Origin of the sequence: Alteromonas lipotrueiana, from assembly GCF_019249245.1 — a bacterium.
Taxonomy (GTDB): domain Bacteria; phylum Pseudomonadota; class Gammaproteobacteria; order Enterobacterales; family Alteromonadaceae; genus Alteromonas; species Alteromonas lipotrueiana.
The window spans coordinates 1-57671 of sequence record NZ_JAESDK010000024.1 but is presented as its reverse complement, the minus strand read 5'-3'; the positions used below and the strand labels follow the sequence as shown (position 1 = coordinate 57671).

The window sequence follows — 57671 nt, the reverse complement described above, 5'->3', positions numbered from 1 at the left end:
AGCTCTATGCGCATAAACGAATGTCCCGCGGCTTCAGACTGAAACATCGACTTGTCGTTAAGCGGTGCCTGAGACTGCTCAGCGCGCGCGTGATTATCTTTAAATGGAACGCCTATTGTAAAACTGATCGCCGAAGCCCGGTCTAATAAAGCCTGATTAGCATCTAGCTTAATTACAGAGTGATTGTTTTGTGGCTCGCAGGCATGATGAAACTGCATAAGCGCCAGATTTTCAGTCTGGTTGGGGCCTGGGATAAACGATAAAGCCTGCCAGCGCCCTTCTATACGTACCTGCGGTTCAGATAAGTAAAAAGCCAGATACTCTACTCCCCATCGCCGATTGTTTACATCTAATTCATACTGACAATTATTGTTTTTCTGAAGATCAACAAACTGCACGGGTATATAGCCCGGCGGCTGCGATGCTTCAAAAAAACCGCATCCGGTCAGCAATACCGACAATACTGCGGCCCATCCTGCTTTAACTACCATTGCGCTCTCCTGCGTATATCTTATGGGTATAACCTGCTACCTCAAGATGCGCAAGTTTATCGCTTTTACCCCACAGTGCCTATGCTATTTTAGACAACCGCAACCCGCTAACTATCCAAGAATTGTTATACAGTAGATGCGCTCATATGGATAAAGTGATTATTTAATCACCATTTGAGTTTACTAAGCACAAAAAGACGCGCTGGCGGGGGTGACAAGGCTTTTAAAACTGCTTATACTTCGCGGCTCTTGCAATATAACTTGATGTATTGCAAAGCATCTAAAGGCCCCTTAGCTCAGTTGGTTAGAGCACACGACTCATAATCGTTAGGTCCAGTTCTTATGTGGTATACATAGAACTTGCGTACTTGAAGAGGCATAAAAACAAGGTGCAAGACCTTGACAGCATAGGGAGATAGAAAGTACCCTTGCGACTACGCACTTGCGTATATAAATGACAATTTGGCCCGTTAGCTCAGTTGGTTAGAGCACCCGACTCATAAAAAATTGTGACCTATATCAGTAATGATATATGGAAAAATCGGATGAATTGCTGGAAAGCTTCGTTTTAAAAGAAACATGCCAATCAGCAGCCAAGCCTAAGAAGCGTCTTAGGAAGGTTCAGAGACTAGGTGGAGCAGCACGAACTTGCTGTGTAATACACCATTAGCGTCCGACACCCCACCGTGAAAACGAGGGTGATGATATAGTCCAGTCCAATGCGAAAGCATTGGGGTAACCGAATCGGTAGGTCCCGTGTTCAAGTCACGGACGGGCCACCACTCCCTCCCTTAATATCAAATTAAATCTTGAAAAGTAAGTTTTTAAACCTTACTCGGCTGTAGTCTCATTTCTCCACAGATATGATAAATCGTATCTCATTGGATTACTTTGTAATACTTAAATACGCAATAGTACTTACATGAATTAAAAGCACTGGTATACTGGACTTTGTTCGGAGAAACCTAGATGCAAAAAAAAAATTTTATAATAGTCGGCGACATAACTGACGGCCTCATTCTTGATAAAGACGGGAACCCCTTCCAGCCTTTCAAAGTATTTGTAAACCACGCCATTGAGAAAGACTTAGCAACGAATACGGTAAAAATATACGCTGAGCATGTTCTGAGATTTCTAAATTACATCTATCGAGCGATGGAACTGGCAACGACTCCTCTCAGCCGATACGAGCTTAGACAACTGATCTATTCGTACACATCTTACTTAGTTCATGCAGGTGACTCTCCCAACGAGATCGCCCGAACCATTGCTCTTGAGAATAATCGCACTAAAAAACTCCAAATATCTTCTATAGCGCCTATCGACAATGCTATCACTTACTTCATTCAGCTTGGCGAGCTGATGCAAGATGAAGATGGAGCGGACCAAGTCATCCCCCTTTTGGACGCGATTCGATCTCGTCGAAGTGCAGCAGAACGGTCAAAAATTAAAAACAACAGTATGCTCGCGGGCGTTCTCAGAGGCGATCTTTCAAACAAAGAGCGTGTTCAATATGGATTTTCGGCACTTCAAACGGGTGGCAAGAAATCAAGAAAATCGAAGAAGTACATCACCCGTTCAATCGCTCTTGAGCAAATCGCCGTCGTTGTGGACGCCGCCCCAAACCTCAGAGATAAAACGTTTTATGCGTTGTTAGCCGCTTCGGGCTGTCGATCTCACGAAGCATTACAGGTAAGACTAGAAGATATAGATATCAGCACTAAAGAAGTTTTCCTAAGGCCACCGTCAACACCTGATAGAAACAATCTCGGTCTGACCATTAAAGAACAAGAACAACTGAGTTGGAAAGGTAGAGCAACAGAAACGACATTTCTAATAGAGCCATTCAAGTCGATGTTTTTTAATTGTCTCACCCGTTACATCAAGGAAGAGCGCGTATCGACATGCGGTCATACATTCCTGTTTCAGAACAAGAATACCCTTAGACCACATTTTTGTTCTGATAGGAGTAGTCGCATCAAGCAATTCAAAGCTGCATTAAAGCACGCGGGGATCATTGATACCCAATTTCTCAGTCCACACTCGCTCAGGCACTCTTATGGTTATTATACATTGAATTATATACCTGTAGGCGATGGTGTATTTGGTCTTCCCTTAGCATATGTTCAAGAGTTGATGGGGCATTCATCAATAGAATCCACAAAAATATATTCAAAACGCGACGAAGACATCACCAAGGAGATGGTGGACTATGCGAATAGTCTAATGTTCGGCGTCAACACTCTCAGTTCTGAACAAATCCGCATCAAATTCTATGAAAGTAAGCTCAGGTTGTACCAAGGGGAGTTAGAGAAACTTTATCTAGCTGAGGGGATGACTGCGAATGTTTAATAACACTACAGAACTGATGTTCCTTAAAAAGGGAGACGATCTTAAGGCTTTGATTCACCAATCCCTTGAAGAATGCTTCCAAGTGATTTTTAAGCATCATGGGCAAAGTAACCTACTAACACCTGCCGAGATCACAAGTAAAAAAAACTATGTTTTTTCACTATACAAATTTTTTCATAATCACAAGCAAAGTGATTTTCTGTTTGATGAAGAATGGTGCAATTTCGTCTTTAAACTAAGTAGAGAATCCTCAGACCAATATAAATTACTTAAGCAAGCTAAGAACTACATTTGTGCAAGCATGCTTAAAAAACCTATATCAAAAACTCAGTACAAAACTATAAAGTCATCATTACGACTTTTTTTCTACATCATGTGGCGGAACAAAGGTTTGTTGCTGCCTTTCGATTATAAGCCACCGAAATCACGTTCACCTTCTAACAAGGAATGGGTAGATTTAGGTTTAGAAATGATGCCTGAAACATTGCAATTGATTCTAAATACATTCGTAAAGAAATCACACATTGGCAACCTTGAGGCACACTATAAAGCGAGTTTGAATACATTAAAATCATATGGTTACAAGTGCATAATCACAAGTACGTGGTACACAATAGAAGATATCGATATTGACGAGGTTATCGAATTCAAAGAGTTCTATGCATCACTAAGAGTACATAATCTCCATTATGCAACGATAAGCGCTACTCTGCCGTTCAATGATCTACTTAAATCATTTTATTCATATGCCCCAGAGCGTTGCGATTACCAACTGACTGATCTTGAGCGTCTTGCTTTAAATCTGGACGAACCCAAAACGACTTCACTTTTGAATAAAAAAGAATTCTCCTTTAAGGCAAACCTTACTGACGCTCCGCTGTTGCTAATGCGAGGCGATGCACTGCGCCTTGCTATTTCAAACGCATATAGCAATACAAAAATCACACTACTCAATCGTATCCATCAAGGTGATGGCTCTTTTGAGCCGGAGAAGCTCAAGGATTACGCCTCTCCTAACACTACGTTCATCAGAGTATTCAGACACGGAATTCCAGCAAACTTGGAAACAATCTTTCATCTTTATGAGCTGCTATCCTATGATTATGTGAGCAAGTTCGATCTGAAAGATTTTTTAGGTGATGAAGAGCAACTATCTGATTGGGACGAACTGCGTTCCGACAATTTCAAATCTGGTATACGAATTTTCTTTGTTGAGTTGTATAACGTTGAGGCCGTCCTACTACCCCTAACTTTTGATATTGCTACACGGAAAGCTTTAGCGACTACTTCTGTACGATTTCCTGAAGTACTGCGCCTCATTTGGGATTTTGATGCGTTACCTCCAGAAATAGTAAACCGTGTTAGGTCGCCTAAATTCCTTCACAAAGCTGTTCTGTCTTGTAATTGGCGGCGCGTCCAAGACATCACTTGTGAAGATGCATTAGAGTATCAAATTCTTTATCAGGCGCGTTCAATCAGCTCACGCTCTAACGTCAGCCTTCCCTTGTTTGAGCTTCTAGAAGCATTTCTAACAGTTGCTCCTGAGCGTTGCCAATACTCACTCGAAGATTTGAGCGAGATAATTTCAGATACCAATGTGGCTACACTTATCAAGAAGACATCTGTTCAAAAAGCCGATAAAGATCTCGGTTTCAGATGGAAATACCTGATTAATCAATATTTAGAAGAAAGACGAAACAAAGGTTATTCGTCAGAGAATCGGTACATTACAGCACTCGGAAAACTTTTACAGTATGTCTCTGTTGATCTACCGCGAGAATTTGGTAAATCCAGCGACCTTATTCCGAAAACACCCAACGAGTTCAAGAGATTTCACTTTATTGGGAATAACTTAATCACCCATTCTCTTAAACATAAACTCAAGATGACGTTGAGCAATAATGGCTTTAATATTAACTTGCGAGCAATCTCAACATTCTTTGATTGGTTAATAGACACTCATCATGAAGTCGCAGATATATCCGGTTTCAGAAATCCTATTGTTGAGCTTGATTATGTTAATGCGCCTCGAAGAGACAAAACTGATAAACAAGCCTTTCTAGGCTCTCAGTTTTCTTATATTCATTCATTCTTTTCATCAGTCTGTGAGTTTTACTGGTATCTGGTCACCAACAATCACTTCGTTGAGGGTGCCTCCAACCGTCGGCTTGTATACGACACACAGGAAGTTGGTTATGTGCCACTCGTTTCGATTGACGGCACTTTTTATCCTCTATATTTGGTCCCGGCCAGCCTTACTACCGAAACTCTGATGGGAAAAGAAAGCAATATTAAAAGTTACCCTCAGTTTCAGACACTCTTTGAAAATCTCGTGGCACTAGAGACGGGGCTGCGACATATTCACATTCGTTGGCTTGACCGTGACAACTTCGACGTTAACGGCCACCATTCCCAAAGAAACTACATTGGGGAATTACTCGTTAATTATGCATTAACAAACGAATCGGACTCGATTGAAGTCGGCAGCGACAAAGTAAAAACGATCCCGTGGCAGCCATACGTCAGTAGTCGCGTTCTCAATCTCCTTAGACGTTTAAAAGCCTTTCAGGACAGAATCGAGGTCGAAGTTCCTTCCCTGTGGTACAACGACCACGAAGGGTCCCCGCACGGTAAAATCCGTTCACTTTTTAATACTCTAGATGCTACAAAATTTGAACCAAACGTCATTTCTGACAGCAGTGTCGCTAAACAGTATCGACGAATGCTATTTTTCTTCGATCTGTTCATTCAACTCTCTGAGATCCCTGACGTAGATTTGTTGGGCGAAACGCCGCAACAGTCACTCGACGTCATTGAATCGGCACGAGAACAGGTCAATCAACGTGTTTTTGATGCAGTAGCCTCAGCAAATCCTGAAGGCAAACCAACAGATATGTTACTTGCAGAATTTGACGCCTATAAAGATGAAAATAAACATCAAAACTATTCGGACATCTGGCAAGCAGCGCTCAAAGGTGCGTTTTACTTTAATGGGAAATATGAGACACCCTTCACCCCACACGGTACGCGCAGCTCTGTTGCCAGCGACAGGATAAAAGTTCTCCCACCAGAAGCAATTAAGGAGTTTATTACAGGACATGAAAGCACCGCAGTACTCTCCTACTATATCCAGATAGATCCTGAATACTTACAAGAAATTGGCGATTTCAATCAATTGTTAATGTTGAGTGGTGCTTACTCTAAAAATGTCGGTTCAAAGAGCCTGAGCGAGAGCAATAGAGCAGCGTTACAAGCTAAGCTGAAAGAGATAATTGAGCGCGACCCATCGTTGCTGGTGCGAGATTATGGTGCGATGAGTTTTACAACGGAAAGCAAAGGTGAAACCATCAAGGGTGGTATACCTCTATTGAATATCACACCTGTTTCCAATCTAGCTATCATGCCAACACACATATGTCCTTTTGGGGGTAAATGCCCAGATGATATCAAGCAAGATGTTGGTGAAATGCAATGCGGACAGTGTTACTACTCAATCAAGACAGTAGATAACATTCCGCGAATACTGGCTCATATTCGTAAGCTGTTCGATGAAATGGTTGAGAAACGCGATAGCATTAGAGAAGCAAAAGAAGAAGGAGCGGATAAGGCAGCTTTGCAGGTAATGGAAGCCGAAGTGGTGATGATTTCACGGGAGCTTGCAGCATGGATCTACACCTATCAAATCCTTGAAGACAATTTACAGGCATTGAGAGCCAGAGAAGCGAACTCGCCGAATGAATTCTTTGTGGCTAAGCCCGATATGCTCATGCAGCACTATGCTGAGGGAAAAATCGAAAACAATGAAGTGACTCAATTATTGGTTCGCATACAGGATGCTCAGTCATTCAAAGAGTACTTCACACCACAATTAAAAGGAAAGATATCGAAGATCAGAAAGAAAATCCTGATCAATGAAAAACATTTCGAAAAACTGCTCGATGAACCGACGGGCTACGATTTACTGGATGAATTTCGTGGGATATTGAGGGCATTTACGGAGACCAGAGGTATTACCTTAGAGGAGGCTACAAGGCAGTTATCGCAACCTCTTCATGTTCGTCCACGTGCCAACCTGTTGGAGGCCGTCAATGCCTAGAGGAGCCAAGAAGGGAGAGAATCGCTTTGGTGATCACCAGACCGAGAAAGTTGACCTTAGATTGGAACTCATCAAGCGGGTACTAGAAAATGTTAAGGCGTGGAAAATGTCTTTTCCCAATCTCTGGCAGCTTTCTCAATATGTTTCTAATGAAGTGAATCTAATATTAAAGGAAGAATACCCAGAGATTTTTGCCAAGCCAAAAGGCAAGATCACTGCACCGACAATATCCACGAAGAATGAAACCTACAAGCGCGAACTTGAAAAACACCTTCAAAGTCAGAACTTGGAGAACCAATACAGCGAGCACGTAGCGAGAATATTTGAACTTGAGTTGAAAATAGATGAACTCAACGATGAGAATCAGCGGCTAAATAAATTTATCAAATCATCCAATATTGCTGGCAGTGTTAAATCTCTCCCCAACAAACCGTTGACGGAAACAGACGACGTTGCCCAGTCGCTTGCACTAGACGCTTGTCATAAAATTATTCTGGCTTTGATTGAAGCCTCCGATGGTGTGTTTGTTTTCAATGACAATCAAATTGAAGACCCTTCGCAAACCGCAGATAGCATTGTGGTGGGTAAGGAACAATTGGAGAAGTCAGGCTTGTTAAGCAGCTATCTCTATAAGGGATCAGGTGATGAATAAGCTATCGCCAAATGCTAAGCATGAGCTTATCGTTCAGAACTTTCATGTGTACTGCCAGCAACTACTGGACAGTGGACGTCGTTTCCCCACAAACCAGTTGGGTGCTGTCAATGTATCCAATGTCGCTGAAATGTGTGGTTGTAAGCGAGGGGCCTTTGAAAAGCGAGGTTCTTATCTGAATACGCTGTTGCATCAAAAAGTAGCTGACATAGGCTTAGAAGTGCCGACTAATTCTGTTTCACTAGAGCGGACTCCAAACCATGCTTCGGGCATCAAAGGTAGTCCAGACTTATCGAGAGCATTAGCGAGAGCGACGGCTGAAATAGAGAAGCAAAGAGAAATAATAGAGAAACTAGAACAAGAAGTCAGCCGCTATGAGTTGGCGCGTCAAGAAGCACAGCTTTCAATGGAATCGATGCTTGATGACGGGAGAAGGCGCTTTACTTGGGAATGATATTTCGAACGACGGCCCAGATTGACTATGTCAGCTTGGGAAGCATTGGTGGTGCCATTTTTACTGGTACTGAATTGCGTAGTGAGCGGAAATTTCGCTTTGTAGCAGACTATAAGGTTTTAACGAGAGAGCCAGTTAAAGGCGAGTTTTACTATATTGAAGGGATGCAAACTCACCATCGTGATCATGGTGAGCAGATAAGGGTCTCTAAATGCCAATTTAGTGGCCTACCCTCTCCTACCTATCTCAATAGATTCCTTTCAAAGCACCCTGCCTTCAGGGGCTTTGGGCTTGGTAAACAAAAAATAAGTAAGCTGATATCTCATGTAGGCGATGAAAAGATATTGTTAGATTTGATCGACAGAAGGGACATTAAATCACTTACTGCATGCATTGCTGAACCAATAGCAATTGAGCTTTGTAATCGATGGGCACCAATATCAGAAGAAACCAAATTACTGCGTTTTTTTATAGAGTACGACATTCCTGTCTCACTATTTGGTTATGTAGACCGAGTTTTCAAATACGATGCTGTTGATAGGATCCAAGCAAATCCTTACTCCCTGCTAGCATTCTTTCCGTCGAGTCCGAGTATATGGCGCAATGTGGATAAGACTGGGAAAGCACTGAAGTTTTCTAAAGATGCTGAGCAACGACTTATCGGTGCAACGGAGTTTATATTTTATCTGGCGTTAGAAACTGGTGACACAGCAATCCCAAAGTCTGAGCTTTTATCACGACTCAGCAAGTTACTGAAGAGTGACGTTTTAGCGAATAAGGCGATGCAAGCGACCTGTCAGAAAAAAGCGATCTGCTCATTTATCTCTTCTGCTGGCAATTTGATGTTTCAGTCATTAGGCGCAGCGGTAATTGAGAGCAGCCTAGAGAAACATGTTGCTGGGTTATGGGATAAGTCAAATGAGAATATTGAAAACGACAAGATAGACCGACTATTGAAGAAAATGGAGAGTGTCGGCTCCGTGAGTTTGACTTCAGAGCAAGTATCTGCGGTAAGGCTGGCAGTGAGTTCGAGTATTTCAGTCATAACCGGGTTTGGCGGAACGGGAAAAACGACTGTCATTAAAACAATTGCTGAGATTTTTCAGCGATTGGGAAGCATAACGGTGCTCACTGCTCTGGCAGGAAAGGCAAAGCAGCGTTTAGAGCACGTTACTGGCATGAAGGGACACTGTTTTACGATTCATGGTGCTATTGACGCAATCAAATCGCAACGGCTTATTGGTACAAGTGACCGGGGAGTTGACAGGACGCTTGTAGTTATCATTGATGAAGCAAGTATGGTGGATATAGCTCTGGCAAACCGACTTTTGAATGCTTTGTCTGGGTGGGATTACCGACTTGTGCTCGTTGGCGATAACGCGCAGTTAAGCCCTGTAGGGTTTGGTCTTTTCTTTCATGTGCTTATTGGAAAAGTTCCTACCTCTTACTTGACTCAGGTTCACCGTCAGACTCAGGACAGCCCAATCCACCAAATGGCTATGCAAGTAAGAGCGGGTTCTAGAGTTGATATTCCGACATGGAAAGGACAGCGAGAAGGCGTGTATTTTTTGGATTGCGAAGGTGATCAAAAGTCAATAATCAGGGCTGTTGGTCAAGTGATGTCGAAGGTTTCATGTCAGATTATTAGTCCCCATGCGGCGGAGCGCATGCAGGACAATGTCCATAGTTTGAATGGGGCGATGCAGTTTCTGATGAATCTTGGGAAAAAGGATGAAGAGCTTGATGTCTGGGAGATAGAAAAAAGCAGACCAATATTCAGAGTTGGGAATATTGCTTTTCTGGAAAACGATCCAGTGATCGTGACTAGAAATCAATATGAGTTATCGCTCTTTAATGGGTCTTCAGGCGTGATCAAGCGCATTGTTTTGAGTGAAGATGGACAACCGCGTATTGAGGTGGCGTTTGAAAACGGAAGTTATTTTTTGACTAAAGAGCAATGTTTGGTGCTGGGCTTGCAACTGGCATACGCCATTTCCGTGCATAAGAGTCAAGGCAGTGAATACGAGTCGGTGATCGTAAGTTGTGCTGTGAGAAGCAAGTTGTTAGATCGTTCGCTTATTTATACTGCTTTGACAAGGAGTAAGAAGTTGGCGGTATTTGTGGGTTCTAGGGATGTTTTATCGTCTGCAATAAAAGGAAAACCTCGACATTTAGAAATTGCGCATGGTTTTAGCGTCTCTAAATTGGAAAGCAGATCAAATTAAAATATTCTGGTAAGAATCAATTTCTAATGACGATTATATAACCCTTCAAGCTGAGGAAGAGAGAGGAAGTACGACGGTTGCGCATTGCTAATTTTCCCTGCGCTATTTTGCCGCAACGCAGTCTGTATCAAGATGCATAGTCTCTCAGCTCTTGTAATTCCAACATAGTGTAGGTTGGTTTCCTGTCCAAGGTCAGGATATATAGGATTGTTGTAATCCCTTGAAAATTCGCGATATGGAAACACCCATTCCTCTAGCCCGAAATGGATAACTACATCAAACTCTAGCCCCTTAGACTTGTGTAATGTCATTACCTGAACTTCGCCTTCGTTCTCTGGGCGAAACATCTTCAGGATGGATTCTGATGTTTGAATTGTCTTCGTCGCTTCAATAGTTTCTACTTTAACTGGCAAACCAATCTCGCCAGCTAACAACAGAGCTGCTTCTAAAAACTCTTCATCACTTTTTTGTCGAATAGACTTTATGAATTGGAGTACAACACTTTGCTCTTTGCCACTCAGAAAATACCTGACTGAAATCGAGTCTAAAACAGTTTGGGCAGATTGTATTGCACCATGTTTATAACTTAATAACTCTGAAAATAAATCGGAGCAATCAGCGCCGATGTCGTCTAGAGGGGTGTCTGACACTAGCCTGTAGTCACATGTAAGACCTTCGCAAACGCTATTCAAAACCCTCGCAGTTCTGGCCAAAATTGCAACTTTAGAAGGCCCTGCAATTTTCTCTTCTCGAACCCACCTCATAATCCATTCTGAAACCTTGTTTGCAGCGTCAAAAGGCAATCCGTCCAATACATAACGTGCCACCCTAATATTGTCTGTATCCAATAGATCGCAATCAGGATCTAATAGGCGATTTGCATAGTTTGTAATAGATGGATGACAACGATGATTCTTGCCTAGATGAATGTGCTTGAAATCCGGCGACTTAATAAGCCGGTCTAAAAGTTCTGGACGGCTACCTCGAAAGCGAAAAATTGATTGATCAGTATCACCCACTGCTGTGGCTACTAAACCAAGATCCTTCAGTGTCAAAAACAGCTCATGTTGTGCTAACGAGCTATCTTGATACTCATCCATAAAAACATGAGTATATTTGGCAGAAATATAATTCTGCGCAGCAACTGACTCCCTAAGAATAAACACAGCAAGCGCAGAAAAAGAGGACATCCACAGCGTGTTTTGTAAATATAACTGTTTGAACCCAACATCATTATCCAGCTCTTGGATATTCGGTGAATTATATTTTCTCTCAAACAGTGCGGCTTGATCATCGCTGAGCCTTTTAACTACTGCGCATTTTTTAGAGTTACTTCCCCAAAGCCTCGAAAGAAAAGGAACAATCAACTCCTGATAACAAAAGCTATCTATGGTTCCAAAGAAGCTGCTCTTTAAGTCTTTTGCGTTTGAACTACACCGCTTCTTCAATTCTGCACTAGCTTTCTTTGTGAAAGTTATTCCGATAACGCCTTGATATTTTTGATTCAAAGTCAAAACATCACTAATTTTTTCTGACATAACAGTAGTTTTTCCACTACCGGGACATGCTGTTACAACCAGTGAATCAGGATACGCAATTGCCTGCTTTTGCTGTTCTGTTGGGTTAAAAGGCATCAGGTTAACGCTACCAGCTCTACAAGAGCGTGAAGTGGCTTGGCTAACTGACCTCCAGATATACTTTTCAAGTCTCCAGAAATGTCTTTCAAAAGCTCTCTTATATGTAGCGCTTTTTTATCCTGAAGATGCTTAATAGCGGATTCTTCTGTTTTCTTCCCAAGCGCTGTTAAAACTTTTTTCCCAAGTTCTTCAACTAAATCAGTTTCCAGATCGATGCGTGCCAAGAAAATGTCATCTTGCTCGACGTAATCCGCCACTTCCTTCCACAATCCGTTCTCTAAAGTATTTTTTGCTGTAACTTCTTTGTCCGAGTGTTCTTCCGGGTCATCCCCTATAATTGCCAAGCACCGATTCATTCCTGCGTACTGCCATTCGTTCTTTTTAGGAACTTTTGAAACATCATTATCGGTTCGCATCACCCACGGTATTTCTAAAGCATCTAAAATTTTCACATAAACTTTGAAAGAAATGCCGTTTACACAAAGAATGGACAGGTTCAGGTAATCCAAATCTATGTCTAGTGATTTAGCAAGAGCATGGTAGAGCAATTCTTCCGAAGGACCTTCAACCAACAATACACCACTCGAAAAAAATGCTTCCGCCGGAATGATGCTCATGCGATAACTCATATCTTCAAACCCCTGCTCAATGCAATCTGAGCAACCACCACTGGCAGCAACCGTTGAATTATCCTTACTTAGCAATCTGATAATTGAGTCAGGCTTAAAGTTTGTTGCTATTCGAGAGGAATGGGTCGATATTATCGTTTGACCCGGCAGTTCATTGATCAAGTAGTTGGTCATTCGACCTTGCTGATGAGGATGTAAGTGCGCTTCAGGTTCTTCTACCACGTAAAAGACTACTTCGTGGTCTACAGCATGCTCCCTTATGCTCTTCGCTTTCCAAAGAGCTAATAATATCTGATTATTTCTGCCATCTCCTCCAAGGGTCACGGAGGAGCCATTAGTACTCGCTCCTAACTTCAATCTATCGACAAAATCACTCACCTGTATGGCACCTGTATCCAATTGCACATTGTAATTGAGGTGTTGATTGGATAGCTTTTTTAGTTCGGTATTGACCTCTGACGTCGCTTGGTCAACATAGACAAGTTGAGAAACCTTTTCGTTTAAATCCAGCAAATCCTGACTAATTTCATCCATTAACTCTTTGTCTTCTTCGAGTTGCTGTTCAGACAAAGAGGCAAAAGAAGTTTTAAGCAATTTCCGCTTTTCTTTTGCAATGTACTTTTCTAAATCTCTTTGTGATTCCATGTAGTTGAGATTCACGTACCGCAAGTAAAACCGACTATTTACCTCTTCAAGTTGGTCAATTTGATGTCCAATGAATAGACGATAACTCAAATCAGACAAATGGGCATTGTACTGAAAAATACACTCCCCCTCATCGCTGACAGCCCCCTTAAGTACTGACAGTACGGCGTCCTCAGTTACATTCTTAAAATAAATTGTTATTACTATTTCGTTGCAGGATGCAACTTTGCTCGTATAAAAATCAGTTTCTGATGGCTCAATATCAGCCTCGGATAAATTTTTATCTAACAGAATTCGCAGAGCATGGAGAAGGTTACTTTTTCCGACATCATTGGCCCCTATCAATAGACTATCGTATTGGAAGTTAACGGATGCATTCTTAAAATTTCTATAACCACTTAGGTCAACTTTACTTATTTCCATTTAACTACCTTACCATCCTAATAAATATCGAAAGCCATGCAGGAACAAGTCTTTGTCCAGATGTAGAACCATGTATATCAGTTGTGGTTTATTTTACAAGCTTATGCCGTTAGCCTTACCATAACGACTTCAAAGGTAAGGTTACTTGCCAAGCTAAATTTTTGGACGAAACATGGAAAGCCTGAAAATACCATATGGACTAGATGACAAAGATAAACTCGTTGCAGCGAATCAAGCTCTCAAAGGCGAGAGTTATCGCTGTCCGCAGTGTAAGACTTCACTAGTTTTCAGATCTGGTGAATATCGAGCGGCCCACTTTGCACATGCGCCTGAGTCGCACTGTAGCCTTGAGTCTATTCTCCACATAACAGCTAAAGGCTTAATCCTCGAAGCCATGTCTGCTAACGCTTCTGGCAACGCAGTAATTTGTTTGGAAAGTCATTGCGAATGCTGTGGTGTTGTCTTCGCAACTGATTTGCCATCTGGAACGTTCACTGATGCAAAACTAGAAGTTAGAGTCGGTGACTTTATCTGCGATGTGGTTGGCTATCGTAGTACGAACATAGCTTTGGCTGTAGAAATTTTTAATACACATTCTGTCGATGTTAATAAGGCAACTAATTTAGAAGTCTACTGGGTAGAATTGAAAGCCGAGGATGTTTTGCGAGATCCATTCAAATGGATTCCAACCCAAGCTCAACTGAAGAACACCTACTGCACTGATTGCAAAACACATTTAAAGGATGTTGTAAGACTGTGTGATCACTTCAATATCGACAGATCATTATATTCAGCCATCAAAGATCCTAGGCAAGCTCATTATATTGCTGACATAGAAGAATGCTTTCGGTGTCACGAGAAGACTCCCGTGTTTTGGTGGTATGGCGTGCCGTTCTGCGAACATAAACCGCCTTCACCTAAACCGGCGACGATTCAGTACCGTCACTCAAAAAAATACGGTGGTTCATACTGGGCAAACACTTGTGCATGCTGCAACGCTTTACAGGGAGATAATTTCTTGTTCCTTTTTGACAATGCTCCGTTCAAAGGTTTACCCCTATCTCACGAATCGTCAGGCAACAGTCGCCAAACCGGTAATGTTAAAATCGTCACTGGAAACAATGCAGCGATGTCAGAGATGATGAAAGTGATCAAACGTAACTTTGGGTAAAAGAGAAACGAGATGATAGTACCCAATGTGACAGATATGGAATTGAACCTTTAGTGAATGAATCTGAAATCTACCAGCGCGTCGGCGAATTCGTTGTTTCGTTTCAATGGATTGAGAACAAACTTCGAGAGATCGGTTGGTTTATTATTGATCCAGAAAGAAAACAATGGCCCCCACTAGAACTTCGTACACTGAGCAATCATGACCTAATCAATGAAGTCCAAAAACTTTTCATTGAAGCGCTACCGAAATGTACTCTACCCACTCATTTGGAAGAGGATTTCCTTAAGTCTTTTCATAAATGCGCAGAAGAGCTGCATGCGCTAAGGAAATATAGAAACAGGGTTCTACATTCAGCATACATTGAGATAAAAGGTGGAGGAGAGATAGTGGCGATCCTTCGCTCAAATCCTATTATTGTCATTGATGAAAATACTGAGGAGTATTCTTTCGACCAAGAAAGTCTAGGACCCGACTCATTTAAGGAAGAAATGGTCAAGATGGCAGAGGTATCCCTATTTCTAAATCGAGCTTTCATTCAGTTGGTGCATCGATATCCCAATGGGGGAAGTAACCTGTAGTGGGTCACATCTCATTTGATATTTTATTTCAAATGCTTAGTTGTTCGATTACTTTTTCCACACTTTAACAGTTTGACTTGGTATCAAAACACAACCAAATATCATTTCAATTTACATCATGATAGCTTTCAGAATATCTCAGGATACTTATGAGCAAAAAGTACCCAGAGAACTACATCGACTAATTATCACTGATAAATAACTACATGATTGATTTCAAAAACGAAGAATGCAGTGCGTGCTGCAAGAAAAACGTCTATTTCTCAACTGAGATATTGTCTGTTGATGAAAAAACTAGTGCTATCAAAAAGGTATTTTTGTTTCGCTGTGAAGACCATTTCGATACCGATTTAGATGAGATGTTTGCTTTAAGATGGAAGAAACTAGAAAGCAGTTAGACACCGCACCGCAAAAATCTCATACACATAAATAGAGCTAGGTTTTAATTAGATATTTTACCGTGTCAACAGTCAGTTACCATCACTAGAGCAAATCCGCCATCTGTAACCATTGCTTAAAAATCGGCGGTGTTAATAGTAGTGCGTCCAGCTTGATATCCGAGCCTGTAAAAAACGCCCCACCATCACGCGATGCCCACTCTTTAGAGCTACCGGGTATTCCTTCAAAAATAATTCCAATTGCCGATAGGTTCTTACTTTCTCCAAACTTAGTAAATACCGGGCCGCCACTCATTCCACTGAAGTAAAGGTTGTGCTCTTTCTCAAGACTAGAAAGTAGGGAAAACCTTTCTCTAGTTGGATTTATTGGTGAGGTTGGTTCCAGAATTGCCTGAATATATGCTGCAAGTACATGGGTCTCAGTCTGAACCTTATGTTCCGTTGCATAACCACACGCCAACTTGTGACAGTTGTACCCCCAATCTGGCTCAATCCAGTTATCAAGATCGATAAAATCTTTATTCTTTTCTAACATGTATAGCTCGATGAAGGACCGACCAACAGGAGCAATAGCAATATCTGGGTTCCCATTGTCTAATTCGGTTTTTTGTAATGCTTTGAAGGCACTCACGTACCCGTCCGGTCCATAGCCACCAAATTGAAAGACCGTTCTACTGTTACCTACCGCTGTTAGATGTCTTTCTGATGATGTATGCAGTTTTTGCTGGTGATATACATGTGAACAGGTTACTACGTATCTGGCATTCTGATATTTCACGAACGTCATCGTTCCATTGGCCTTTTCTGCTGTATGACCGTCTTGCACAAACGGTTTTGAGAGAAAAATCGGAGCGCAGTATGTTGAACCGTATTCATCGCTAATAGCCATAAAAGACCTTTATAAATTTATTGGATTAAGAGCTTTGGGCATTCCAGCAGTTGCTGGTATGAATGTTCATGTACGACTTACCCTAGCAACAAATGCTTTTCCCTCAATATCGCCTTGTGTTTGGGAGAATTGTTGTAATTTTCATCGACAATCCTTTCTATCGCCGTCTTAACCGCATCTTCTGCCAGTTCGTTGTTAATTAGATGAGATGAATGTGGCCGCGCCATAATTACAGACTGAAGCTCCTCGAACGCTATAAGGCTATGTGGAAAGTAAACATCAATTGTAGGATCCTCTTCTTTCACTTCTTCGATAGCCTCTCGTCCAAGGTGATTCGCAGCGTTAAAACACTCGTTGCACACTTTAATATCGTCAGCAAATGAATCGCTTTCTGTATTGTGGGCAAGAATAGATTTTACTTCGAAAACCCAAGGGTTGTTCTTTGAGGGCTTAAGGCAGTCGTATTTGGAACGCTCACAACATGGACATTTCCAATTGTCATCATACCTTGTCCAACTACGCCCTCTTGTCTGTGAAAGATGAGCAACTTGACCTGCTGTTGGTTTATCCTTGGTCTGTTGCTTAGGCTTCAGTCGCCAAGATGAATGATTCCCTTTAAATGGCATTGAGTTGTAAAGCAGTTTTTCAGGATCATAGTGCAACGAATTTAGCCCTCGCAGATTGAAGCGGTAGGTCGCTGCTCTCTCGACTTCTTTTGCCGATGAGTTGGAGGGCTGATACCAATGTGCGTCACTTGCAGCTTGATTAGCAATATACTTTGCGAGCTTCATTCGCTTGTTAAAAACATCAATATTCTCATGCCAAATAACGGATGCGACTTCAGCGTCTATTTCATGTTCTTGATTATTTCTGGGCTTAACAAAGCGACCTATTTCAGCGGGAGAGAAGGAAAAGTCCTGATGCGCCTTTATCTTTAATTTAGCTAAGCCATCGGCCTTATTGCAGTCAGCGCAAATGACCGTATTGTCATATGCGGATATTGCGAAGGACGTTCTGACGGCGAAGCGTTCAGCCAGCTCACTAGCAACAACTTGCTCTCTGGATGACGAAATTTCTTCGAAAAGTCTTCGAACAATATCTTTCATGTGGTCATGATGTTCATGTAATTGGCAGGAAGCGTAACCGCGCGAATCAAGTTTGGCGATTTGTGGCTTTTTTCTCTTGCAAGATGGGCATTCCCAATCCATCGGTGTCCTCACCCACCACTTGTTGAGATGTGCTCCCTTCGCGCCAAGTGCTTCAACCATCTTATGTGTTTGTGGAGAGAACTCCGCATCAAACCAAGGATTACCGCCATTGCTAAAGAACTGTTTAAGCTCTTCTAAGCTGCCAAATTTATCAATACTCATATATCACCTAAAGTGTGGCAGTCAGTTCTCGGTACTCATCTAACGCGAAACGATCAGTCATCCCACTTACATAATCAATAATTAACCTTGAGCGGTAATACAGCTCTAACTTTTCATCATCCTGAGATATGTCGCTCTTCTCAAAGAGGGCTTTTACACTGTCTGAATAAGTTCGCTTATGCTTACTAGACAAGTCATGGAATAATCGCGTCTCAATAGGCGCGGGTTTCAAAATTTCTTTTTTAGACAAAGCCTTAAAGTCTTCAAAGTTAAGTTCTAATAGCGGTGTGTAGATATTAAGGAGGCCAGAAATAACAGCAAGTCCTTTAAGCTCAAGCCGTTCCACTTCGTGATCTGAGAACACCTTTGAGATCGCTACTTTTTTCAAGGTCTCCGTCGCCAAATAAAATTTGTCACTCCCCCCTAATAACGGTTCGTCCAATGTTCCGTTGAAGATTTCTTGGTGATTTTGAATAAATCGATCTGACGCATAGTTTGCGAGGTCATTCACAAGTTTTGTGCGCAGCGTAAGCATATATGCATGGTTTTTGTTATGCGATTCACGCTCATAATTAGCCAAAGCTGATTCCGCTATGTTTAATAGATACCCTTCATCCACAACACTATCCGCAACGTCTTCCTTTCCCTTAAATGAATTCCACGTTTTCATGATAGCGTCGTGCAACTGAGGAACATCTAATATTTCTTTGTCTAGGGCATCATCTAAGTCCGCGATGCAGTACGAGATGTCATCAGCCGCTTCCATTATGTATGTGAGCGGGAAACGACAACCATTGCCAATACCCAATACTGCATTCAGTTGTTGAACAAACTCCAACTCGGAGTAGTAAAACCCCGGTTTCTTCATGCGATATTCAAACTCGTCACCTTCAGATGGCTTATCCTCATAAGCCGGTCTAGTGTATTTGATGAGACACGCAGTTTGCGTGAAAGTCAGATTCAAGCTTTGCAAACTATGCAGTAACCGAATAGCTTGAGCATTACCCTCAAATGTCATTAAGTCAGTTACGAGTGTGTCACTCTCCACTTCGTCACCGAACTTTTCTTTGAAAATAGATTTGAGCCGATTACGTGCCCAGTTATTGATAGCTTCTTCGCCGAAATGGCCAAACGCTGGATTACCGACGTCATGCAGTAAACAGGCTATCTCTATTGCACTAACAAAGCCTTCACGCTTGTCATTCAAACAAAGTTGAGTCGTTAATTCCTGTTCATCCAGCTTTTTTAATATCAGTTTTGCTATGTAACGTCCGGTTTGCTGAACTTCAAGTGAGTGGGTTAATCTGCTGCGAACTGCGGCGTTCGTTTCTAAAGGGAAAACCTGTGTTTTCTGCTGGAGTCTTCTAACTGCTGCTGAATTAATTGAACGCCCACGATCACTCTCCATTTCTTCGTTAAAGTCCCGGCCAGTAATTCTAGAAACATAATACCGGTCACACTTCAGTTTGTTGTTGTAATCCATGTGCTCATTCACTCTTTTGGTTTAAATATTTGTACAAGGTCGTTCGGCTCACTTTAAAATGTTCTGCTATTTCGCTAATGCTAATGTCATTGCTAGAAGCCATTGCTTTAGCTTTCTTAACATCTTCTTTTGATAACAAGGGTTTCCTTCCGCCGACTCGGCCTCTGGCACGAGCGGCAGTTAGTCCACTTTTAGTTCGTTCGATGATGAGTGAGCGTTCGAATTGAGCTACGGAAGCAAAAATATGGAAGATGAGTTCTCCTGAGGGACTACTCGTATCAATGTTTTCAGTGAGTGATACAAACTGAACATTTCGTTCTTTGAACAGTTCAACGAGAGCAATCAGATCTTTAATTGAACGACCCAATCTATCTAGTCGCCAGACGATTACTTTGTCACCCTCCCGCAAGCTATCTAAGAGCCGTTCAAGTTGCGGGCGCACTTTTGATGTTGCGGACACCTTTTCTTCATAAACTCGATCACAACCAAACTTCTCTAGTGCATCAATTTGAAGTGCTGAGTTTTGATCATTTGTACTAACTCTTGCATAACCTAAAATCATTCTCTAAACGTACCTTTAGTTAACATAGATAAGTTAACAAGTTTATGGACAGCTTGTCGAGCAAAATCTGAACAAGATGAGATATACATGAAGATGTATGGAAAACGGAGGTTTTATGAACAGGTTTGATTTAACTTTTTCGATAAGGCGCTGACGCTGGTTTTAACTTAACTTTACATATACCGCCATATTGGCTGCCAAAGTAGCCAAGCACTTTTTGATTATTTCTATATTTTTTCAGTTGACGAGGGTTCAAGGTTTCTGCCTTTTTCAGTCTTTCGCTATAACATTCTTGCCCTTTTGCTTTGGACTTTGCCATATCCTCAAATGTGAGGAGCTTAGGAGGGACTTCCGATACCACAGTTTGATTAATAGACCTGAAATAACTGCGTAACCGCTTGATGTTCGCCCTGACAATTTTCCTCCTCATTAAGCCCCACTCTTCGCTATGGCCTGACATAGGTATCGGTGTTTTTGCCTCTCACCTGCACTGTTTACCACAGTGAAAAATGCTCGACTTTTATCATCAGACCTATTAATTAAACAAAGTAAAGATAGGAAGCACTGCCGCTGCATGTCTGTAAGGCTGGCAATATTACTGATCAATTGCTCTGAACTAGTATCCTTAATATATGTGAAGTACTTACCCAAAAAACCTGCAATGACATCAGAGAGTTGCACGCCTCGATGATCATGGGATTCGACAAACTCGTAATTTTTGAAAAGTTTTCCATCTTTTACTAGAGAGGCCCTTTCGATTAAGCATTGGATCTGTTCTTCTTTATCAAAGATATGTCGTGAATTCTTGAAGATGTACAACTTCTGAAGATAAAACACCATGAAGTTATCAATCAGCTCTTTTCCATGAAAACTAGAAATAAAGGGTAATTCATCTAACTCAAGCGACCTTTCGAACAGGCTCTTCAGCATACCAGTGCGATATGTTTGAAGGCTACCAGATCGTTCTTTTACAAATTCGATTAGCCAACGACAGAAATCCTTCGCTTCAGCTTCATCAACGTCTGGATATTTGAAAGCGGATAGTCGTGACAAGAACGTCTGCCTATTTGCCATAGCCAAGTCATAGAAGTCTCCCTTCAACTGAAGGTGGGAAATTATAAATGCCCTATCGTGAGTCTCGCCAATTATTGAGTCTATGATGTCTAGGACAGACCAATACAATGGGTTGAGATTAAAATAATGGATGTAAAACTCATTTTCGTTCAACCAATCAAAGATTTTCCTGAGCTTGCTCGACTTCAACATATCGAAAGGTCCACCTTTCGCAATATGTTTCAGCTTCAGTTCGTTTGCAGATTTCTGGAGTGAAAGAGAGTTAAAAAGTGACTCAAACCGATTGTTGTCGAAACCACTGATGTGAGCGATCCCGGCCAGTACAAAGTTTTGATCTTGCTGAACATTTAGGCCAGAGTCAGTGAGATAAAGCTTCCGAATATTATTGGACTCATCATAGTAAAAAGTGTAACTATCATCTACGTTCAAAAATTGCTCCTGAGCCATTATTATTTGTCGAACGCGATCAATATCCATATTCACTCTAAAAACCGTTGCTTTCTGTCGCTCTCTATCAAGCGCATTATCTCATTGAACAAGTCCACCATTTCCTCTTTGACGGTATCTGATCCTAGTTTACAACGTCTCAGTGCTTCTGTAGCAATTCCTAGCTCTCCTTCCCTAAGATAAGAATCAAAGGCTTCGCTTCCGGTATAAGCTAAGTCGTATGCAAGGTAGGTGTCAGCAACAATCTGCTTTACCTGACTTAAAAGCATCATCTTAAACTCTCCATTCATATTAATTACCTGACTTCAGATAATAATAGCGCAGGTAATTTCAACAACCGCTTTGGAGTACAGTTTTATTGGATACCTTTTAACTGGCCCTGAGGTTCGGATCTCTATATTTCCTGACAAAAATATAATTCGGCGTACCGCACCAAATAATGGGCTTACCTTGCCCATCACCGCTGAAACGACAAGTTCCAGCGACAATAACCCAAGCACCAAGTAAATCGTCTATGTCATCGACCTCAAATAGATCGAGAAAGTCATCCACGATATCGTCAAATATGGAAATGCTAGCCGAGCTATAGTCTTTACTCGAATTCAGCCAAAGTCTTCCATCAGGTGTTTTACCAACAGATGCGATTGGCCCCCAAAATAGCGCTGAACGGTCATCATCAAACTTGGTAATTTGGTCAAAGCGCTTAACCACATTTTTAATAGCGCCGTTCACGAAAACTTCATTCTGGCGCTTGTAAAAGACGACCTCATCCGAAGAACTTCTGAATGATGCACTGCGCACTAGTCGCAATAGTAAACGCCTAAGGTTTGACTGTTGTGGTGAGTCACCTTCAAACCTGCGGCGGACAAAACTATTGCTTGTAGAGCCGTCGAACTCTTTGTTGGGATCTCGCTCTGGATGAGGCTCTGCGACTTCTATTGAACCGCCTTTTTCTTCTTCTAGGTTAATTATGAGCGTGTTAGATGCCTCGTGATCCAATTCAAGCGCATCATCGTCACTTTCGCTTGCATCTTCATAGTGTGTTTTAAATGTGCAGTCTTCAGCATGGTGTGCGCAGAAGTGAGCTGGAGAAAGACGACTTTCTTTTCTGTACCAAGCAAACCCATTGCATTCTGTACATAGAAGCGCCCTTCTTTTGCTTTCTCTCTCCGCATTGGGCAATGCTACGAACTCGGCGATTTCGTATTCTTCACCGTCGTCTTTACAAAATACCATATCCATAATTGTCTTCCCTTCTAATCCAATTTTTCCTGTCCATTTCTGTTTTGAACTGTTCAACGCGCATCCACTTTATATCATCACGAGCTAATAGTGTTGGTATACCGTCTTTACTCATATACATAAAAGCACCCAACCATTCATCGATAGGCAAGCCGTTCGGAAATTCATTATCGAACACCAAATCATTAAGAAAGACCGCGTAGTGATTGTGCGTTGTTGTAATAACTTCTTTTCGATTTTCTGATAACACAATAAAAGGAGCAATTGCCTTTTCTTCGATGTAGATATGCATGACCTGAAGCTCATTACCAAACTTCTTGACCATATCTTCAGCCGCCTCCAAATATTTTAGCCGTGGCAATTCACTACAAATTTCAGATGCAACGCGTATATCTCCCTTCCGTTGTGTTTCCATTTACTTAACCTGTGTAGTGGAGTGGAACCGAGACACGCTATCGTAGTTTCGCTTTAATTGGCTTGTTAACCTTAAACATATACTTAATAGTAAATTGTTTGAAATGACCAAGCTTATTAAAAGCATTTGGATAAAGTAACGCTGCTTCTTCTTTTGTTACCGTTTTAGACGATGAAACAGCACCAGTAAAAAGCACCCCAAGACTATGCTCTTTGTAATGAAAATCTTTAGTCATAATACTTTCAATAACTTCAACCTCATTGAACATTTCTATTAACACAGATTTTTCCTTTGTGTAACTAAACCTAAGCATGTTCTTAACTCGTTTGGGATTAACTTTTGAACGTTCAATTTGGGCTTAGTTCGCATCCATAATTATGTCATCACGCCCATAGGCTTTTTTATGTTTGTAATTACGAGTATTCAAGGACATTAACATGATATTTTCCTAGTAAGGCTAACAACTTAAAACTGCGCAAATCACACGTTTTTTTCTGGGCAAGTGTTCATTTTTATCCATATTGCCATGATTAATAAGCTTCTGAAAGTCGATAAATATAGACTGCAAGAGAGTGAGTCTGATTATGTTAAGAGCAAAAAATCGCAGTCCGCCATTATCCTTAATAGGGAAACAATGCAGCGGATGTGACTAGATTAATTGTGGTGATACTAGAACGCCAACGTCTGCTGTTCGCTCATTGGTGCCATTAAGCTCTTTATAAGCCTACTACCGCAATAAGTACGGAGCTGCCGTACCCCCCAAAATTCTGAACGGCAGTTACTGGAACGATCCGGCCCGATAACCTAATCGTAAGTTAAAGCAACAGGAAACCCTAATGGTGTACCATAACTAGTAGCTCTTGCCGCTATCCAGTTCTCTGAAAAACTGCTCACCATCGACGAGGTCATTTTCATCAATGCTACAAAATCGCTCTTTCACTAGCTCAAGCTTCAGCTTTTCCATTGCTTCTAGCCTATTCTCGTGCTGAGTCTTCATTTTAACACTTTTTACAACAATTTTTGATGGCTTATGTCGTATCTGAATACCAACGTAAGCACCTACGACAGGATCATTGGGGGAAGAGCAAGTGTCAATTATCAACTCTTTTTCATTCATCTCAGTCCACCAAATTAAAAGCTTATAGAGCTATGGTACATGATAAAGGGAAAACTGGTGAAGATCTGAAGTTGGCAATAGATTCAACTCAAAACTGGGAGCGCGACTGTCCGGAGTGGCCATTGTAAGCAGACGGCCAAAGCGGAGATCGACGAGCCGACTATCGTTCATTAACGTCGTAGCTGTTCTTTCACTTTAATTTCAGCAAAACGTACTTAGAAGAATGTCAGTTTCTCTTTGTAATCAAACCCACCAACTAGAATCTTTTAGTCACAAAAGTTTGTCCATACAAGTCTCAGTAGTTACTAACGTACTACCATTCAATCTATCACTTTCGACTTCAAAGCATGGTCGGAAAAACGCCTCATACCTTCTTTTGTTGATCACAACGTATTTTTCTTTGTAATCGTTGAAAGCGCTATAGCATTGTTTAGCTTCTGCATAATAATCGATATCCACACCTATATACTTACCTTCCTCATTTACTTCGAAAACCTCCAAACAGATTGTCCCATCTCCAACTGAGAACGCAGTCTTAAAATTGTGTAAATTCTCGTCTGTGAGATAATAGTCTAGCGTTTCTCCTACAATTTCGCCCTCGTCCACTGCAAAGCCAATCATTAAATAGTCAAAGTTGGACATTTGTACTGTCTGGAGTTTCGACACTAAATTTTCATTCTTGATTACTGTTAGGAATTTATTCACATTTTGCTGGAATTCTTCCTGCTGTTGATTCTTGGGTTTGGCAACACTATTAAACGCATTCTTTTGAGGCGCATCCTTTATACCTATTGTGTTGAAGAAAATGTCTGCCTCTTCCTGCCATTCTTCCCATCTCCGCCATGCTATCGGTGGAAATTGATACTTTTGAAACTCGCTGTATAAAACTTGAACTTGGATTAAGCTGTTGTTTTGAAAAGAGCAAGCAGTGATTACGTTTACTGCTAATAGTCGGTACATTACACCGTTTAAGGTAAAATCTTTATAGTATACGGTGTCTTTGTTACCTTGAATTTCGGTGTAGACCTTCCAGCCGTAATTAGAAAAGCTATAAAAATCATCTAAAAGGTTCTCTTCAGCTTCAAAGCCAAAGATCCGCTGAATAGATTTGGAGAACGCTCGCTGACTAATAGGTTTTGCCAAACATTTGGAAAATCTCTCTTTTAGATGTTCAACGTGATTATTTAAGTAAGCTAAAGCATCCTCTCCGTTTTCTGGAGAAACTTTGCTGAATGGATAAGCAGATGCTTTTAAACTCTTGCTTCGAATTTTCCTTGAGAGATCGATGTAGTCATGACACCGATATATTGATTGTGCTACGACATCTTTGGCTCTGGACAGCGGGATATCAAAAACTTTAGATGCTCGTTTCGCTTGAAGGTAGATATTTTTTTCAGAATTATCTTTAGACATGTTTATGCGACTCTCAGTAAAGAAAGAATAAGCGTAAACACCTGCCTGAGGCTCACACTTCATACACATAAACAAATTGTCTGGATGAATCCACTTCGCCTTCAAACGCACATATCGCGATTTGGCAGATACAGGCTGTCCAGTCAACCTTCGACAAGAATAAGTTATTTTAGCTACTATTGAAAGCGCGATAACGTTGCGAAGCCAGTACATCAACGTTCAAATCAAATAAACGAAAAATTAATTCTCTAGTCGGACCTTGATACATACTTGCGAGAGGACTGTTTTCAGTTCTCTGATATATTTCTCCAAACTCACTTAAAAATTTATCTAGTGTTTGATCATCAGCATCCGAAGCAACAGCAGCGAGAAAGATTAGACCTGTAAACTTTCCTTTGTCTATCTTTGCTTTTACATGCTCGAAGGCGACTTCAGAATAAATGTGAACAGCAAGAAGATATTGTGCTTTAGTTAATGGTACATCAATAAGCTCTGACAGCCGCTTAGATTGCCTCTTCAAGTTTTCCTGTAACTTATGCTTTTCAAAATCAACAGACATACTGATCCTAAAAGCAGAGTGATCCGCACCATCACACCACTTAGATAATCAGTTCTCTCATCACTTTTGGGCGAGTGAATCCACTTTGTTTCTGCGGTTACTGGCAGCTCGCCGCTGCCGATGTTGCAATTATACTCCCAAGTCCATAGCTATTTGCAATTAGTATCAAATTACAACTAAATAAAATTTCTGCTGACTTAATGCTGTCGAGACTCAAGTCGTCGTAGGTTTTATGATTAATACCCAAATGCATCTAGCTAGACGTATCGTACTTGGATCTGGCCGTCGGCTGGGAGAATAATATCGATATCACTGTCGCCCCCAGTGTCATCCTGTCCAGAGACCGTGTGACCTACCCACTCATTTTTTTGAGGCGAATTGCATAAGTTTGTTCTGAAACAATTATCTTTTAACACCACTATTTAAATACCGGTTATAGATGCATGACCTGCGAGAGTATCAATGATCCTCGTTGTCACAGTTGTTTAAGCCCGCAAGATTATTTTTTCCCCAGTTTGCATAATTTGGCAGGGAACCACTGCTCTCATTGAGCGACAGACATCCCTCATTCAGTCAGGTTTGCCAGCCGAGCGTTTTTGAAATTCCTTCAACGCGTCCATATCATCTTCGTTATATTCGCTAGCCAACTTCGGCAAATCATCTAATACTCCCATATCAATTTTTTCACCAGTTTCGAATGTTTCCATACCGTCAAAGAATGAAGGGGCGGTTGTTTCAGGTTTTAGAATATCTTCAATAAACTTCTGCAATCTCTTTTCAGAGAACACATAGAATGGTGCTGAAGATTCTGAGACTACTTTAATAATTTTGTCCGAATTGGCAGCAATAGCTGCCGGTAAGCTTAGTTTACTGGATGAATAGTCAAAATCAGCTTCCGCTATTTTGGATATGTCAAAGTCTCGTGAATTATGCATAGAAGCCTCTTCTCTGATGTAGCGCCAACCATAGGTTAGTTTAGACAATAACAGCGGTTGGAGGGGCTAATCAATCACCACATTCAGTCGTTCGTACTGACAGGTGTAGAAAGGCCAAATGCTCCTTCGACCTCTTACAAATCTAACACAATTAAGACTTCACTTATCAGGCCGCGAACCGAGAATCATCTTTATGGGATTTGGACATTGTGCTTCTTCTGTTAAAGCTATATTCAGAAGCGTTTATTCGTCCCTGTGATTCAAATTAGGCGTGGCGTCAGGGTGAGAATGGCAGTCCCCAATATACGTAGTTTTACCCTGATTTAGCTCGAACCGACACTCTATTTATTTCAGTAGATATTCCTGATCTGGCTTGAAGCTATACTTAATCCACTTCGCACCGCTTCCAACGCTTACCACACATGTGGAGTCAGATGACATTTTATAAATCATCAATGAACTCGCAAATTCTGACAGCTAAAGAACCTGCCTATTCATAGTGTGTGATTTAAGTGACTTATTAAACAATGGGGGATCAACAGTTTATCTAGACAAATTATGCTCTCTGTTCCAACTTGGGTCGTCAAACCTAAGGACTACGTACAGCATTATCTTTGTTAGCAATGAGTGCTGAAAACAACTTCGGATAGCATAGTGGATACATTCAAACGAAATGCGTGGAAAACCTACCTGACGGGTTCTCGAAAACAGGTAAAGGAACAGATCGAACCGCTAAGAAAATTGCCGATATAAACACGCGTTCAGATTAGGCAACAAACTCCCTGATGGCGGGACTGCAATCAGACATTCGAGCTACTTTATTTCTTTCGAAAGTAAATTGAGTGTACTTGTATCCAAACAAAATGTGGGTAAGGAAAGGTTGACAACACACTAGCTGTTGCGTTCAATGGCATAGCGCTTATTTAAATATAATAAAAGGGAGTGATTATGTCTGGAGATAGCGGTAGATATACTCCACCAAGCAATGGTGGCGGTGTTGTAAATGATGATATTTGCAGCAAATTGAGATTTGAAACGCAAGTATCCAATGTAGATCCAGATGTTTTGGATGACATTGGCGTAGACTTTGTAGTTGATATCGGTCTTATCCAAGAAAACGGTGTAGAGACTGTGGCAGTTTTCTTCGGAGATAGGATTTTGGGCGGAATCGGCAGAGATGGTGCCCGTCTCAAAGCTTGCTTGGAAAAAGGGTTTCCTTTTGTTGGCTTAGTTCGGTCTATTGAGTTTGGCGTTGTTCGTATTTTTGTTCAACCAAATGAATAGGGACATTCATGAATATCACCATAATGGGCGGCGTATATCGTGAGTACTGTGCGTGGCCGAAGCGAGTAAGTTTACTAGGTTCCGCTGGTCGTGCTGCACTTTGTATCGTCCAATTATCAAAGCATACTTCAGTAGAATTGATATCCTCATTTGCCCAGAGTGATGAAAGTAAAATTGCGGAGTCTTTTGCATTTACTGGTTGTAAGGTAACTAACCGTCCAGCCGAACATACCACTGAGTTTCTGTACGACCATCCCCTAGCGACTCCAATTATTTACCCGAATGCTGCGCATTTCACAGAACTCCCACTGTTCGAAGTAGACAGCCCAAATATTGAGCATGCACTACTCTTTGGTATGTATGAAAAAACACCTATTTTGTCGGCGAAAAATGTTATTTATGATCCACAGAATACGCATTGCCCTCATCTGTATACTGAAAAAGGTGCGAAAGCTGAGAACCTAATATACGTACTCAATCGCCGAGAACTCACTCTCCTGTTCAAACGGTATAATGCAGAAGGTGAAGAAAGCATTGAGGAGATGGTTAATTGGCTATCGAACTATGAGGCAACCCGCGCTGTTATAGTAAAATGTGGTCCCAAAGGAGCCTTCGTTTACTGTGATCATGAACGCTCAGAATGGGTGCCTGCTTATCAAACCCATAAAGTCAGCCCTATCGGCTCAGGCGATTCTTTTGTAGCTGCGTTCACTCATTACCACTATGCACGTGGACTAGATGTTATTGAATCAACCAAAATGGCAAGTGCTGCCACAGCTTTTTACGTAGAAAAAGGCACGATGACAGCAGACAACAACATAGCCAGCTTTGTCGATACACTTTTACCACATCAATTCGATGGCGAAATTAAAAGGAAGAAAGTTTACTTAGCGGGGCCGTTTTTCAATATGGGGCAAATGTGGTTAATCAACCAGTGTAAAGCCTGCTTAGAAGCGGCTGGAATGGATGTCTTCAGCCCATATCATGAACTGGGAATAGGTCCTGCTGAAGAAGTCGCACCAGAGGACGTTAAAGCAATCGAAGAGTGTGATGTGCTTTACGCATTGTTTGATGATCACGACCCCGGCACGTTGTTCGAAATCGGCTATGCAATTAAAGCCAAAAAGCCAGTTGTAATTTACAGTGAAAAAAGCTCTGATGAACATCTTAAAATGTACGAAGGAACTGGCTGTTTAATTGAAAGAGATTTCGCAACGTCTATCTACAGAGTTTCATGGATGTGAGTGCTTGAAATGAAAGGAATATTGCTATCTGGCGGAATGGATTCAACGACTCTGGCATATTTAGAACAGCCTGATATCGCTTTCAACATAAATTACGGACAATTGCCAGCAAAAGCCGAACGAGAAGCGTCACGTAAAATCTGTCGCGAACTAAACATAAAACTTATCGAGATTAATATTGATTGCTCGTCTTTGGGAAGTGGAGACCTAGCGGGCAAAGGCAAGCTGGAGGTTGGTGCAGAAAGCGATTGGTGGCCATACCGCAACCAGCTTCTGATAACACTTGCTGCAACAAAGGCTCTAACACAGGGTTGCAAAGAACTCATCATTGGAACAGTGGCTTCAGACAGCTATCACAAAGACGGATCACCGGAGTTTATAGACAGGATCAGTGCTTTGATCTCGTTTCAGGAGGGTGGCTTGATAATCACAGCACCCGGTATCAAGTACAGTGCCTCAGATTTAATCAAGATTGCCAAGCTACCGCCTCAATTGCTTGCAATGACACACTCATGCCACAAAGCCAACTTGCCCTGTTTCGAATGCAGGGGCTGTAACAAACATCAAAATACACTTGATGATTTAGAGGTTCTGTAAGTGTATATCGGAGAGCCGTCACTAAGAGAGCATATTCTTCCCTATGTTCCCTTCAGGTTTACTACAACGGAACGAATCAAACTGATAGCAGCAAAATCTGTCAATACAAGCTTTTTAGATGTCTTGGAATCTCGCAAATCTTCCAGAAAATTTGCTCATCTTGATTTGGCGAAACTCGGAGCATTTCTTTATCTGTCGAACAGAATTAAGAGAACAGACTGTAACGAGCTAGGCCAAGAAATCACTTATACGAATTGCGCATCACCCGGTGCTATGAATGCACTTCATTTACTTCTAAGACAGCCTTCTGATCGTAGATGGTACTCCTATGATCCTCTCAAACATGAACTAGGCTTTCTGGGAAATGACATTGATTGTGATGGCTTTATCGCACATATGTGCCATGAATTAATACCGGCTACAGACACTGCATGGATTATTTGGAATGTTGCAGACCTCGAATCATTGAAGTGCAAATACAAGAACCCACAGTCACTGGCATACCGCCAATCCGGTGGAATAAGTGCAACGCATGCGCTTGTCGCGCAGGCGTTGGGACTTAGTTACTGTCAGCTTGGAATAATGGGTGAATCTGAAGCTTCGAAGTTATCAGATAAGCGCGAGTTGCTCGGTGTCGGCCTTGCGTTTCTTGGGGACTCTCTTGATAACAGTACCACTATCGACTAGGCCATTCTTAAGCTGTTCTCTGTATTCAAGTAATCTCTTAACAGATGTGCTTTGCTGCATTTCATACCACATGACAGCGTCAAGCTCAGAAGTACGAACCTCCATTGCTTGGGCAAGCTCAATAAACCTTTGCTCTAAAGCAAGATAGTCCTTCTCGACAGTGAGATGATCATCAAAAAATCCACCAAGCAGTCCTGCGCGATATATATGGATATCCAAAATAGCTACATCATCAGCATCCAACCAATTTCTTGCGATCCATGAGGCAGTCTTGAGGCCGATACCTTTGATTTCAGTAAGCCAGTTACGCAGCGCCATTCCACTCTCCGTTGGAGGTGTTTCTTCACTCAGTCTCTTAAGCGCATGATGTAGGTAAGCCGCTTTTTGCTTTGCAAATCGATATTTAATGTCCTTCCCATTTAAATGAATTGGTTGTGATAACCATTCAAGTAACTGTTCTTCCGAATGAGCAACGCCAGAAAAGGCACCGTGATACTTCAACTGCTCGTAAGCGGCAAGCCCAATTGCAGCCGGTATCCCGTGGCCACCGAGCAAACATGCACCGACTTCTTCATGGAGTGAACGCCCCAGTTTGTATAGGATATTGGTGTTATCTAATCGTTTGGAGAGTACGGTATATAGCCAGTACGCAACGGTAGGAAACGCTACTATTTTGCCCCATTTCACACCCGGTACGACCTCTGAATGCTCATGAGGAATGTCAAAATGGATGAGGCTTTTCCCTACCGTAAGATATGCGCGTTGATGGTTCATAAATTTTGTTCACCTTTGTGTAAAGGGAACTCACTGTTCAGCCACTCCATCATCGCAGACCGTTCTATTGGATTCATTTGACGAAACTTTTGCTTAAGACGATCTTGCCTTCTTTTGATCGTTTGCCTTTCGCGAAAGCTATGTCCCATGAATCTTGGATCATGAAGTGTTGTCGGTTTTCCATAGTTAAACCAAACACATTCTTCACGTATTCCAGCTTGGGTCTGACTACTGAAACTATGGAAGTTCCAACTATTCAAATAATCTTCATATAGGTCACTTAAATATCCACTAATCATGACCTTACAATTCTGTTTTGTAAGAAAGTCGAGCAATGCTTCGTGCTGTGAGTCAGAATATTCGAAGCGATAGATCTTTTTCTTGCGACGCGTTTGGTGGAGGTATGGGGGATCGCAATAAACGAGAGTGTTCTCGCATAAACTTTGCCCTTGCAATAATTCCAACGCATCTATGTTAAAAAAAGCGGCGTAATGTAGATGTTTTACCCCCTCGATGCAAGTCGCATCGAGGTCATTGCCTATGTTGAGCGTAGCCGGGCGCTTGTTTCTTAGAACGGCCCCCGCGCCCAAAAATGGCTCAATATATGTTTTGTGAACCGGCATGAGATTGATTAGCTGCTGATACGTCTTACCTTTACCACCCGGATACATGAACGCTGTTGTTTGCTTTTATTAACTAGTACAAGTTTTAGTATCGTCAAAAGTGACGATGATTGCAAGAAATCAATTGTGGGAAGTGGGAATAAATTCGGAAGAGCAAATGAAATTAGCATGCCACTAGCCAATCGGCATGCAGTTGTGAATTAATTGAAAATAGAAGGGCAGAAAATACTGCCCTTAGGGTTATCGCGCCTTGTTGGACTGTGATAACACAGATGCTGCCAAAGACTTCGTCTCCTCACTATACTTATCACTTTGCAAGACACTCGATGCCTTTGATTCCATCGCCGCACCAGTTTGATGCGTAGTCTTTGTTTGACTCAAAACGGAAGCAGCAAGCGATTTCTGGATCTGAGAAGAACTCTTGTCAGACAGAATGGATGAGGCTTGAGAAGCCAATTTTAATGACGACTGTTTACGATTAGCCATGTTCTTAATCTCGAAAAAATAATATTTAAAACGCCGGGTCCCATTGAGACCCGACTCTCTTACTGATTTTTAAGCCGACTCTATGGGCACAAGGATCGGCCAAGCCTTAAGGCCATGATTTCTCGCATAGAGCATCTGACCAGACTTAGGATCTTTGCGATAGGGTCTAAAAATCAGCTTCATTCCTTTCGGAACTTTCAACTTGTTCTTAGAAGCCATTAGCGCACTCCTTAATGTTATCTAGGAGGCGATGGTTGAAAGTTTTCGAGATTTCGACTAAATTAGCCGTGCATTCAAGGAAACTTCCTGAGTCCACCTCGCTGGGTTTCGGGCAACTTTCCCGCTCAAACAGTGTTGGCGCACTGTTTGAGCAGCACCATACCCGCCTATGGAAATACCATTTTCCTTACTTCTTTACTTCCTATAAGTCTGTTGTAAATTCTGTAGTCACCTACTTCTTTTCTGTACCTGCCTGCAATTACCGCAGGGCTTACTTTCAATGTTCTTGCAAGATTCAGGACGCTATCGGGAGTAGTGAGTAATGCACAATATTTTTCCCACTCAGATTTTTTCACAAGCGCATCTAAAGCCATCTGATCTGCTTCATCTTCTTTATCATCTCGACTGTCTTTGACGCCATCAATATCGTCAAAATAGGCTTCTTTGGAATCCTTAAGGTGACGAGAAACGTGGGCAAGCTCATGCATCAAAACAAACCAGAAATTATCCAGTCGGTCATACCGAATCGTCATCCCAATTACCGGGTTACTATCAACGCCCCACATGGCCGCACCATCTAAGTACGTTTTAGGCAGATGCTCTTGGAACACAAGGTGAATTCCGTTATTCGCAAGCTCTTCTTTTGCTAACAACGGGCCGTTCTCCAATCGAGACAGCTTCAGTGTCTCTCTCAAAAATGGCAAATCAATTGAATCCAACTGACATTTTGGTAACTTCTTATCAAGTGTCTTGTGCAGAACCTTCGCCTGCCACGCTTGCAATGCAAGACTATCCATACGCTTGTTGGTTGTGTGAGCTGCGCTTCGCAAATGTGGTGCGGCTGTCCCAGCTCCTGACATTACGAAAGGTGTTAGATTTACCGCCTCAAACATGTCTCGGATCAGCTCTTCAGCTTTGGCTTTTGCATCTGAGGCTGATTTTATCGCCTTGGGGAAAAAGCCTTTCTTGAACATTGCTGTAATCGGGTAATCTTCGTAGTTAACCTTCCGCAGGTCTGGTTCAAGCTTCTGATCTTGCATAAGGACTTCATATGAAATACCCAGCCCCTCGTGAAGGTTTTTGATCATAGATAGACTCAAAGAAGCCTTACCATTCATTACTTCTGAGACGCGACTCTGACTACCCATATATTGGATCAGGTCCTTTCTGCTTAATCCCTGTTGGTCCATGCGATGCTCAATGGCAGATACAGGATCAGGCAAACCAATATCAAAATGCTCTTTCTCATAGTTAGAGATAAGCAGGGTCATGATGTCAATTAAGTCGTCATTGTCTTGATCTCCCGACGACAACAAATCGTCCAGATAATCAGTTGCTTTTCTATACTCTTCACTATTTCTGATAATTTTAATATTCATGTCTCATCCGCCAGCCCCTGTGAAATCCTTTTCTGGTTAAACTGACAATCCAATCTCGTCAATTCGTAAAATGTTCTTTCTAAAAATGGCTTTGGTTACCACTTCGACCGTCCCACGACCCACAACGAAAGTTACTTCATTAGCGTCTGAGACTTTTGCCCCCTTGTAATCTTTTAAAACATCATCAGCACAACACCAGCTCGCTTCTTTGACTTCAGCCAACCAGCACTGCAAGGCAATGCGTTTTTCAGCATACCTTTCAGAGAAATCAGCTAATCTGTCCTGCCTGATGACTTGCAATACGAACTACCTCTAACATACATAAATGCATTATTGATCCAAAAAACAAATATTCCAAATGATTTTCGGAATTATTTTTAAAGTACATTCCAAAATTGGTTGAAATAGAACAAGGTGTTGCCTTATGACTGGTGCAACTACGTTAAAGCGCCAGCGCATGATTGATTAAAGCGAGACGCCTAGAGCCTATCGGCCAAATTAAATATGGAAGTAGACATCGTATTTAAAATGAATGGAAATATTACGATTAAATAGCCACACACCATTATCCTAGGGCTGGTGTTAATACACTAGCTACATACAGTTGGTTTTATTCAATAGATTTTTACCACATAAAAGTTCGAGTCTGGGAGGGGCCACCATTTCTCACTAACTTCCAGTATCTACAAGCTTTTCAGCATATTTTTTCACTTTTACGCCACCGTTTTAAATTTATTGTACCTGCCAGTTTACTTTTTTATCTCGGCAAATATCGCCTGATTGGTCTTTCATTTTTTTGGTGAAGCGTATATCTCAACTTTATGAAGCTAGCTTCATAGGATGAATGCGTTCTGTATACGAGGTCTTACTGATTTACGAAAGTCTGCATTTTGTATTCGGTATTTTCGGTAACTACGCCAGCTTCGTCTGTATCATCGGTAGCCTGGCTAAAAGCGGCATTCGATGTGCTTATGAACAGCGACTCTTTTAATCTCCAATAACGCATTTCACGTCATTAAAATTCGATAACTTTTATAATATCCCCACGTAAACTGTTCTTTTGGGCAGTAGCCATGCCTGCTGTGTCTTTGTAAGGTTAAACAATCTCAACACATTATTTTATTATAAGGAAATATCATGGCAGCGCTTTGTGATAGCGAACTGACACAAGTCAATGGTGGCGGTTTTTGGTCGGTACTCACCCGAGGGGTAACTTTGCTCGATGCGGCTATGTATGCAAGCAATTCGTCAGGCTATTTGGCATCAGATACACTAAACCATAACTCAGAATTTATGTACGCGGCCACTAACCGGCTATAGCACTGAGAACACCAGCACAATGAGTTATCTAACAGCTCTATATCCGTTGCAAAAATGGCCTCAACGCGTTTGCCAAATTCTGGAAAAAAGCGGGATTCTTTGTCTTGCCGTTTATATGACCGTTTTAAGCCTTGGTAGCGCCCTTTTGATATTAGCTGCTGCGAGCTTGCTGACGGATATTGATAATAAGCCTCTTGAGCTAATGTCTGTTCCAGCAGGTTTATTGTTACTATTGACCATAGTTGTAGCCCCTTCGCTTGAAACCGGACTTTTGGTACTGTTTGTCAAAATGTTCCGGCGAATCACCATTAACCCAATAATAAGTAGTCTGTTGTTTGCCACAGTAATGGGCTATTTTCATTCTGAAGATAGCCTTCATGGACTGGTAGTTATTGGGCCCTTTTTTATCTGGACGTATTTTTATACAACCTGGGGGCCGCGTCTGCCCGATAAAGCCTGGAAAATCGTGTTTTTCTCGCATGCTCTGCATAACTTTATAGCTGTTAGCCTGTATTTGCTGTTCGCTTAGCAAAACATCAGCTGAAGATGATTTAACAGGCGCTGTAGTGATGGAAGGTCTCACACTCAGCTGTAACCTGGCTTTAGCTTGCAGGCTTTAACTTTCTCTCACGAACCTTAGTTCACCGGTTCTAACTCACATATTCTGGCGCGTTAATATAACCGCCTTGAGCATTTTGATAAGTCGACGCAAATACACGATTTTTTAAAACTCAACGATCGTTTGGCAAAAACGCTAATAATGAAATGAAATTAGTGGCTTAACTCAAAAATTAGGCCCCGCAAAAATTAGGCCGCGCAGAAATCATCCACGCCCCAAAAGAAAAATTGCTAAAAAAACAGCGTCGCAATATTGCTTATAGTGCGCTGTAGCCAGCTCATAGGTTGAACAATAAACTTTTCAAATTCTACCCGTCTGGCTTTTGGATTGGTTTGTAGCGCTTTATGAAGCATGTCTATGTCATTCTTTTTCAAAACCACAGATGCTTCGTTTGGCTGAAAAGTCGAACCTACCGGATAAATAGTAAAAGGCGTGTTTGACATTTCAATATGAGCGCCAAGTACAGCGTTAACCTCATTTTTTTCACTAAAATTAAAAAGTAACTTAATCGAGTGCCGGTAAGCTTCCCAATTCTTTACGTAAATTAGTCCTGGGTACAAGGTGTCGCCGGTCAAAAGCAGTTTATACTTCTCATCGTAAAGAGAAATTGCATCTTTATGATGGCCTGGCGTTGGGATAATAGTTAACTTTCGCTCTCCCAAAGACAATAAGTTTGTTTCCCTGAAACCTTCAGTGAAACCCAGTTGATTGCCTGCCTGGGCAATGTCGCTTGATATTATCGTCACTGTGCCTGTACTGGAAAACTGGTTGTCTCCCGCCGTGTGATCATTATGACCGTGAGAATGAAGCACAACGAGCGGCAATGTTTGGCCTGGGCTATTTTGGTTTGGGCTATATTGCTGTAATAGATCTTCGACCGCAGAGGCTACTGGAGAAACGCTAGCATCGCTTATCGCGCCAGTGTCAAACAACAAAGCTTTATCGGAGCCTATGAGTAAGTATAAAAAAGGAGCTTCGAAGGTAGTGCACTTGTTTTGTCTTAATATAAAAGTCTGATTATCTAGTTTCAGAACATCGATGGGATCTGCCTTATCGGTTTCACAAGTCGCTGAGCCATGCAGCCAATCTTTATTCTCAATAACAGATACGATTGAGTTCGCGCTAGTTGCATTTTGTATTGCAGAGGGTGCAATTTTCTGACTTGCTGTGGAACACGCTGCAAGAGGCCACATCAGGGCAAACCCAATTATTAAATTCTTCATCTGCTTAATCCTCTTCCTGCATTGTTGAAATTCTTTCCAAACGCTTTGAAATAGGCTTTTTATCTATAGATTCGCAAAGCTCAAATAATACTTTCATCAACGGAATGTTTTTCTCTTGGGATATATCACTAATCACATTAGCCACGCCTGTTGTTACACGCTCCAATTTACTTAAATCTTCAAGGCCTAACGTTGTTAAAGAAAGACGTTGGCATCTTGCGTCATCCTTGTCGGGGTGTCTTTTAATAAGACTCAGCTTTTCTAATGCACTGGCTCTGGAAGCCGTGCGTTGATGCGAATAGCTAAGGGCTTCAGCAACCTCAGCAATGGAGGGCCTTTTAGCCTGCCCTAAAAAAATGATCAGAGAAACATCCGTCACAGGAGTGACAATAGCGGCATTCTTTAAGACTTCCGTAAAATCATCGTTGATCATTTTACTTAGCCTGCTGGTCATATTGGCCAGAAATGCATTGCAAGTCTCTAACTCGTAAAAAAAGGGCTTTCCCATCCTACACTCCAAATATACAACTAATTGTACAAATGATTGTATTAGTAGTTACATAAATGTCAACTCGTTCTAAAGTTATCGGCGCATGGCTGATCGATACTTGCAGGCAGGCTAATGCAAAAAGATAATGCTGAATTGGTGCTGTAAGCGCTTAAAGCTTTAAACAACTGTTGTGCGTCAGCCTGGTGAAAACAGTTGATTAAAGCTTTGGAGTAGCTATATACCAAAGGTAATAACAGAGTCCCGTTAGCTGCCGTGGCTGTTCTTTGGATAACATTAAGGTAAATAAAATCTTAGAAATTTACCGGTCCAGATTTTCAAAACTACTTTGCTCTTTTTCACCGCTTTGGCAAGGCCATAATACAACAGACCGCCAATTAGAATGGCGAAAATATCCCACCAGTCAAACGTGCGTTCAGGAATATAAATTTGCATAACCTCATACAAACAGGCGCCAATTAGGTAATACACAAAACCGTATTCATCATAGTTTCCCTGCCACATTGCCAGCAGTGATCCCCCTATAAATACACTTAAAAAACTAGGTAGATTCTGCGCAAACCAATAAGCCGGCGCGGCTTCCTCTTGCCAGCAAAACAGGGCATAGGCCACTACAGTATTTAAAAAGTAAAATATTCTTACCATGCTTTTAAAGCCAGCCCTGGGGCAGGCCCCTTATTATCAGTTTAGTTTTCGATAACAGTAACGTAAGGAAGACTTGGTGGATGCCCAGCCATTGGAAAAATACCGGTCGAGGCCGGCTTTGCCACCCACAGCTTCATAGGCATAGGCTCCAGCTATACCGTATGCTAGCGGCGCCCCCCGCTGATATTTTCCAAATCCTTGTTATCTATTTCTTTCATCATAAGCTCCTTTTTAAGGCAGGTTTGTCCTGCCGATTTACAATACAAAGACTGAAGCTTTATCGATACTGAACAGTGGTTCAGTTTTATCTAAGAAAGGGTTTTAGACGAGCTGGGGCACTTTGAGAAAAGCGAATTTGCTGGCTGTTGCCAACAAATCCGCCTGGGGATGAACAATTACGTAGTCAGGGCTGATACCCGCGTTGTTCTACAGAAAAGAAGATTGCGATAACCGACTATTTCGCCATTATATTGATTCAGGGTATTGCAAAGGCAGGGTCACATGCTTTTTAACTATTTGTGCTTACAACCTTTGAAATTCCAGCTTTTGGGTGCAATTTATGCTATCTGATGAAGTCAGGCTTTCTACTCATATTGAAAGCTTTTCCCAGAATTAAAATCAAGCTTGCTGAATCGTTTTGTCTATTGGTTACTCCATGGGTGTTATCGCAACCGCATAGCGAGTTGCTATTTCGCGGCCACCATTACCGCATTAATATCGTCAGGCACTACCCGAACAGTTTCCAGGTCTTTAATTTCGACAGTAGGTGTTAACGGATCGCTGTAACGTTCAAAAATACGCAGTGTCTCGTCAGCGCCGTAATAACTGGCAAAGTTAGCGACTGTCATACCGTTGCACATTAATCCTTTGCCTAACATTTTGTAGGTAGGACCGGCAATTCTATTACCTGGCGCCATTTGCAATACAGCATGGTGTAAATTTCCACGATTATTTTCAGCCGCGTGCCGACAAACTGAAATTAAATCTTTTTCTATTTCTTGGGGGTAGCTGTTGGCCAATGCGGTACTAACACCCGCAGACATCGCCACAAACGTAAGACCAAAAGGTATAGCTTTGAATTTATTCATGACATTTCCTTCGGTTTTATTTGATATAAGCAAAATTATGCTGCTTCTACTTCTACTTCTACTTCTGTGTAGCGCCACTAAGTCTATACCCTCAATAAATAAAGACCCTGACAATCCACTGAAACTTGCATGACATTGTTATGAAAGAAGCGATCAATTTATATTTCATTGGCATTTCATTAGTTAACGATAACTGGTTTGGTTAACGGGTCTGATGACCGTCTGGACGCCCCCTTATATGCTATTCTCTTTATATAATCCCGTTCGAGGAGGCTGTGCTATGAGTTCCTCTACTTTCTTACGCTACGACGCAAGTACCCATACGGTAAGGAATGCTCAGGGAAACACCAAAATATTGTCGCCTCAATGTGCGGCGCTGTTAGCCTTGCTGTTAGAACACCCTCATGCCGTGGTTACCCGTGACCATATACGCAATATTATTTGGCGACATAATGTGGTTAGCGAAGATCTTATTAATCATGTGGTATATCGACTAAAAAAAGAGCTCAAATGTCTGCCTGGCTCGCATATATGGCATATCGAAGCGATTACTAAAACCGGCTACCGGTTAACTTATTCGTCTGGTGAGTCTCAGCCAACCCACTACTGGCTTCGTCGCTGGCGTGCCTGGTTAAAATTGCACTTTTGGTAACACACTGCAAAAACAACCCTACCGCTTTCCCTTTCATACAATTATTCTTTTATATCAACATCATAACTGTATTTTTTAAATTATTGGGTAGCAATTTTTTTAATGATGGTTAAAATTTCCTCGACATAGCGGGCGCGATTCTTTATATTGCGCGCCCTCGGCTCTGGCATAGAGCCTGTTTTTTTCTTCTGATATTACCCTCTGGATACCTGATTTGATTACCACTGCCAACATCACAATGCAATTTGGCTCTGAGCCATTGTTTGAAAATATTTCTGCTAAATTCGGAAACGGTAACCGTTACGGTTTGATTGGAGCTAACGGCTCAGGCAAATCGACCTTTATGAAAATTTTGAGCGGCGAACTTACTCCTTCGGCAGGCAATGTGTCTTTTGCGCCGGGTACAAAGCTGGGTATTTTGAGTCAGGACCAGTTTGCGTTTGAAGAAATGAGCGTCGTGGATACGGTCATCATGGGCGATCGCGAACTGTGGGAAATTAAACAGGAACGCGATGCTATCTATAGCAATCCTGAAATGACCGAAGAAGATGGCATGCGAGTCGCCGATCTTGAAACTCAGTTTGCTGAAATGGATGGTTATACCGCCGAAGCCCGCGCGGGTGATATCCTCAATGCTGCTGGCATTGAGGAGTCGTACCATTTCGGTTTGATGAAAGAAGTCGCGCCCGGCCGAAAAGTTCGGGTTTTACTGGCGCAGGCTTTGTTTGCTGAGCCTGACATCCTGTTACTGGATGAGCCTACCAATAACCTGGATATTTACACTATTCACTGGTTGGCTGAAGAGCTGAACAAGCGTAAATCAACTATGATCATCATTTCCCACGACCGTCACTTTTTAAACTCGGTCTGCACCCATATGGCTGATATCGATTATGGCGAGTTGCGGATATATCCGGGCAACTACGATGCGTATTCTGAAGCCGCAGCCCTGGTGCAGGAGCAGCTACACAGTGACAATGCCAAAAAGTCAGCTGAAATTGAAGAGCTGCAAGGCTTTGTCGCACGCTTTTCTGCTAATGCCTCAAAAGCTAAACAAGCCACATCCCGTGCTCGTAGGCTTGAGAAAATAGAGTTGACCGATATCAAAGCGTCGAGTCGCCGCAAACCTTATATTCAGTTTAAACAGCATAAAAAATTACACCGCCTGGCTATTACCTTAGAAGGGTTGGGTCATGGGTATCCAGACTTGCCTCTTTTTGATGATGCAAACCTGTTACTGGAAGCCGGTTCACGACTTGCAATTATTGGTGAAAACGGCGCCGGTAAAACGACGCTATTAAAATGCCTTATTAACGAACTGCCGGCGAATGAAGGGGTGGTAAAGTGGGCCGAAAATGCCGCCGTGGGTTATATTCCCCAAGATAGCAGTGCTCACTTTAGCAGTGATATGACCTTATTTGACTGGATGTCACAGTGGCGCGGTCCCAAGCATGATGATCTACAGGTAAAAGCGATGCTGGGTCGTTTGTTGTTTGGTTCTGATGACTTCAATAAAAAAGTGAAGGTGTGTTCAGGGGGCGAAAAAAACCGCCTGTTGTTTGGTAAGCTTATGCTTCAGGATATCAATGTTTTGGTTATGGATGAACCTACAAACCACCTGGATATGGAATCTATCGAAGCGTTAAACAACGCCATGCTGAACTTTGACGGCACCGTAATCTTTGTGAGCCATGACCGTGAATTTGTTTCATCACTTGCCACTCAGATAATTGAAATAAAAGACCAGCAAATTCATAATTTTGAAGGTACCTACGAAGAATTTCTCGATCATCGGGCTGCCTGATATATTTTTTCTATGCTGCTATCCTCACCTTGGGTAGCAGCTATTTATCCTTTTTTACGTTTGCTTTCACCCTCTCTTTTTTTGTACTTTTCCTGAAACTTCAGTTTTGCGATCCCTCTCTATTTCAGCTTTGAAACCGTTATCCAAATACGTTCGCTTAAAGTTAATAGCCCGGATGCTTCTGTCAGGAACATGATTTGCTTTAACTATGTACAAATCAGATAAGTCACCCGATTACTGTGAGACTTTTTCAAATTTAGCAAAAATTTGATACGTATTTACACAGTTGCCTCTTATAAACAAAAGGAGTGGACCATGAGCAAGCACGCCGTTTTGTACCGTATGATGACCGATGAACATATTTGTCCGTTTGGGCTACGTTCAAAAGATTTGTTAGAGCGTCAGGGATATGAAATAGAAGATCATTATCTTAGGTCGCGTGAAGAGATAGATGCTTTTAAAGAAAAACACCAGGTAGATACCACCCCGCAAACCTTTATTGATGGGGAACGTGTGGGCGGGTATGACGACCTGCGTGAATTTTTTGGTAAAGGCGAAGCCGGGCAACAAGGGACCTCTTATACCCCTGTTATTGCAATTTTTGGGGTTGCATTGGCTGCCGCCATAGGCATGGTTTTACCTGGCGATTTAGTGTCTATGCCTACGCTTATGTTGTTTATTGGCTTCGCCATGATTTTGTTGGCTGTTCAGAAGTTACAGGACTTACATAGCTTTACCAATATGTTTATCACGTACGATCTACTGGCAATGCGTCATCTTCGATACGCTTATATTTACCCGTTTGTAGAAGCCTATGCCGGTATTGGTATGATTTCGGGCTTTTCGGCCTGGTTGGTGGCGCCCTTCTCGCTATTTATTGGTGTGGTAGGTGCAATTTCGGTCTACAAAGCAGTTTATGTAGATAAGCGTGAATTAAAATGCGCTTGTGTCGGCGGCAGCAGTAATGTCCCACTGGGCTTTGTTTCACTATCAGAAAATTTATTTATGATAGTAGGCGCGTTACTGATGATGTTTATGTAGCTTATCACTCTGCCTTAAAAGTCTTTTCAAATACATTAAACAAACTACACCGCACGAGTTTTCGTGCGGTGTTTTTGTATTAGGCTACGATATTAAGTGTGAAAGACCCTACCCACAGTAAAGTTCACTACCGGGCCTGTTTTTGCCCCCCTAACCGCTAGGTAATTCGCAGTTTTCAGTGTTTGATATTTATCTTGAAAGAATGCCACGGGAGGGCGTTTGCATCGGCTACGTAAGGTTTGTAACAGCCATGCCCAAATGATGTTTTTTGCGAGGCAGACTTATATTGCCTGCGCCAGGCTATCTATCTGTACAGGCAGTTCACGATCGTTTTAAATTAATGCCTTCATTATCCAGTTTTTGTAACAAATTACGCCATCGCGAAAGCCGCGCGGTGGGCGAACCCACCGATTTTGCGGCGCCTTGTGACCAGATACCCTGACTATTGAAGCTGAATACCGGTGTTAAATCGGTACGTTGACTGGCGGGTAAGACATCGGCCAGCAGACTGTCGAGTATTAACGGTTCGCTGTTATTGTCTCCATAGTAACCCAATACCATATGTGCCTGGGTAACCGAGCTGCGTCGGCCACCAATTCGGGCTTTTACATAAATTAGCCGAAGCTGAGCAGACTCCAGGCCCAACTCTCGCAAAAAAAGGTACTTTGCGATAGCGTAATCTTCACAGTCGCCCCGGGCCTTGCTAAGCATCTCAGCCGGGGTTGCCCAGTAGTCGTTTTGTTGCCAGACAATATCGTCAGTTTGGTAGGTGACCCATTTATCAAAATAGCGATTCACCTGCTCAAGTTTTTGCCGGGTTGAAAGGCTTTCCTTTTTATTTAAAATAGCCGCGAGCTCAAGTTTCTGGTGGCTCAAATCGCCAGTGCCTGCGCGCGCTGCGGCCTGCCAGAACTTATTAAGGTTGATCTCTATCAGCGACGAAGCACCTATAGAGCAAAGCGGCAATAGCAAAGCAGCGCCCAGCGCTATACATGTGTATTTGCTTCGCCATTTCATAATATTACTGCTCCAATAGTGGGGCGATAAAGTGACAGCCAACACTACTGTTGTATCACTACGCCATCGAAACCTATTTCAAACAGTATATTTTCATCCTGGGACGAGCCCACACCGTCAGCAAAAACATTCATGCCAAGCGAGTGAGCCAAATCGGATAAACCACGCAAATAGGTTTGATTGGTCTGATTATTTTTTAAATCATAAACATAGGCGCTGTCTATTTTTATGTAGTCTAATCCATACTCATGTATATCTGAGACCTGAGAAAAACTTTCGCCAACTCGCTTCAACCCTATCCCTACCCCGCGGCGTTTAAGTTCTTCACAAAAGTGTTTAAATTCAGCCTGATAATGCGCCGCTGAACTTTCTCGTAGTTCTAATGATAAACGGGGTAACAGCTCAGGGTGAGTGTCTAATTGTTGATAGATTTCCTGGCGAGCGGCCTCACTGCCAATTGAAGAAGGATACAGCAACAGGGCCATTTTTTCGTCCGGATGTTGTTGTAATTGTTGCATTACTGCATCAAGACAAATTAAATCAAGTTGTTGAACCGCACCAAACTCTTTTGCCTTACGCATAATAAAGCTTAAGTTTTTATTTTGGTTGTCTACCGGCATCGTAAAAAAGACCTGCTGATGCACAATGCACTGACGACTGTCTTTTAGTAAAGCACGGTGAACCGAAAGAGTTCCTGGTAGGTCACTTAGTAACTGAGCCCACTGACTAGGGGTTTGCTCAAAGCGTTTCTCGGGTAAGGCTTCAAGATTAAAAGACAGAAGCGTGGCTTGTGACTGGGCTTTTTCAAGCTGCGCATCAACTCTGTCCATTAACTCAAAACTGGCCTCATCACCGCGAATATAGACCCCGCCGGTACAAATAGACGCATGTTGGTTATCACTGACCGGCAACCCACCACTAAAATCTGGCGACTTTTCCATCTTTTGTTGAAGTGTATCAAGCGAGATAGCATCGGTAAGCAGCACAGCAATGTCAGTTTCGTTAATGCGAGCCATGCGTAAGTCGGTGTAATACGTTGGATGGGTATGATAAAAGTGACCAATACGCTCGGCAAACAAACGTATGGCTTCATTAAAATCATCGCCCAACACAGTTTGAATATCGTAAAGCTCACTGGCAAGGCTGTGTACCAGCAACACATTCTGACCATCGGTATCACGGTAGCGTAACTGCGACTCAAGGTGAGTAAAAAAAGCATTAATGTTACACAGCCCGGTGACCAGATCGTGCTGACTACGAAAACGGGTGTCTTCAAGACGTGTATTGTTTTCAATGACAATGGTTTTGAATCGCGTGGCCAAAGAGTTCATGGCGTCTACAACTTTAGCAAAGTCAGGTGTAGAGGGCCGCGCTATGGTAATAAACCGACGTTGGGAAAAACTGTGGGCCTGTTGCACGATATCGTCCAGGGGCCGAATTATCATTCGCAATATAACTGAACCAACAAGCCCTATGATAACGGTCACTAATAGCAGGCTGACAATAAATTGTTTAAATCGCTGCCAAAGCATTTGCAGCGCGTAAGAGGTCTGGCTTTCAATATAAAGGGTACCGAACTGGTTCCACCCTTCTGCAACCTGCGCGGTACCTACCGGAATATCAAACTCAACCAATCGAACAAACCAATCTGGAATGTCTTCTGGGGTTTCATAATGCTCTAACTTGATAAGCGATGTATTGGCCGTGTTGGTCAGCTCAATACGCGCATAGTGACCGGCATCAAACTTTGCGGCTGTTAAAAGCTCTATTGAAGCTTGCGATTTCTCTGCCTGAGTAAGCACAATCGCCAATGAGTTAGCGTCATCAATGTTTTTGAGATACAACTGCTCTTCGAACATCTGCTGGCTTGAAATAAAAAGTAACCAAAAGCTGATAGCGCCGTTAAACACTACTATCGTAACAATTGTCAGCCAAAGTTGTTTATTTAGGGTCATAGTTTTACGTCAGTTCACGTTAATTATTGCTAGGCCAGTTTTCTGAACTGCCCAAGCTTCAGTAGTAATCCAACCCTGTCGCGGGCAGCGAACTTTTTTAAAATAGCACTGATGTGCTGCTTTACCGTACGTTCTGTTATACTCAGCTGCTCGCTGATTTGCAGGTTGTTGCAGCCTTCAAGAATTAAATTCGTTACCATTTTTTCGCGGCCGGTAAGCGTTTCTGTGGCTTCAGTGACAGGGCTCTGGCGCTGGTACTGAGGCAGTGTTGCTAAATTCCCTACCACTTTTGCCAACAAGTGATTGGGTACCCACAGGCCGTTGTGAGTGACAGTAACGGCAATAGTAGTAGAAGTTTGCGACGATATTTTGGTGTCGCAGTAGCCTCTTACCCCCAACGCAAACGCTTGTTGCATTTGTGTCAAATTAAGTTCGCTGCTGACTAAAACGGTTTCAATCCCCTGAGCTTTAAGACGCATCGCCAGCTCAGGCCACTGCGTATGGCATTCGTCCAACCAACATAGAGAAACCGTAGCGGGTAATGCATCCAGCGTTTCATAAGCCGGCAAATGTGCAGCCCATAACCAGGGGGTTTCTGCGTTTTTCAATAGGAGCGCTTGTTCCATCTTAGCGCTCCTTAAGCGCCGAAGACGCTGCATTTAAAATCGGTTTAAGAATAAAGTTCATGACACTGCGCTCGCCGGTGACAATATCAACCTGCGCGGTCATGCCGGGCAAAATTTCCAAAGGTTCATCGCCTACCGGGGTCACGGTACGAAGCCTGACCACATAGAACGTATTGTCTTTATCGTCGGTAATTGTATCGGCGCTGATGTGTTCGACCTCGGCCTCCATTCCGCCATAAATAGCAAAATCATAAGCACTGAACTTTAAAATGGCTGGCTGGCCCAGTTGAATAAACGCAATATCCTTAGGAGAAATTTTCGCTTCCACGATAAGTTGGTCATCTAGCGGCACAATCTCAACGACCTGACTGCCAGGTGATATAACGCCGCCCACGGTATTAAACAATAACCGTTGTACCGTTCCTTTGATGGGCGAACGAAGTTCAGACTGCGCTACCACGTCTTCAAGTCCTGTTTTAGATTGCTTGAGTACGCCAAGCTTCGATGTGGCTTCGGCTAATTCACGACGCCACTGGTTGATCATACGCAGCCGGGCCTCCTGCTGGGCATTGCGCTCTTCGGTTATCGTTGACTCGCTGCGTTGAATGGCGGCGCTGGCGCGCTGTATGCTGCCGTCAAGCTCAACCTGTTGACGCTCTAGCCGTAGAATGTCCATTTGTGAAACCGCGCCGCTGGCTAACAAGGGCCGGGTAACAGCCAGTTCCTGATCAATCAGTTCTTTTGAACGTTTATACTGCCCGTACTCAGCTTTGTAAGAAGCTAAGTCCTGCTGCTTTTGCGAAATTCGGCTATGGTAACCTCCCATCAATTGTTCGAGCTCCTGAAGGTTAGAACGATACAATGCCTGCTCACCGCTTTTTATTGCTGCGTTTTCACCCAACGAAACCGAAAACTCTAATGGCCTGTTGTCTATCAACGCCCGCAATCGATCTGCTTTTGCCTGCAGACCTTCCTGCTGGCTGGCATTTTCTTGTAAAGAAGAAACAAAGCGGGTGGGATCGACTCTTACTAACACCTGACCGGCGGCAACCTGCTGGCCTTCGCGGATCAAAATATCCTGCACAATACCGCCGTCATACGACTGCACCACCTGTAGTTTTTGCGAAGGCACTACCTTACCCTCGCCTCTTGCTACTTCATCAATAATGGCAAAATTAGCCCAAAGCACTAAGGCCAATATGGTAATAGCGATACCATATAGCAGGCGTCGTGCCTTTGCCGGGGTTTGCTGAATGCGCGCCCATTCTGCTTCCAGTACCCAGTCGTATTCTGCCGGCGGGGCCAGAAAATCACGTACCTTTCGATGTAAAAATGAAGATTGTGAAGCCGCTCCACTCATTGATGAGGCTCCTTTTGCGCCGCAGCATTAAGTGCGGCCAGTTTTTTCAGTACGTCCTGCTTGGGTCCATCAGCAATAACCTGTCCCGCTTCCAGTACAATAATTCGATCTACCAGGTCTAACATAGTTGCTCGGTGAGTATTGAGTATCAGGGTTTTGTTTTGACTGCGCGCAGCCAATAGCTTTTTGGCCAGGGCTTCTTGTCCTGAGTCCATCGCTGAGGTGGGTTCGTCTAGAATAAAGATAGACGGGTTTTTCAATAATGCACGGCCAAGCGCAACTGATTGTCGTTTTCCTCCTGATAGTTGAGCGCCCCGCTCACCTACCGCCATATTCAAACCATCGGGATGGCTGTTCACAAAAGCGGTTAACCCGCACGCTTCAATAACCTCCCAGATAGCATCCTCGTCTACCCCCGAGTCAAATACGGTCAGGTTGTCTTTAAGGCTACCACTAAACAGTTGATAGTCTTGTGGTACATAGCCAATATGCTGGCGTAGCGCACTGGGCTCGTATTGCTGCAAATCTATACTGTCGAGTGTAATCAGGCCTTTTTTGGGGCTGTAAGCTTTAAGCAGTAACCTGTTTACAGACGTCTTTCCGCCGCCATTTCGTCCCAGTATGGCCACATGTTCGCCCGCTTTAATGGAAAAGCTCAGTCCTTGTAAGCGCTCAATGCTTTGCTCCGGATAGCTAAACCGAACCCCTTCAAAGCTGATGTTTCCGGCAATCGAACTGTGTTTGGTCCAGCGTCGCTTTTCCGGGGCCTCTTCTTCTTTCGCCATCAGGCCGTTAAGCGAGTCAAGTGCCGTTTGGGCATGATGAAACTGAGAAATAAGGTTGGCGGTGGCCGACATAGGCCCCATGATCCGGCTTGATAACAAATAAGCGGCAATAAGTCCGCCCTGGGTTATGACACCATCTACCACTAAATACACACCCGTGATAATGATGCCTACCCCTACGCCCTGTTGTACCCAGCTTGCCAAATTGCTGACCGAGCTTCCTAACAGGCGCAGCTTGGCGTTGACCTTTGCCAGAAAAATAGCGTGTTTTTCCCATTGATACTGCACGTGGTTTTGAGCACCAAAAAAACGTACATCATCAAACTCTGCAATAGCTTCGGTCATCAACCCATTTTTTTTAGCGCTGATATTTAGTGAGTCGGCGGCCAGCTCGCGCATGACTTTTTGTACGTAAAAGCCGTAGGCAATAATTACCACGCCACCTAAAAAAATAATGCCTGCCAGATAACTGTTAATGATCATCACGATGGCAAGCAAAATAAAAGCAAATGGAATGTCTACCAGGGCAACAATTGTTATCGAGTTCAGCATGCCCCGAATCGCTTCAAATGAGTTTAATGAGCTGACCAGCGCGCCGGTAGAGGCAGGTTTTTCTTTAAACGATAACGACATCACTTTTTGTAATAATTTGGCCGACAAACTGACATCAATACGGCTGGCTGCCAGTTCGACAAAATAATATCGGAGCGCCCTGAGACAAACATCGGCCAGCAGCACGATAAGCACCCCGATGGCCAGTGCCCATAGTGTTTCTATGGCGGCGTTAGGCACCACCCGGTCGTACACATTCATAACAAATAGCGGCACCGCTACTGACAACAAACTAATAAAAATTGATGCCAGTATCACATCGCGATATAACGCTGAAGCTGTTTTAACGACACTCCAAAACCAGCTACCCGGTTTATTTTTTGAAACCACCTCACACGATGACGCTATTTGATTATGCGGACGCATAAAAATAACGTAGCCGGTGTATTGTGCTTGTAATGATGTCAGATTTACTGTGGTAACCGATTGATTAAGCTCAGGATAAATCACTTCTGCTGAATCATTTTCTACATCTACTGATTTAAGCACACAGGCTTGTTGATCAGCCAACACTAAAATAGCGGGCAGCAGCGCCGGATTTATATGGGACAGTAAGCGCTTGGCAGAACGGCTTTGCAATCCGGCTTTGGTGGCGGCCTGGGTAAGCGCTGAAGGAGACAACTCGCCATTTTTCAGTGGCAGGCCTGACAAAATGGTTACACGCGAAAACGGTAGCTTATGAATAGCACAAATGGTTTCCATGCAATCCATCAGCACGCCGCCATCAGCGCGCTCTTTAATGACCACATTCGGCGCGGTGTTTACAGAGGCATTCATAACTATTGCGTTCGTCCTTCGACCAGGTCTTTCAAGGCCACAATTTTGGCTTCAATCCGACGGTTTTTCTGATGTGCACTGTTTGTGTTGCCGGCAGCCAGGGGCATAGATTCGCCGTAACTTACGGTGACTATTCGCTGAGCATCAATACCACCTTGCTGTTCAAGCCAGTCTGCGACCGCTTCGGCCCGTAAAAAGCCTAACTTTTGATTGTAACGCTCTGCGCCATCTATAGAGGTGTGTCCTTCAATGATGACCGCTTTGTCTGAATCTGAACGCAAGGTGTTCAATAGTTCGTCCAGCCGTGTTTCTTCGCTGTTCAAAAAATTGGCGGTACTTTTTTCAAACTGAACGGCAATGGTAATATTTTTTTGTACCGGAACCTGTTCGAGAAATGACTTGTTGAAGGATGATGCCGTGTCTGATGGCGTGTCTGATGGTATGGCCTGTTCGTTTTTAATCACAGGGCGTGCGGTTACGGCACAGCCGTTTATATCCACTTTTGCGCCTGGCTGGGTATCGTTACAATCGTCCCACAGATCGGTAACCCCATCATTGTCAGAGTCCTGACTTAAAATATTGCCAGCCGTGCCCAAATTAGCGGTATTGATGGCCGGGCAAATATACTGCGGATCGTAGTTTACCGGACGCTGCGCCAGTTCTGCCGCAGCAGGCCAGCCATTAGGGGTCAATTTCAGACTTTCTGTTAATGTGCCGCGTGCAGCTAACAACCTGACAACTGCTTTATACTGAGTGTATTTGGCTAGCGTATAGGCTCGGGCCGCTTCGTAAGCTTCGTTTTCAGAATCAAGCAAATCCAGTAAGGTTCGCTGGCCCAACTTAAACTGGCCCAAATACGCGGTTCTTACCCGGGCCGATGACAAGCGGTGTTCATTTAAAGTAGGCAGCTGACGACTTAGGTTATTAATATCGTTGAACGCAATTTGAATGGTTTGACGCATGTCACGACAGGCACCATCACGGAGATCCTTTGCCTGATCGATTTGCAAAAGTGCGGTTTTGATTGCTGTTTTATCTCTTCCGCCGTTATATAAGTTGTAGCTAACGGATAGTCCCGCGCGAGCTTCAGTCAACGTATTGTCTGCACCGGTTTCGTCACGGTTTTGGGTACCGTAAGATACGCCAAGTCGAACCACGGGCTTATACAAACCCTGCACGCTTTTTTTATCAAACTGGCGCGCATCAATATTATAAATACTGGCCTGTAAGCTTGGGTTTGTCACATACGCATTTTCTATTATGGTAACCACCGACTGCTCGTTGTAGCCTTGCGTTGATGGGGCGTAAGGCGACAAAGATAAGTTAGGATCAACACCGGTAATCCGTAAAAACCGGGCAGAAACGTCGTGCAAGTTAGACTGCTCGGTAATAATGTTAGACTCAGAAAGCGACAGCCGGCCGTTAATTTGTTCAAGGTCGGCGCCCCGGGCTACCCCCGCAGCTGCGCTTTTATCAACCTGTTTAAAGACACTAACGTGCGTGCGCAAATTATCTTCAGCGGTGCGCATAAGTTCGCGATATAGCAAAATATCTAAATACGCTTCTACGGCTTCCTGGGCGGTTTGTTCTACTTCAGCATAAAGCTGGTACAGGCGTACTACCTGACCTTGCTTCAGACTGCGAATATTGTTGTAAGTCAGCGAGCCATCATACAACAACTGCGACAATGCAATTTGTCCCTGGTACTCACCATATTCGGGATCGCGTCCGATATTTTGGTCTACATACGCCGCTGAAGCAGTGACATCTACCGTCGGACGTAGCGCCCCTTTGGCGTCCTGAACCTGTAGCTGCGCTAATTTTAAATCTTGCAGGCTGGCCTGAATGTCGGGGTTTGTATTGAGTGTATGCTGAACCACATTTCGAACGTCAAGTTCTTGCGCAGTAAGGGAAAATGATAAAAACAGACTACATGATAGAGCGACAGCCTGGTGAATCTTCAAACTCATTGTTGCATCCTGATAAGTACATCGCGGCAGTCCACTGCCGATAACGACAAAAATATTGTTACTCGAATTTTAAAAGTAGTCCTGTCCCCGATATTCTGCAAATTCGTTTCATACATAGGTATTTGTTTGCATTCGCTAAAAAAGACCTTTGTTGTACTCAGGTCCAATACGTCTTTGTCGATGCTGTACTAGTGTTATTCAGTAATTGCTAATCCGAATCTTATTTCGAAGGAAAACACACTATGGCAGCAACGCAATTCAGCATTGTCGAAATTCAGGGCGGCTTATTTTTAGAAGACAGCTCAGGCAACGTTACCGAGCTAACGCCGGCCACGCTAAGCGAATTAAATATTCAACTTGAGGGTACTGCCGACGGCGGGGCTCAGCTTACTACTTCTGATCAGGTGATCAGCTTATCTGCAACTCAGTTCAGCCATCTGCTGGCTCAGTTTGCGAACCAGCCCGCTGAACCTTTTGCGACCGAAGGCGGGGTGTTCGATGAGTCAATTGAGGAGTTAAACCAGGCTTTGGATGACGCCAATGTTTCTCCTGCTCCCAATACAGATGATGCAGATGCTGAGTTTCTAAGCGCGCTGGCGGGTGATGGCGATATTTTAGAGAATTTGGAAGCTACTGCAGCCGGCGGTGGCGCCGGTCGTGGTGACACTGAAGACGGCAGTTCGTTTGTCAGAGTAAGCCGGATTGCCGAAGAAACTGATTCTGAAGAATTCGCCTTCGAACAAACCGGCTCTAATTCTGATCAACCTGATACAATTGGAAACAATACTCCAGTAAACAACGACGCTGATTCTGACAATAATGCTCCCCAACTCAGTATTGATATTCCAGCTCAAATCAATCTGAATACCGCACCTATTACCGGACAGTCATCGCTTAGTGAAGGCGAAGAAGTCGCGGTTGTATTAACCGATAACGAGGGTAACACCATAGACCTGAGTTCGTCAGTGGCTCAGGACGGTAGCTTTACACTGGTACTGCCAGAAGATTTACCGGCTGGCGATTTTTCTGCAGACGTCATCGTAACCAACAACGCGGGAAACAGCACCACTGAAACGTTCAACACGACTATCGATCTTATTGCGCCTCAGATAACCATAGACCCGCCTGCTTCGGTCAACGGCGAACAAGTGGTCATCAGTGGTTCTACCGATTTGCCTGAAAATAGCCAGGTGACCCTGATTGTAGAAGACGCAGAAGGCCAGACCCAAACCCTAACTACCACTACAGACGAGCAGGGTAATTTCAACGTTTCAGTTACTACCCCCTTAAGCGAAGGTGAATTTACTGTTTCTGCGCAAGTTACAGATAATGCAGGTAACATCAGCAGTGCGTCTGTTTCAGGTACGGTCGATAACACCTCTCCTCAACTGACCATTGATGAAGCGGGTGCCACCAATAGTGAAACGCCTGTCATTAGTGGTTCGACTGATGAACCGGCAGGCTCGCAGGTTTTTTTAACCGTTACCGATGCCCAGGGCCAGAACCAAAGTTTAACTGCGGTAGTGCAGTCTGACGGAACATTTTCGGGGCAGGTGCCCTCGCCATTGGCTGAAGGCGAGTTTTCGGTAGTCGCTCAAATAAGTGATGAAGCAGGAAATACCACAGAAGTGAGCAGTAATGCTGGCACTATAGACACCACAGCGCCGGATATCAGCTTAAACACAGACAGCGAACAAGCTTCCGACACACCCACATTTTCAGGTACTACGAGTGCCCCTGAAGGTAGCACGATAACGCTTTCGATTACCGATAGTGCCGGCGACACCCAACAACTCACTGCCGCGGTTGACGCCGATGGCAGCTTTGAGCAAACGGTTACTTCTGCGTTAGTCGACGGCGAGTTTACGGTTGTTGCCCAGGTAACTGACAATGCCGGCAATGTAGGTACCGTTACACAAACAAGTAATATTACCAGTTCAACAGCGACGGAAACTGACGAATCAGAGCCGGCAACAGACAACAGTAGTACTTCGTTTTTAGAAGTGAATGTTGCTGAGCTTAGTAATGACTCCACACCGCAAGTCAGCGGTCAGACCGATGCCCCGGCCGGATCTACAGTCACGATTTCAATAGAAGACGCTGCCGGTAATGTACAAACGGTTGAAGCCGTTGCTGACGCTCAGGGGGCCTTTAGCGTATCGACCCCAACCGCACTCTCTGACGGTACTTTTAACGTAAATGCCCAAGTTACGACCGAAACAGGCGCTGTGATTGAATCTAATCAGGCAGGTGCTATCGACACTCAGGCTCCGCAACTGACTTTAGACGAACAAACATCGGTAAATAATAATACCCCGCAGATCAGCGGTAATACCGATGCCGCACAAGGCAGCACGGTGGCGATTACCGTGACGGACAGCGCCGGCAACACCGAAAATCTCAGTGCGACAGTGGATGTGAATGGGAACTTTACGGCGACTCCCACTACGGCGTTGGCTGAAGGTGATTATACCGTTGCGGCAGAAGTAACCGATGTCGCAGGTAACACGGCCACTACCTCTCAAACCGGCAATATTGATACCTCTGCGCCTACCCTGGTACTAGATGCATTAGGTACCGGCAACGACACCACCCCGCAGATCAGTGGTAACACTGATGCCGCCGAAGGCAGCACGGTAGCCATCACTGTAACTGACAGCGCCGGTAACACCGAAAACCTGAGCGCGACTGTTGATGTGAATGGGAACTTTAGCGTAACTCCCACTACGGCCCTGGCTGAAGGTGATTATACTGTTGCAGCACAAGTAAGTGATGCTGCGGGTAACACCGCCACTGCGTCGCAAACGGGCAATATTGATACCTCGGCCCCAACCCTGGCACTAGATGCATTAGGTACCGGTAACGACACCACGCCGCAGATCAGTGGTAATACTGACGCCGCCGAAGGCAGCACAGTAGCCATTACCGTGACCGACAGTGCCGGTAACACTGAAAACTTAAGCGCCACGGTGGATGTAAATGGAAACTTTACGGTTAGCCCAATCACTGCGCTTGCCGAAGGCGATTACACCGTGTCTGCCTCGACCACCGATGCCGCAGGTAACACCGCTACTACGTCACAAACCGGTAATATTGATACCTCGGCGCCAACGTTAGAGTTGGATGCACTGGGTACCGGTAACGAGACCACCCCGCAGATCAGTGGTAATACTGATGCCGCCGAAGGCAGCACGGTAGCCATCACTGTAACTGACAGCGCCGGTAACACCGAAAACCTGAGCGCGACTGTTGATGTGAATGGGAATTTTACGGTTAGCCCAATCACTGCGCTTGCCGAAGGCGATTACACCGTGTCTGCCTCGACCACCGATGCAGCAGGTAATACCGCAACTGCGTCGCAAACCGGTAATATTGATACCTCGGCGCCAACGTTAGAGTTGGATGCACTGGGTACCGGTAACGATACCACCCCGCAGATCAGCGGTAATACTGACGCCGCCGAAGGCAGTACGGTGGCGATTACCGTGACGGACAGCGCCGGCAACACCGAAAATCTCAGTGCGACAGTGGATGTGAATGGGAACTTTACGGCGACTCCCACTACTGCGCTGGCTGAAGGTGATTATACCGTTTCTGCCTCGACGACCGACGCCGCAGGTAACACCGCCACGACGTCGCAAACCGGTAATATTGATACCTCTGCGCCAACGTTAGAGCTGGATGCGCTGGGTACCGACAACGACACCACCCCGCAGATCAGCGGTAACACCGATGCCGCACAAGGCAGCACGGTAACCATTACCGTGACCGACAGCGCCGGAAAAACTGAAAACCTGAGCGCGACTGTTGATGTGAATGGGAATTTTACGGCGGCTCCCACTACTGCGCTGGCTGAAGGCGATTATACCGTTTCTGCCTCGACCACCGACGCCGCAGGGAACACGGCCACGACATCACAAACCGGTAATATTGATACCTCTGCGCCAACCCTGTCATTAGACGCACTGGGAACCGGTAACGACACCACGCCGCAGATCAGCGGTAATACCGATGCCGCCGAAGGCAGTACGGTAGCCGTTACCGTGACGGACAGCGCCGGTAACACCGAGAGCCTGACCGCGACTGTTGATGTGAATGGAAACTTTACCGTATCCCCCACTACGGCGTTGGCTGAAGGTGATTATACCGTTGCGGCAGAAGTAACCGATGCCGCAGGTAACACGGCCACTACCTCTCAAACCGGCAATATTGATACCTCTGCGCCAACGTTAGAGTTGGATGCACTGGGCACCGGTAACGACACCACGCCGCAGATCAGCGGTAATACCGATGCCGCCGAAGGCAGTACGGTAGCCATCACCGTAACTGACAGCGCCGGTAACACTGAAAACCTGAGCGCGACTGTTGATGTTAACGGTAATTTTACGGCGACCCCCACTACGGCTCTGGCTGAAGGCGATTATACCGTGTCTGCCTCGACGACCGACGCCGCAGGTAACACCGCCACGACGTCACAAACCGGTAATATTGATACCTCTGCGCCAACCCTGTCATTAGACGCACTGGGCACCGGCAACGACACCACGCCGCAAATCAGTGGTAATACCGATGCCGCCGAAGGCAGCACGGTAGCCATCACTGTGACCGACAGCGCCGGTAACACCGAGAGCCTGAGCGCGATTGTTGATGTTAACGGTAATTTTACGGCGACTCCCACTACGGCCCTGGCTGAAGGTGATTATACTGTTGCAGCACAAGTAAGTGATGCTGCGGGTAACACCGCCACTGCGTCGCAAACGGGCAATATTGATACCTCTGCGCCAACCCTGGCACTAGATGCATTAGGTACCGGTAACGATACCACGCCGCAGATCAGCGGTAATACCGATGCCGTCCAAGGCAGCACGGTGGCGATTACCGTGACCGACAGCGCCGGTAACACCGAAAACCTGAGCGCGACTGTTGATGTGAATGGTAATTTTACAGCAACCCCCACTACTGCGCTGGCCGAAGGTGATTATACCATTGCAGCACAAGTAAGTGATGGCGCCGGTAACACGGCCTTTGCGTCACAAACAGGCAATATTGATACCTCGGCCCCAACCCTGGCACTAGATGCATTAGGTACCGGTAACGACACCACGCCGCAGATCAG

Annotated in this window: 49 protein-coding genes (1 of these 49 running past the window's edge); 16 read left to right on the top strand and 33 right to left on the bottom strand. The window is 43.6% G+C overall.

Annotation, left to right across the window (positions count from 1 at the left end; all coding sequences use genetic code 11):
- On the bottom strand, nucleotides 1-491 hold the 5' portion of the coding sequence (locus JK130_RS14785) for an MbnP family protein (RefSeq protein ID WP_218355103.1). 331 nt of this gene lie to the left of the window's left edge; 491 of the gene's 822 nt are visible here — the first part of the coding sequence; it begins with the start codon at nucleotides 489-491; its stop codon lies off the left edge, out of view.
- A 969-nt stretch (nucleotides 492-1460) separates the two neighbouring features.
- Here JK130_RS14785 and JK130_RS14780 point away from each other — a divergent pair.
- From JK130_RS14780 to JK130_RS14760, 5 genes are read left to right on the top strand one after another with little or no spacing between them, the layout of a single operon-like run.
- Complete coding sequence (locus JK130_RS14780; protein ID WP_218355102.1) at nucleotides 1461-2843, top strand: tyrosine-type recombinase/integrase; 1383 nt, start codon at nucleotides 1461-1463, stop codon at nucleotides 2841-2843.
- Nucleotides 2836-6939, top strand: a complete 4104-nt coding sequence (locus tag JK130_RS14775; RefSeq protein ID WP_218355101.1) for a PHD finger domain-containing protein — start codon at nucleotides 2836-2838, stop codon at nucleotides 6937-6939. The genes JK130_RS14780 and JK130_RS14775 overlap by 8 nt, the downstream gene beginning before the upstream one ends.
- A complete protein-coding gene (locus JK130_RS14770) occupies nucleotides 6932-7591 on the top strand; it encodes a hypothetical protein (RefSeq protein WP_218355100.1) in 660 nt (219 codons plus the stop codon). The genes JK130_RS14775 and JK130_RS14770 overlap by 8 nt, the downstream gene beginning before the upstream one ends.
- Nucleotides 7584-8045: a hypothetical protein gene (locus JK130_RS14765; protein WP_218355099.1), complete on the top strand. Its 462-nt coding sequence runs from the start codon at nucleotides 7584-7586 to the stop codon at nucleotides 8043-8045. The genes JK130_RS14770 and JK130_RS14765 overlap by 8 nt, the downstream gene beginning before the upstream one ends.
- Nucleotides 8042-10270 (top strand): AAA family ATPase, encoded by a 2229-nt coding sequence (locus JK130_RS14760; RefSeq protein WP_246587824.1) that lies wholly within the window; start codon nucleotides 8042-8044, stop codon nucleotides 10268-10270. The genes JK130_RS14765 and JK130_RS14760 overlap by 4 nt, the downstream gene beginning before the upstream one ends.
- Before the next feature lie 23 nt (nucleotides 10271-10293).
- Here the strand turns inward: JK130_RS14760 and JK130_RS14755 are convergent, their stop codons facing one another.
- Nucleotides 10294-11904, bottom strand: a complete 1611-nt coding sequence (locus JK130_RS14755) for a UvrD-helicase domain-containing protein (RefSeq protein WP_218355097.1) — start codon at nucleotides 11902-11904, stop codon at nucleotides 10294-10296.
- A complete protein-coding gene (locus JK130_RS14750) occupies nucleotides 11904-13604 on the bottom strand; it encodes an ATP-dependent nuclease (protein WP_218355096.1) in 1701 nt (566 codons plus the stop codon). The genes JK130_RS14755 and JK130_RS14750 overlap by 1 nt, the downstream gene beginning before the upstream one ends.
- Before the next feature lie 172 nt (nucleotides 13605-13776).
- Here JK130_RS14750 and JK130_RS14745 point away from each other — a divergent pair, with 172 nt between their 5' ends.
- The gene (locus JK130_RS14745; RefSeq protein WP_218355095.1) at nucleotides 13777-14775 is read left to right on the top strand and encodes a competence protein CoiA family protein; all 999 of its coding nucleotides are present in this window, start codon (nucleotides 13777-13779) and stop codon (nucleotides 14773-14775) included.
- Nucleotides 14776-14828: 53 nt separating this feature from the next.
- Complete coding sequence (locus tag JK130_RS14740) at nucleotides 14829-15356, top strand: hypothetical protein (RefSeq protein WP_218355094.1); 528 nt, start codon at nucleotides 14829-14831, stop codon at nucleotides 15354-15356.
- Nucleotides 15357-15839: 483 nt separating this feature from the next.
- Here JK130_RS14740 and JK130_RS14735 read toward each other — a convergent pair whose 3' ends face one another.
- The 14 genes from JK130_RS14735 to JK130_RS14670 all read right to left on the bottom strand — a co-directional run bounded on the left by JK130_RS14735 (nucleotide 15840) and on the right by JK130_RS14670 (nucleotide 27260).
- Entirely contained in the window at nucleotides 15840-16643 is an 804-nt protein-coding gene (locus tag JK130_RS14735; RefSeq protein WP_218355093.1) for a hypothetical protein, read from the bottom strand.
- 77 nt (nucleotides 16644-16720) lie between these two features.
- Nucleotides 16721-18013, bottom strand: a complete 1293-nt coding sequence (locus tag JK130_RS14730; RefSeq protein WP_218355092.1) for a hypothetical protein — start codon at nucleotides 18011-18013, stop codon at nucleotides 16721-16723.
- A 7-nt stretch (nucleotides 18014-18020) separates the two neighbouring features.
- A complete protein-coding gene (dgt, locus tag JK130_RS14725) occupies nucleotides 18021-19496 on the bottom strand; it encodes a dGTPase (protein ID WP_218355091.1) in 1476 nt (491 codons plus the stop codon).
- A gap of 4 nt (nucleotides 19497-19500) precedes the next feature.
- Nucleotides 19501-20058 (bottom strand): recombinase family protein, encoded by a 558-nt coding sequence (locus tag JK130_RS14720; protein WP_218355090.1) that lies wholly within the window; start codon nucleotides 20056-20058, stop codon nucleotides 19501-19503.
- Between the two features lie 130 nt (nucleotides 20059-20188).
- Nucleotides 20189-20377, bottom strand: coding sequence for a hypothetical protein (locus JK130_RS14715; protein WP_218355089.1), 189 nt, complete (start codon nucleotides 20375-20377; stop codon nucleotides 20189-20191).
- Between the two features lie 110 nt (nucleotides 20378-20487).
- Nucleotides 20488-21609: a DUF3800 domain-containing protein gene (locus JK130_RS14710; RefSeq protein WP_218355088.1), complete on the bottom strand. Its 1122-nt coding sequence runs from the start codon at nucleotides 21607-21609 to the stop codon at nucleotides 20488-20490.
- A 2-nt stretch (nucleotides 21610-21611) separates the two neighbouring features.
- On the bottom strand, nucleotides 21612-21869 hold the full coding sequence (locus JK130_RS14705; protein ID WP_218355087.1) for a hypothetical protein: 258 nt from the start codon (nucleotides 21867-21869) through the stop codon (nucleotides 21612-21614).
- A 79-nt stretch (nucleotides 21870-21948) separates the two neighbouring features.
- Nucleotides 21949-22821, bottom strand: coding sequence for a hypothetical protein (locus JK130_RS14700; RefSeq protein ID WP_218355086.1), 873 nt, complete (start codon nucleotides 22819-22821; stop codon nucleotides 21949-21951).
- Nucleotides 22802-23236 (bottom strand): papain fold toxin domain-containing protein, encoded by a 435-nt coding sequence (locus JK130_RS14695; RefSeq protein ID WP_218355085.1) that lies wholly within the window; start codon nucleotides 23234-23236, stop codon nucleotides 22802-22804. The genes JK130_RS14700 and JK130_RS14695 overlap by 20 nt, the downstream gene beginning before the upstream one ends.
- Before the next feature lie 37 nt (nucleotides 23237-23273).
- A complete protein-coding gene (locus tag JK130_RS14690) occupies nucleotides 23274-23516 on the bottom strand; it encodes a hypothetical protein (RefSeq protein WP_218355084.1) in 243 nt (80 codons plus the stop codon).
- A gap of 570 nt (nucleotides 23517-24086) precedes the next feature.
- A complete protein-coding gene (locus tag JK130_RS14685; protein WP_218355083.1) occupies nucleotides 24087-24353 on the bottom strand; it encodes a peptide chain release factor family protein in 267 nt (88 codons plus the stop codon).
- Between the two features lie 270 nt (nucleotides 24354-24623).
- Nucleotides 24624-25766 (bottom strand): hypothetical protein, encoded by a 1143-nt coding sequence (locus JK130_RS14680; RefSeq protein ID WP_218355082.1) that lies wholly within the window; start codon nucleotides 25764-25766, stop codon nucleotides 24624-24626.
- A 169-nt stretch (nucleotides 25767-25935) separates the two neighbouring features.
- Complete coding sequence (locus tag JK130_RS14675; RefSeq protein ID WP_218355081.1) at nucleotides 25936-26325, bottom strand: hypothetical protein; 390 nt, start codon at nucleotides 26323-26325, stop codon at nucleotides 25936-25938.
- A gap of 569 nt (nucleotides 26326-26894) precedes the next feature.
- Complete coding sequence (locus JK130_RS14670) at nucleotides 26895-27260, bottom strand: hypothetical protein (RefSeq protein WP_218355080.1); 366 nt, start codon at nucleotides 27258-27260, stop codon at nucleotides 26895-26897.
- Between the two features lie 948 nt (nucleotides 27261-28208).
- Here JK130_RS14670 and JK130_RS14665 point away from each other — a divergent pair.
- Genes JK130_RS14665 through JK130_RS14655 form a run of 3 tightly spaced genes read left to right on the top strand, consistent with a single transcriptional unit; the run spans nucleotide 28209 to nucleotide 30385 of the window.
- On the top strand, nucleotides 28209-28544 hold the full coding sequence (locus tag JK130_RS14665) for a hypothetical protein (RefSeq protein WP_218355079.1): 336 nt from the start codon (nucleotides 28209-28211) through the stop codon (nucleotides 28542-28544).
- 8 nt (nucleotides 28545-28552) lie between these two features.
- Nucleotides 28553-29788, top strand: a complete 1236-nt coding sequence (locus JK130_RS14660; protein ID WP_218355078.1) for a PfkB family carbohydrate kinase — start codon at nucleotides 28553-28555, stop codon at nucleotides 29786-29788.
- A 9-nt stretch (nucleotides 29789-29797) separates the two neighbouring features.
- On the top strand, nucleotides 29798-30385 hold the full coding sequence (locus tag JK130_RS14655; protein ID WP_218355106.1) for a 7-cyano-7-deazaguanine synthase: 588 nt from the start codon (nucleotides 29798-29800) through the stop codon (nucleotides 30383-30385).
- Nucleotides 30386-30994: 609 nt separating this feature from the next.
- On the opposite strand, the gene JK130_RS14650 is transcribed toward JK130_RS14655, so the two are convergent.
- The 5 genes from JK130_RS14650 to JK130_RS14630 all read right to left on the bottom strand — a co-directional run bounded on the left by JK130_RS14650 (nucleotide 30995) and on the right by JK130_RS14630 (nucleotide 35559).
- The gene (locus JK130_RS14650; protein WP_218355077.1) at nucleotides 30995-31846 is read right to left on the bottom strand and encodes an 8-oxoguanine DNA glycosylase; all 852 of its coding nucleotides are present in this window, start codon (nucleotides 31844-31846) and stop codon (nucleotides 30995-30997) included.
- Nucleotides 31843-32517: a DNA adenine methylase gene (locus tag JK130_RS14645; protein ID WP_218355076.1), complete on the bottom strand. Its 675-nt coding sequence runs from the start codon at nucleotides 32515-32517 to the stop codon at nucleotides 31843-31845. The genes JK130_RS14650 and JK130_RS14645 overlap by 4 nt, the downstream gene beginning before the upstream one ends.
- Before the next feature lie 824 nt (nucleotides 32518-33341).
- Nucleotides 33342-34553, bottom strand: a complete 1212-nt coding sequence (locus tag JK130_RS14640; protein ID WP_218355075.1) for a helix-turn-helix domain-containing protein — start codon at nucleotides 34551-34553, stop codon at nucleotides 33342-33344.
- Between the two features lie 36 nt (nucleotides 34554-34589).
- The gene (locus JK130_RS14635) at nucleotides 34590-34853 is read right to left on the bottom strand and encodes a type II toxin-antitoxin system HigB family toxin (RefSeq protein ID WP_218355074.1); all 264 of its coding nucleotides are present in this window, start codon (nucleotides 34851-34853) and stop codon (nucleotides 34590-34592) included.
- A 565-nt stretch (nucleotides 34854-35418) separates the two neighbouring features.
- Entirely contained in the window at nucleotides 35419-35559 is a 141-nt protein-coding gene (locus tag JK130_RS14630; RefSeq protein ID WP_218355073.1) for a hypothetical protein, read from the bottom strand.
- A 131-nt stretch (nucleotides 35560-35690) separates the two neighbouring features.
- Here JK130_RS14630 and JK130_RS14625 point away from each other — a divergent pair, with 131 nt between their 5' ends.
- Nucleotides 35691-35873, top strand: coding sequence for a hypothetical protein (locus JK130_RS14625; RefSeq protein WP_218355072.1), 183 nt, complete (start codon nucleotides 35691-35693; stop codon nucleotides 35871-35873).
- 19 nt (nucleotides 35874-35892) lie between these two features.
- Nucleotides 35893-36402: a hypothetical protein gene (locus JK130_RS14620; RefSeq protein ID WP_218355071.1), complete on the top strand. Its 510-nt coding sequence runs from the start codon at nucleotides 35893-35895 to the stop codon at nucleotides 36400-36402.
- Between the two features lie 320 nt (nucleotides 36403-36722).
- Here the strand turns inward: JK130_RS14620 and JK130_RS14615 are convergent, their stop codons facing one another.
- The 5 genes from JK130_RS14615 to JK130_RS14595 all read right to left on the bottom strand — a co-directional run bounded on the left by JK130_RS14615 (nucleotide 36723) and on the right by JK130_RS14595 (nucleotide 39956).
- Nucleotides 36723-37715 (bottom strand): MBL fold metallo-hydrolase, encoded by a 993-nt coding sequence (locus tag JK130_RS14615; RefSeq protein ID WP_218355070.1) that lies wholly within the window; start codon nucleotides 37713-37715, stop codon nucleotides 36723-36725.
- Between the two features lie 4 nt (nucleotides 37716-37719).
- Complete coding sequence (locus JK130_RS14610; protein WP_218355069.1) at nucleotides 37720-38223, bottom strand: MarR family winged helix-turn-helix transcriptional regulator; 504 nt, start codon at nucleotides 38221-38223, stop codon at nucleotides 37720-37722.
- A gap of 276 nt (nucleotides 38224-38499) precedes the next feature.
- The gene (locus JK130_RS14605) at nucleotides 38500-38868 is read right to left on the bottom strand and encodes a hypothetical protein (protein WP_218355068.1); all 369 of its coding nucleotides are present in this window, start codon (nucleotides 38866-38868) and stop codon (nucleotides 38500-38502) included.
- A gap of 164 nt (nucleotides 38869-39032) precedes the next feature.
- The gene (locus tag JK130_RS16855; protein WP_425514619.1) at nucleotides 39033-39086 is read right to left on the bottom strand and encodes a bacteriocin; all 54 of its coding nucleotides are present in this window, start codon (nucleotides 39084-39086) and stop codon (nucleotides 39033-39035) included.
- Between the two features lie 468 nt (nucleotides 39087-39554).
- Nucleotides 39555-39956 (bottom strand): DUF3718 domain-containing protein, encoded by a 402-nt coding sequence (locus JK130_RS14595; protein WP_218355066.1) that lies wholly within the window; start codon nucleotides 39954-39956, stop codon nucleotides 39555-39557.
- 280 nt (nucleotides 39957-40236) lie between these two features.
- On the opposite strand from JK130_RS14595, the gene JK130_RS14590 reads away from it, so the two are divergent.
- The 3 genes from JK130_RS14590 to JK130_RS14580 all read left to right on the top strand — a co-directional run bounded on the left by JK130_RS14590 (nucleotide 40237) and on the right by JK130_RS14580 (nucleotide 43453).
- The gene (locus tag JK130_RS14590; protein WP_218355065.1) at nucleotides 40237-40608 is read left to right on the top strand and encodes a winged helix-turn-helix domain-containing protein; all 372 of its coding nucleotides are present in this window, start codon (nucleotides 40237-40239) and stop codon (nucleotides 40606-40608) included.
- A gap of 214 nt (nucleotides 40609-40822) precedes the next feature.
- Complete coding sequence (locus tag JK130_RS14585; protein WP_218355064.1) at nucleotides 40823-42412, top strand: ABC-F family ATPase; 1590 nt, start codon at nucleotides 40823-40825, stop codon at nucleotides 42410-42412.
- Between the two features lie 315 nt (nucleotides 42413-42727).
- The gene (locus JK130_RS14580; RefSeq protein ID WP_218355063.1) at nucleotides 42728-43453 is read left to right on the top strand and encodes a MauE/DoxX family redox-associated membrane protein; all 726 of its coding nucleotides are present in this window, start codon (nucleotides 42728-42730) and stop codon (nucleotides 43451-43453) included.
- 321 nt (nucleotides 43454-43774) lie between these two features.
- Here the strand turns inward: JK130_RS14580 and JK130_RS14575 are convergent, their stop codons facing one another.
- Genes JK130_RS14575 through JK130_RS14550 form a run of 6 tightly spaced genes read right to left on the bottom strand, consistent with a single transcriptional unit; the run spans nucleotide 43775 to nucleotide 52555 of the window.
- Entirely contained in the window at nucleotides 43775-44470 is a 696-nt protein-coding gene (locus JK130_RS14575) for a transglutaminase-like cysteine peptidase (protein ID WP_218355062.1), read from the bottom strand.
- 44 nt (nucleotides 44471-44514) lie between these two features.
- A complete protein-coding gene (locus JK130_RS14570) occupies nucleotides 44515-46425 on the bottom strand; it encodes a bifunctional diguanylate cyclase/phosphodiesterase (RefSeq protein WP_218355061.1) in 1911 nt (636 codons plus the stop codon).
- A gap of 29 nt (nucleotides 46426-46454) precedes the next feature.
- Nucleotides 46455-47051: a LuxR C-terminal-related transcriptional regulator gene (locus JK130_RS14565; RefSeq protein WP_218355060.1), complete on the bottom strand. Its 597-nt coding sequence runs from the start codon at nucleotides 47049-47051 to the stop codon at nucleotides 46455-46457.
- A 1-nt stretch (nucleotide 47052) separates the two neighbouring features.
- The gene (locus tag JK130_RS14560) at nucleotides 47053-48411 is read right to left on the bottom strand and encodes an HlyD family type I secretion periplasmic adaptor subunit (RefSeq protein WP_218355059.1); all 1359 of its coding nucleotides are present in this window, start codon (nucleotides 48409-48411) and stop codon (nucleotides 47053-47055) included.
- On the bottom strand, nucleotides 48408-50585 hold the full coding sequence (locus JK130_RS14555) for a type I secretion system permease/ATPase (RefSeq protein ID WP_246587823.1): 2178 nt from the start codon (nucleotides 50583-50585) through the stop codon (nucleotides 48408-48410). Before JK130_RS14555 ends, JK130_RS14560 begins: the two co-directional genes overlap by 4 nt.
- Nucleotides 50586-50587: 2 nt before the next feature.
- Complete coding sequence (locus JK130_RS14550) at nucleotides 50588-52555, bottom strand: TolC family outer membrane protein (RefSeq protein WP_218355058.1); 1968 nt, start codon at nucleotides 52553-52555, stop codon at nucleotides 50588-50590.
- Between the two features lie 242 nt (nucleotides 52556-52797).
- Here JK130_RS14550 and JK130_RS14545 point away from each other — a divergent pair.
- On the top strand, nucleotides 52798-57671 hold a 4874-nt coding region (locus tag JK130_RS14545; protein ID WP_218355057.1), incomplete at its 3' end, for a beta strand repeat-containing protein.

What these genes read in the sequence shown, in the direction of transcription:
- JK130_RS14780 (WP_218355102.1), top strand. Translation starts at nt 1,461, where the DNA reads ATGCAAAAAAAAAATTTTATAATAGTCGGCGACATAACTGACGGCCTC.
- dgt (WP_218355091.1), bottom strand. Translation starts at nt 19,496, where the DNA reads ATGGATTACAACAACAAACTGAAGTGTGACCGGTATTATGTTTCTAGA.
- JK130_RS14685 (WP_218355083.1), bottom strand. Translation starts at nt 24,353, where the DNA reads ATGAATGAAAAAGAGTTGATAATTGACACTTGCTCTTCCCCCAATGAT.
- JK130_RS14765 (WP_218355099.1), top strand. Translation starts at nt 7,584, where the DNA reads ATGAATAAGCTATCGCCAAATGCTAAGCATGAGCTTATCGTTCAGAAC.
- JK130_RS14660 (WP_218355078.1), top strand. Translation starts at nt 28,553, where the DNA reads ATGAATATCACCATAATGGGCGGCGTATATCGTGAGTACTGTGCGTGG.
- JK130_RS14720 (WP_218355090.1), bottom strand. Translation starts at nt 20,058, where the DNA reads ATGATTTTAGGTTATGCAAGAGTTAGTACAAATGATCAAAACTCAGCA.
- JK130_RS14610 (WP_218355069.1), bottom strand. Translation starts at nt 38,223, where the DNA reads ATGGGAAAGCCCTTTTTTTACGAGTTAGAGACTTGCAATGCATTTCTG.
- JK130_RS14550 (WP_218355058.1), bottom strand. Translation starts at nt 52,555, where the DNA reads ATGAGTTTGAAGATTCACCAGGCTGTCGCTCTATCATGTAGTCTGTTT.
- JK130_RS14730 (WP_218355092.1), bottom strand. Translation starts at nt 18,013, where the DNA reads ATGAGTATTGATAAATTTGGCAGCTTAGAAGAGCTTAAACAGTTCTTT.
- JK130_RS14665 (WP_218355079.1), top strand. Translation starts at nt 28,209, where the DNA reads ATGTCTGGAGATAGCGGTAGATATACTCCACCAAGCAATGGTGGCGGT.
- JK130_RS14675 (WP_218355081.1), bottom strand. Translation starts at nt 26,325, where the DNA reads ATGTCTGTTGATTTTGAAAAGCATAAGTTACAGGAAAACTTGAAGAGG.
- JK130_RS14555 (WP_246587823.1), bottom strand. Translation starts at nt 50,585, where the DNA reads ATGAATGCCTCTGTAAACACCGCGCCGAATGTGGTCATTAAAGAGCGC.
- JK130_RS14715 (WP_218355089.1), bottom strand. Translation starts at nt 20,377, where the DNA reads ATGGCAAAGTCCAAAGCAAAAGGGCAAGAATGTTATAGCGAAAGACTG.
- JK130_RS14775 (WP_218355101.1), top strand. Translation starts at nt 2,836, where the DNA reads ATGTTTAATAACACTACAGAACTGATGTTCCTTAAAAAGGGAGACGAT.
- JK130_RS14650 (WP_218355077.1), bottom strand. Translation starts at nt 31,846, where the DNA reads ATGAACCATCAACGCGCATATCTTACGGTAGGGAAAAGCCTCATCCAT.
- JK130_RS14560 (WP_218355059.1), bottom strand. Translation starts at nt 48,411, where the DNA reads ATGAGTGGAGCGGCTTCACAATCTTCATTTTTACATCGAAAGGTACGT.
- JK130_RS14570 (WP_218355061.1), bottom strand. Translation starts at nt 46,425, where the DNA reads ATGACCCTAAATAAACAACTTTGGCTGACAATTGTTACGATAGTAGTG.
- JK130_RS14745 (WP_218355095.1), top strand. Translation starts at nt 13,777, where the DNA reads ATGGAAAGCCTGAAAATACCATATGGACTAGATGACAAAGATAAACTC.
- JK130_RS14700 (WP_218355086.1), bottom strand. Translation starts at nt 22,821, where the DNA reads ATGGATATGGTATTTTGTAAAGACGACGGTGAAGAATACGAAATCGCC.
- JK130_RS14615 (WP_218355070.1), bottom strand. Translation starts at nt 37,715, where the DNA reads ATGAAGAATTTAATAATTGGGTTTGCCCTGATGTGGCCTCTTGCAGCG.
- JK130_RS14580 (WP_218355063.1), top strand. Translation starts at nt 42,728, where the DNA reads ATGAGCAAGCACGCCGTTTTGTACCGTATGATGACCGATGAACATATT.
- JK130_RS14575 (WP_218355062.1), bottom strand. Translation starts at nt 44,470, where the DNA reads ATGAAATGGCGAAGCAAATACACATGTATAGCGCTGGGCGCTGCTTTG.
- JK130_RS14770 (WP_218355100.1), top strand. Translation starts at nt 6,932, where the DNA reads ATGCCTAGAGGAGCCAAGAAGGGAGAGAATCGCTTTGGTGATCACCAG.
- JK130_RS14640 (WP_218355075.1), bottom strand. Translation starts at nt 34,553, where the DNA reads ATGAATATTAAAATTATCAGAAATAGTGAAGAGTATAGAAAAGCAACT.
- JK130_RS14620 (WP_218355071.1), top strand. Translation starts at nt 35,893, where the DNA reads ATGAGTTATCTAACAGCTCTATATCCGTTGCAAAAATGGCCTCAACGC.
- JK130_RS14625 (WP_218355072.1), top strand. Translation starts at nt 35,691, where the DNA reads ATGGCAGCGCTTTGTGATAGCGAACTGACACAAGTCAATGGTGGCGGT.
- JK130_RS14630 (WP_218355073.1), bottom strand. Translation starts at nt 35,559, where the DNA reads ATGCGTTATTGGAGATTAAAAGAGTCGCTGTTCATAAGCACATCGAAT.
- JK130_RS14755 (WP_218355097.1), bottom strand. Translation starts at nt 11,904, where the DNA reads ATGCCTTTTAACCCAACAGAACAGCAAAAGCAGGCAATTGCGTATCCT.
- JK130_RS14590 (WP_218355065.1), top strand. Translation starts at nt 40,237, where the DNA reads ATGAGTTCCTCTACTTTCTTACGCTACGACGCAAGTACCCATACGGTA.
- JK130_RS14710 (WP_218355088.1), bottom strand. Translation starts at nt 21,609, where the DNA reads ATGGATATTGATCGCGTTCGACAAATAATAATGGCTCAGGAGCAATTT.
- JK130_RS14565 (WP_218355060.1), bottom strand. Translation starts at nt 47,051, where the DNA reads ATGGAACAAGCGCTCCTATTGAAAAACGCAGAAACCCCCTGGTTATGG.
- JK130_RS14645 (WP_218355076.1), bottom strand. Translation starts at nt 32,517, where the DNA reads ATGTATCCGGGTGGTAAAGGTAAGACGTATCAGCAGCTAATCAATCTC.
- JK130_RS14750 (WP_218355096.1), bottom strand. Translation starts at nt 13,604, where the DNA reads ATGGAAATAAGTAAAGTTGACCTAAGTGGTTATAGAAATTTTAAGAAT.
- JK130_RS14680 (WP_218355082.1), bottom strand. Translation starts at nt 25,766, where the DNA reads ATGTCTAAAGATAATTCTGAAAAAAATATCTACCTTCAAGCGAAACGA.
- JK130_RS14705 (WP_218355087.1), bottom strand. Translation starts at nt 21,869, where the DNA reads ATGAATGGAGAGTTTAAGATGATGCTTTTAAGTCAGGTAAAGCAGATT.
- JK130_RS14735 (WP_218355093.1), bottom strand. Translation starts at nt 16,643, where the DNA reads ATGGCTATTAGCGATGAATACGGTTCAACATACTGCGCTCCGATTTTT.
- JK130_RS14695 (WP_218355085.1), bottom strand. Translation starts at nt 23,236, where the DNA reads ATGGAAACACAACGGAAGGGAGATATACGCGTTGCATCTGAAATTTGT.
- JK130_RS14605 (WP_218355068.1), bottom strand. Translation starts at nt 38,868, where the DNA reads ATGGTAAGAATATTTTACTTTTTAAATACTGTAGTGGCCTATGCCCTG.
- JK130_RS14595 (WP_218355066.1), bottom strand. Translation starts at nt 39,956, where the DNA reads ATGAATAAATTCAAAGCTATACCTTTTGGTCTTACGTTTGTGGCGATG.
- JK130_RS14670 (WP_218355080.1), bottom strand. Translation starts at nt 27,260, where the DNA reads ATGCATAATTCACGAGACTTTGACATATCCAAAATAGCGGAAGCTGAT.
- JK130_RS14655 (WP_218355106.1), top strand. Translation starts at nt 29,798, where the DNA reads ATGAAAGGAATATTGCTATCTGGCGGAATGGATTCAACGACTCTGGCA.
- JK130_RS14760 (WP_246587824.1), top strand. Translation starts at nt 8,042, where the DNA reads ATGATATTTCGAACGACGGCCCAGATTGACTATGTCAGCTTGGGAAGC.